The following is a 56643-nucleotide window of genomic DNA, read 5'->3' on the forward strand; positions in this document are numbered from 1 at the left end:
TATTGCACACGCTGGAACGGTCGATACTCTCCGAACCGACCTTCGATCCGACCGTGGATTCACGCGTGTTCACGCTCATGACAGGCGATTACGCCGAGGTCACGTTGCTCCGCATGCTCATGCGGCGGGGGCACCCGGCCAACGTGCGATTCGATCTGCGTCCCCTCACCAAGGCGTCCCTCGCAGCGTTCCACCGGCACGAAACCGACCTCGCGGTGCTGCCGGAACACCTTCTCGACGCACCCGAGTTCGAGCGGTGCCGGCGCACCGAGGTCCTGACCGACAGATACGTGGGCGCCGTCTGGTCCGGGCATCCGTACATCGGGACGGAACTGAATCGCGACGTGCTCTCCCACTATCCGTTCCTGTCGTATCTGCAGTACGACGACGACACGGCTCTGGCGCGAGCGTTGTTGCGCGCCGGGATCGTGACACGGACGGGGGCGTCCACGACGAGTATCGCGGTGCTCCCCTTCGCGCTCGAACACACCGTGTTCGTCACGCTCCTGCCCGAGAGAATGGCTGAACGAATCGCGGGAGTGGCGTCCCTGCGGATCCTCGAGCCCGCCTTCGAATTGCCTCCGCTCAGCGAATATGCAGTCTGGCACGAGGAATCCGAATCGGATCCCGCCCACGTGTGGCTCCGTGCCCAAATCGATGCGTCGCAGCGACTACGCGTTCCCGCCGGGCAACCGGCCTGACCGAGGCGCCTCGGCCACGAATTCTCTCCGCCGATCCGCGTTTGTCGGATCGTCCAAACGACCGGAGACCACGTCTCGGGAAGTTTGTAGCGCGTACGGCACCGCCGGCTCCCTTCATCCGCGATCGTGGTGACGAGAGAGAGGAGTGCCGTGCCGTACACCTGTGCCGACTTCGATGCGCTCTGTGCCCGTGACGCAGCCGCAGCCCTGTCCGAGTGCTGTTCCAGCAGGACGTGGACCGAGCGACTCGTGCAAGGCCGCCCCTACCTGAGTCGCGCCGCGCTGCTGCGCGCGTCCGATGCGGTGACAGCGGCGCTGACTCGGGACGATCTCGCCGAAGCGCTCGCGGGGCACCCACGGATCGGTGAACGGTCGGACCACGCATCGTCGAAGCGCGAGCAGGCATCGGTCGCGAGCGCGGACGCACATATCCGCGATGCACTGGTGGCAGGTAACCGCAAGTACGAGGAGCGTTTCGGGCACGTGTACCTCGTGCGTGCCGCAGGACGATCCGCGGACGAACTCCTGTCGATTCTGCAGCGGCGCCTCACTCACGATTCCGAGACCGAGTGGCGCGAGACGCGAGCGACGCTTGCCGAGATCAACCGATCGAGACTCGAGTTGCTCGTCACCGACGATTCCGTCGAATCAGGAAAGGAAGGTGTGAGGTGAGCACCGTCAGCACCCACGTTCTCGACGCCACCCGTGGAGCGCCGGCCTCCGGAGTCGAGGTCACGCTCTCGTCCGCCGGAGCGGAACTCGCGAGTGCTCGCACCGACGACGACGGGCGAATTTCCGAATTCCAGGTTCCCGCACTGGAACCCGGTACGTACACGCTGACCTTCGCCACCGGCGAGTACTTTGCGCGGCGGCACACCGAGACCTTCTACCCGGAGGTTACCGTCACCTTCCGGGTCGGCGGTGCCGGCAAAGTCCATGTGCCACTGCTGCTGTCGCCTTTTTCCTACTCCACCTATCGAGGGAGCTGACCCGTGAGTGAACTGACCGGAAAGATCGTGCTGGGCGCCAACCGCTACGGCAAGGCGGAGAACCGCGTGGTACGGATCTATCGGGACACTGCCCGCCACGAGATCCGCGACCTCAACGTGTCGACCTGCCTCCGCGGAGACTTCGACGCGGCACACCTCGAAGGCGACCAAGGTGCGGTGCTCCCGACCGACACACAGAAGCAGACGGTGTACGCGTACGCGAAGAGCAAGGGCGTCGAGTTCGTCGAAACCTACGCGCTCGAACTCGCGCGGCACTTCGTCGACGACGTCGAACCAGTCCGCGCCGCCCGCGTCGAGATCGACGACTACGCGTGGCAACGGGTGACGATCGACGGTGTCGAACACGATCACACGTGGACCCGCACCGGACCGGAGGTCCGCACGGTTTCGGTGACGGTCGAGGGAACCGGGCGGGAGCGACGGGAGTGGGTGATCGGCGGAGTCAAGGATCTCGTCGTACTCAAGTCGACCGGATCCGAATTCTCGGGTTTTCTCACCGACCCGTACACGGTCCTGGAACCGACTGCCGACCGTGTGATGGCAACCAGTCTGGTCGCACAGTGGCGATTCACGACCGACGACGTCGACTGGGATGTCACCTACGCAGGTATCAAGGCCACGATGCTCGAGCGTTTTGCGAACCTTCAATCGAAGGCACTGCAACAAACTCTCTTCGAGATGGGCCGGGCAGTGCTGGAGAAGTATCCGGTGATCGCGGAGATTCGCATGTCGGCGCCCAACAAGCATCATTTCGTCTACGACCTCGAAAGATTCGGAGTCACGAACTCGAACGAGGTATTCCACGCCGACGACCGGCCCTACGGCCTGATCCAGGCGACGGTTCAGCGGGAGGACGCACCCGAGGCCGGAAGCGCGTGGGAGCGGTTCGTCGACTGGATGTGACGACGTGAGGGCGTCACGGAGTGGCGGTGGGTGCCGGTAGTCGCGGCACGCACCGCCACTTTTCGTTGTCACCGGGTGGCCGGGAGACTTTTTCGGACGCGTACCCATCCGTTCGTACCCCGGCTCCGAATCGCTGCCAGACGGTACCGGACCGTCTCCGTTCCGAAACGCGTCGGCACGGTGGCAGCGAGACGAGGTGGCCCACATGCGCGCACTGGTAGAAGCCGGTTTTCCGGCAGTTCACCCCGCTGGTCGAGTTCGACACGTGGTCGCTCACCGTCGTGCCGGCGTGAGATGAGGCCTCTCATGTCCCCTTCTGCCTCCGGTTCCCCCCGGCATCACGGCCCGTACACCTCGGGTATCGGGTTTCTGCAAATGTTCATGGACGCCCAACGGGTGGATCCCGCCGTGTCGGCCGACTCCGTCGAGGACTCGGGTAAGGACACGAACGCCCCGGACGAGCGGCGGCAGCAATGAGTGTGGTCCCGCCGCATCGGCCCCGCGGTACGAGGATCGCCGTCGGGGTGAACCGCACGGACGTGCGTGAGGACGAGTCGACCGGCGTGCGTCGATGAACCGCGTCGTGTGGGGGATCGTCGCGGGCGCGCTGCTCGCCCAGATCGTCTATCCCCTCGTCTCCGGCACGTCGAGGGATGCCGTCACCGTGGCGGTGGTGCTCCTGCTCGCCGCCGCGTCGGTGGTGCATGCCGCCGTCACACGGGGTCCCGTGTGGGCCGTGGTGCTGGTCGCCTCGACCGCGGGACTCGGTCTCGTGTCCGAGATCGTCGGCACTGCGACCGGGTTCCCTTTCGGAAGCTACTTCTATGCGACCGGACGGCTCGGGCCCGAGATCGTGGGCGTTCCGGCGGTGGTCCCCTTGGCGTGGACCGCCGGCTTCTATCCGATCTGGTGTGCCGCGTCCTACGTCCTCCGGCATTCCCCGGTGCCGCCGGACAGGCGAGCGTTCGGGCGGGTCCTCATGGTTGCCGTGGGGATGGTGGGGTGGGATCTGTACCTCGACACCCAGATGGTGACCGACGGTCAGTGGACCTGGACCTCGGGCAACGCCGGGTTACCCGGCATTCCGTTCATCCCGTACACCAACTACCTCGGCTGGTTCGCTACCGCTCTGATCATGGCGATCGTCGTCGACAGGGTGGGAGGACGCGCCGAGTCGCCCAGGACGAGTGGCCGGCGAATCTCGGATGCGGCACCGCTGGTGCTGTTCCTCTGGACCTGGCTCGGATCGGCATTCGCGCACGCGTTCCTGCTCGAGGGCGACGAACTGCGCTATTCCGCGCTCTACGGGTTCTGTGTCATGGGGGTCGTGGGTGTCCCCGTGGTGGCCATGCGCATTCGACGAGCCGGAAAGGCCACGGTGAAGACATGATCGCAACGACTATGCCCGCTCCGGGAGAGAAGAGCCGAGGAATGACCAGCGCGATACCCAGCCGAGTCGATACCGTCGTGCCGACGGGTGGCCGATCATGAAGACGATCCCCGGGCCCGTCGATTCCGTGGTCGTGGTGGGGGCAGGACTCTCCGGTCTCGCTGCGGCGCTGTACCTTACGGGCGCGGGTAAACGCGTCACCGTGCTCGAGCGCGACGACACTGTGGGTGGCCGGGTCGGGACCTATCCGGTGTACGACGACTCCGGCAACCCCCTCTACACCATCGACAACGGCGCCAGCGTGCTCACGATGCCGGACCTGATCTCCGATGCGCTCGCCGCGGTCGGCGAGTCGTTCGATTCCACGACTCCCACAGTCGAACTGAGCGCACTGTCTCCCAGCTACCACGCTCGTTACGCCGACGGCAGTGCTCTCGACGTGTACGCCGATCCCACGGAGATGTCCGCCGAAGTCGAAAAAGTCTGCGGTCCAGGTGAAGTCGACGGGTATCGCCGATTGCGAGGCTGGCTCGCCAGCATCTTCGATACGGAGTTCGACCGGTACATCGCGTCGAACTTCGATTCGCCTCTCGACCTCGTCGGCTCGCGCGCAGCGCTGCGCGACACCGCCAGGCTGGCATTGATCGGCGGTTTCGGCCGCCTGGGCTCCCGGATCGCCTCGTTCGTCCGGGACGATCGGCTACGCCGGATCTTCACCTTCCAGTCGCTCTACGCCGGGGTCGCCCCGTCGAAAGCGCTCGGTGTGTACGGCGCTATCGCCCATATGGACACCTCGCTCGGGGTCTACTTCCCCGCGGGCGGAATGTCGGCTGTCGCAGAGTCCATGGCCGATGCGCTCACCCGTCACGGCGGAGCGCTCCACACCTCGGCCGAAGTGTCGGAACTGGAGATCCGCAACGATCGCGTGACGGCCGTCCTGACGTCCGACGGTCGCCGTGTCGAGTGCGACGCACTCGTCCTCACCCCGGACCTCCCGATCGTCGACCGCTTGCTCGATCGGGCCGGTGTGACGAGCAGCGGCAGGAAGCGGGGTTATTCCGTCGTGTCGCCGTCCGCAGTCGTCTTCCACGGCACCGTTCCCACCGAGGTCACGCAGTCGTGGCCGTCGAGCGCGCACCACACCATCGATTTCGGCGAGCAGTGGGCGGAGACCTTCGCACGTATCACCGCCGGTCCTGGCCGTGGACAGTTGATGGAGGACCCGTCGTTGCTGATCACCCGCCCGGCGGTCACCGACCCCGCCTTGCGGATGGTGCGTAACGGTGTCCTCAGCGAACCGGTGTCGATCTTGGCGCCGTGCCCGAACCTCGCGTCCGCGCCCATCGACTGGAACCGCCGCGCCGTGCCCTACCTGCGAGAGATCCAGATCGTCCTCGAGCAGCGGGGTTACTGCGGCCTGACCGCTGCGATGGTGGTCGACCACCTCGATACCCCGCAGACGTGGCGCGACAAAGGCATGCTCGAAGGCAGTCCGTTCTCCTCCGCCCATGTTTTCCGCCAGACCGGACCTTTCCGGCGCAAGAACATGGTCGGCGGCGTGGACAATGTGGTGCTGGCGGGCTCGGGTACCACCCCCGGCGTCGGAGTACCCACCGTGCTCGTGTCGGGGCGCCTTGCCGCCGAGCGGATCGTCGGATCGGCGACGAGCGAGCGGCCGCGTCGGACCGCCGTCACACAGTCGGTGCGCTCCGAGGAGGTAGTCGAGCATGGGTGAACTCGCCGGAATCGATCCCGGACTGCACGAGGCGTACCGGGTGTGCCGCGAACTGAACGAGCGCCACGGGAAGACCTATTTCCTTGCGACAAGGCTCCTTCCGGCATCCAAGCGTGCGGGCGTACATGCTCTCTACGGGTTTGCGCGGATGGTCGACGACGTCGTCGATGTCGAGGTCGACTCCGATCGGGCGGCCGCCGCGAAGGTCGATGCCTTCGAGGATCGGATCCGGGCCGCTTTCGGTGGCGCACCTCTGGGGCGGAGCCGGCCCGATCTCGTGCTCGGAGCGCTGGTGGATACCGCCGCGCGGTACGACATTCCGCACAGCTACTTCTATGCCTTCCTGCATTCGATGCGCATGGACATACCGGGGACCGTGATGTTCCGCCCGCGCTACCGCACGATGGACGAGTTGTCGGAATACATGTACGGATCCGCGGCCGTCATCGGTCTGCAGATGCTTCCGATCCTGGGTACGGAGACGGATCGGGACAAGGCTGCGCGGCCGGCCGCCGCACTCGGCGAAGCCTTCCAGCTCACGAACTTCATCCGGGATATGGGCGAAGACCTCGACCGCGACCGGATCTACCTGCCGACCGACGAGTTGAAGGCTTTCGGTGTCGACGAGGATCTTCTCCGATACTGCCGGACGACCGGCCGGAACGATGCCAGGCTCGAGCGGGCACTCGCGCACCTGATCGCGCACACCCGGTCGGTGTACCGCGAGGCAGACCCGGGGATCGACATGCTCGATCGATCGGTACGCCCGGGGATGCGCACAGCGTTCGTGCTGTACCGCGACATTCTCCGGGAGGTCGAGGACGGCGGATATCGTGTACTTCATCAGCGGGCACGCGTCTCCCGGCGGAGGCGCCTCGCCGTCGCCGCGCCACGATTGGCGGAGGCCGGATGGACCACCTTCCGTACGCGCGCGAAGACAGCGAAGAGCGTGGGTCAGCTGTCGAGCGGAGAGCGGACCCACTCACGACGAGGAACGGACAGAACAGGAACACCATGGAGCAAGTAGTGCTGCTCGACGAGGCGGGGCGCGCCGTCGGCACCGAACCGAAGGCAACCGTCCACACCGCGACGACGCCGTTGCATCTCGCTTTCTCCGCGTACGTCTTCGATGAGAACGGCCGTCTGCTCATCACCCGGCGCGCCCTGGAGAAGCGGACGTGGCCCGGGGTATGGACGAACAGTGGTTGCGGTCACCCGGCGCCGCAGGAGCCGCTCGAACTGGCCGTCCGCAGGCGGCTGGGCCAAGAACTCGGTATCGAACTCGACGACGTCGGCGTTGTGCTCCCGTCCTTCCGATACCGGGCGGTGATGGACAACGGGATCGTCGAGAACGAAATCTGCCCCGTCTACCGGGCCCTGTACCGGGGATCGCAGCCGGCTCCCGACCCGGCCGAGGTGTGCGGCGTCGACTGGGTGGAGTGGACCGCCTTCGCGGACGCGGTGGTGGACGGGACCCGCGACGTGTCGCCGTGGTGCTACGAGCAGGTGCAGCAACTCCTGCAGCTCGGCGCCGATCCCCTTCGGTGGCCGGTTGCGGACGCCGCAGATCTACCGCCCGCTGCCCCCGACCGCCTGAGCGGGGATCTGCCGCGCCTCGCCTAAGCCTCCTGCACCTGCAGCATCCGGAGCGCCAGGTAAACGTCGAGCCTGTCATCGATCTGGGACAGATCGCGCCCGGTGAGCTTCTCCACCTTGCCGATTCGGTACCGGACCGTGTTGAGGTGCACGTGGATTCGTTCTGCGGTGCGTCGCCACGAGCCACTGCACGCGAGGAACACCTCGAGGGTGGAGAGAAGCCCGCTATCGGTGGACAGGTCGTGATCGAGCACCGGCCCGAGGATCCGTTGAGCGAAATCGTGACGCAACCTGTCCGGTACCGCGGAGAACAACTCCGCCGCCGAGTCCATTGCTGCCGTGCGCACGGACACCGGTTCGCGAATGTCACCGTCGCCCGTGGCGAGCGCGGTGGCGGTGGCGACGGCACCCGCCAGCGACCCGAGCGTGCACGTGGCGCTCGTGCCCACCCGCAATCGCGTGCGCTCGAGCGCCGGGACGACTCGGGCGAGCCGCCGACGAAGCACTGCGTGAACCTCGTCGGCGTCGCCGGCGACGGTCAGGACGACCCGGTCCCCGTCCAGCGCGCTCACGCACCCCGGCAGTGCGTCGCAGAGCGTGTCGCGAAGCGCCCGTAGCCGTTCGGCGGTGGCCGCAGCGGCCCGGTCGTCGTGGGACACCCGGCGCGCGACCACCGCGACAAGTGGACGTCCCGAATCGAATGTTGCTGCCGCAGTGGACACCAGCCCGGAACTGTCTCCGGCGTCCCAGGCGGTGCGCCGGCGTTCGTCTCGGCGAACCCGGTCGAGTGCCGCCACCGTGGCGAGTTCCCGGAACGCCTCGAGGCAGTCCGCGCGCGCGTCGCCCGTGTGCCGTACCACCAGCAGCCAGCAGGATGTGCGGTCGCGAAGGCCACCGCCCACGGAGAGCACCGTGTAGTCGGCGGTCGCGTGGGGAAGCCGCTCGGCGGACAAGGCCGCCGCGACGAGCCGGTCCACGATGTCGTCGTCGAGGGGTGCCGCGCCGGCGAGAGGCACTCCGGTGGCGGTGAGCAGCCACGCCTGCGCCCCGAATTCCTGGGCGGTGCGGTCGAGCAGGTCGCCGATGCTGCGACCGTCGGCGACCGCTTCGAGCAACCGCCGCTGCCGCGCGAGTCCGTTCTGCAGACGGTCCATGCGCGCGCCGGACATGCGTGCGGTCATCCGCTCGATGATCCGGCTGAACGGCACGTCCGCGGGGACCGAGAGCAACGGCAGCCGATGCCGGGCGCACGCGGCGACCACGTCCTCGGGCACCTCACCGAGCAGGGCCTCCCCCGCGGCGAGCGCAGTCACGCCCACGCGCGCGAGGTGTTTGACGAACAGATCCGAGTCTTCGGCAGACGCCCGCCACACCAGCCCCGAGAACACCAGCGACCCCGCGCTGACGTACCGGGTGGGGTCGGGCATATCGGTGGTACAGGTTCGCAGTACCGGCCGTTCGAGCATCGCGGGGTCGCCGTGGAGAACCCGGATTCCGAGTTCGGCATCGTCGAGTACATCGTGAAGAAGCACTGCACCACCTCCGTGCGCGGGCCTTTGGACGATCGCACAATACGAAGCGGGCATTTCGTTGCGGTTTCGTACACGGTGCCCGGGGTGTTGCGTCTCGAGCAGGAGTTCACTGGTAGGTGCCCGCCGACGTGAGGAGCAACCGTGCACACTCGCCCTACCACCCGACCGATCGTGATCCGTGGTGCGCACGTGGTCACGATGGATGCCGGTCGCGCCGAATACCGCAGCGGTCACGTCGTGGTCGACGGAAACAGGATCGTCGCGGTCGGCGACGGCGAACCGCTCGGGTACGACGACGCGCAGATCGTGGACGGCGCCGGATGCATTCTGACTCCCGGGCTCGTCAATACCCACCACCACCTCTACCAGTGGATCACCCGCGGTCTGGCCGTCGATCACACGCTGTTCGAGTGGCTGACCACGCTGTATCCCATCTGGGGCGGCATCGACGCCGATATGGTGCATGTCGCGGCGAAGGGTGCCCTCGCGCACCTGCTGAAGACCGGATGCACCACCAGCACCGATCATCACTACGTCGTCCCCCGCGACGGGGGTGACGTCTTCGGGGCCGAGATCGCCGCGGCGGCAGAGGTCGGTATCCGGTTCCACCCCTGCCGCGGTTCGATGGACCTGGGCGCGAGCGCGGGGGGACTCCCGCCGGATCACATCGTCGAGGACCTCGACGCGATCCTCGCCGGCAGTCAGGACGCCGTCCAGCGGTGGCACGATCCGTCGTTCGATTCGATGCTCCGCGTCGCGCTGGCCCCGTGCTCCCCGTTCTCCGTGACCGGGGAACTGCTGAAACAGTCCGCGGTGCTCGCCCGCGATCTCGGCGTCCGCTTGCACACGCACCTTGCGGAAACCCTCGACGAGCAGGACTTCTGCCTCGAGAGGTTCGGGTGCAACCCCGTCGAGTACATGGAATCTCTCGGCTGGACTGGGCCGGATGTGTGGTACGCGCACGCAGTACATCTCGACGACCGCGACATCGGGGTGCTCGCGGCCTCGGGCACGGGTGCGGCGCACTGTCCGACATCCAACGCGCGTCTCGGTGCGGGTATCGCGCGCGCCGCCGACCTCTACGCGGCAGGAGTTCCGCTCGGACTCGGGGTCGACGGCGCGGCGAGCAACGAATCGTGCTGCATGCTCGAAGAGGCCCACCACGCCGCGCTGTTCGCACGCGCCCGGAGCGGACCGCGGGCAATGACCGTTCGGCAGAGTCTCGCGCTCGCGACCATCGGCGGTGCGCGCGTCCTGGGTCGTGAGAACGAGATCGGCTCTCTCGAGGTGGGCAAGCTCGCCGATCTCGCTCTGTGGCGGCTCGACACACTCGCTCATTCCGGGATCGCGGACCCGGTCGCGGCGCTCGTACTGGGGTCGCAGCCTCCCCTGGATCTGCTTCTCGTCAACGGACGCGAGGTGGTACGCAACGATCGGGTGCTCACCGTCGACACCGACGTCGTCGCTCGCGGCGTGGCGGACGCGCACACCCGCCTCGTCTCCAAAGCGGGGTAACGCCATGGATCTGCACACCGTGACGGACTACACCGTGGCGCGGACACGTGAGGATCTCACCTGGGGACCGGGCACGGCGTTCGTCGGAGGCGGCACCTGGCTGTTCTCGGAACCGCAACCACACGCGCGTCGCCTCGTCGACCTGTCGGGGCTGGGCTGGCCCGCGACGGTGATCGACGACGCCGGCCTCGAAGTGGCCGCGACCTGCACGGTCGAGGAACTCTCGAGACTCTCCGAGACCACGACGTGGCAAGCCGCACCATTGTTCGGGCAGTGCGCCGACGCCCTGCTCGCCTCGTGGAAGATCTGGAAGCGTGCCACCGTCGGCGGCAACATCTGCCTGTCGCTGCCCGCCGGTGCCATGATTTCCCTCGCGGTCGCGCTCGACGCCGACGCGGTGATCTGGTCCCGAGGGGGCGGTGAGCGACGACTGCCGGTGGCGGAGTTCGTCACCGGCGTCGGCGGCAACCTCCTGCACGACGGAGACATCCTGCGCAGTATCCGTATCGAGGCACCGAAGCTGTCCTCACGCACCGCATTCCGGAAGATCGCCTTGTCTCCGCTGGGCCGGTCCGGTGCCGTGGTCATCGGTCGGCGCGACGCCGACGGTGCGTTCGCCCTGTCGGTGACCGCTGCCACCACCCGTCCCCACGTGCTGAGGTTCCCCGATCTGCCCGCTGCGGCGGACCTCGAGGCAGCACTGACCTCTACCGTCGCCGCGGACGCCTACCACGCCGATGTCCACGGGACCCCCCAGTGGCGCAGGGCGGTCACAGCCGTTCTGGCACAGGAAGTCCGGGAGGAGTTGTCATGAGACTGACGGTCAACGGTGACGAGGTCGACGCCGCTCCCCGCCCCGGGCAGTGCCTGCGCACGATGCTGCGAGACCACGAACACTTCGAGGTCAAGAAGGGCTGCGACACGGGTGACTGTGGCGCGTGCTCGGTGCTCGTCGACGGTGAGGCGGTGCATTCGTGCGTCTATCCCGCCGTCCGGGCCGAGGGGCGCGCGGTCACCACGGTGACCGGTCTGGGCACGCCCGACGACATGCATCCCCTGCAACAGCGGTTCGTCGACGCCGCCGGGTTCCAATGCGGATTCTGCACCGCCGGCATGATCGTCACGGCCTCGACGTTCACCGAGTCCGACCTCGACGACCTTCCGCGCCGGCTCAAAGGAAACTTGTGCCGCTGCACCGGATATCGTTCCGTCGACGATGCGCTGCGCGGCGTCGGCAACGTCGGGAAGACATGCGGAAAAGCTTTCGGTGCATCCCATCCCGCACCTGCGGGCCCGCGGGTCGTCACCGGTACGGAGCCGTACACGTTCGACACCGTCGTCGACGGCGTGCTGCATATCGCGACCCTCGGCAGCCCGCACCCGCACGCCCGGATCGTGTCCATCGACACCGTCGCAGCGGAACAACTGCCGGGCGTGCACGCGGTCCTGTGCTGGCGCGACGCCCCCGAGTTCGCATATTCGACAGCGAGACACGAGAACCGGGAAGAAGATCCGGACGACACCTACCTCTTCGACCGGACGCTTCGATACGTCGGGCAACGGGTTGCGGCGGTCGTCGCCGAGACGGAAGCCCAAGCGCAGGAGGCCTGCCGGCTTCTCCGCGTGGAATACGAGGTCCTGCCCTTCGTGCTCGACCCGGACGAGGCCGCGGCACCCGGTGCCCCGCTGCTGCACGGTGACAAGGGGCCGGAAGCGCGGATCGCCGATGCCTCCCGCAACCTCATCGGAGAGGTGCACGGCGGGTGTGGTGACGTCGAAGCCGGCATCGCCGCGGCTGCGGCCGTGGTGCGCGGGCGCTGGCAGACGCAGCGCGTCCAGCACACCCATCTCGAAACACACGGCGCCGTCGGATGGCTCGACGACGACGGACGGCTGGTGATCCGCAGTTCCACCCAGGTTCCGTTCCTCGTCCGGGACGAACTGTGCCGGATCTTCGGGCTCGAGCGTCACCGCGTCCGGGTGTTCACCGCCCGCGTGGGTGGGGGATTCGGCGGAAAACAGGAAATGCTCGTCGAGGACGTCGTCGCGGCGGCCGTCCTGCGCACCGGACGCCCGGCGCGGTGGGAGTTCACCCGGGCGGACCAGTTGACGGTCGCGCCGTGTCGTCATCCCATGCGGGTCGACGTCACCGTGGCCGCGGACGCCGACGGGATCCTCACGGCCCTCGCCATCGACGTCCTCAACGACGGCGGCGCGTACGGCAACCATTCGGCGAGCGTGATGTTCCACGGGTGCGGCGAATCGGTCGAGGTGTACCGCTGCCCGAACAAGCGTGTCGACGGCCGGTCGGTGTACACGAACAACCGGCCGTCGGGCGCGTTCCGCGGATACGGTCTCGGACAGGTGGTGTTCGCGGTCGAGTCCGCAATGGACGAACTCGCCCTGGAACTGGACCTCGACCCGTACGAGTTGCGGCGCCGCAACGTGGTGGTTCCCGGCGACGAACTGGTCGCCGCCCATCCCGAGGGCGCCGACCTCGGGTTCGGAAGCTACGGCCTCGACCAGTGCCTCGACCTCGTGCGCAGTGCGATGTCGCGTGCGGACGGGCCACCCGCGCCGGAGGGTCCACGGTGGCGAGTCGGCGAGGGAATGGCGTTGGCGATGATCGCGTCGAACCCGCCAGGCGGGCACATCGCCGACACGTCGATCGAACTCCTGCCGGACGGTACGTTCGTCGCCCGGGTCGGTACCGCGGAATTCGGGAACGGTACGACGACCGTGCACACACAGATTGCCGCGTCGGTGCTCGGGACCGAGCCGGACCGGATCCGCGTCGAACAGTCGGATACCGACGTCACGACGCACGATACGGGCGCGTACGGATCGTCGGGAACGGTCGTCGCGGCGAAGGCCCTGCACGCCGCGGCCCACGCGCTGCGCGGCGATATGGCGAAATGGGCGGCGGAACTGACCGGCGAATCACCCGACGACGTGGAGTTCACGGCCGGCGGAGCCCAGGTGGGCGGCACAGAGGTGCCGTATGCGGACCTCCTGGAGGCGGCGGGCGGGACCCTGCGCGCCGAAGGCAGCCACGGCGGGCTCCCCCGCTCGTTGTCGTTCAACGTGCAGGGGTTTCGCGTCGCGGTCGACATCGGCACCGGTGAAGTGCGCATCCTGCAGTCCGTCCAGGCAGCCGACGCGGGTGTCGTCGTCAACCCCGAGCAGTGCCGGGGCCAGGTGGAAGGTGGTGTCGCCCAAGCCATCGGCGTCGCGATGTACGAAGAACTCGTCACCGATGCCAGCGGCACCGTCGTCACCGCGACGCTGCGGAACTACCACATTCCGCAGTACGCAGATGTGCCCCGCACCGAGGTGTACTTCGCGGACACCTACGACACCATGGGGCCGATGGGCGCCAAGTCCATGAGCGAGGCGCCGTTCAATCCCGTTGCCCCCGCGCTCGCCAACGCGGTCCGGCGCGCGATCGGAGTGCGGCCACACGAACTACCGCTGTCCCGGGACCGGATCTGGTCACTTCTTGCGGCACCCACTGCACGCTGAACGACTTCGGCGCCGACGGCGGGACGTCCGGTTCAGGACCACCCCGACCACGAGCGCCACGGCGGCCACCACCCCCACCGGCACGAGCCGCTGGATCACCGAGCCGCGCGCGAACTCCATGAGATCGAGAGCCTCGGCCTCGGGTTGCGGATCGGCGGTCGCGTGCGCCGCGCTCGAATTCGCCGTTCCGGTGGCGGCATCCGCGGGCGGCGCCGGAGCGACGGCACCGGGTGTGGCCGCGGGTGCCGGTGTGGCGGTCTGCGCGGCGTCACCCGCCACGGGTGCGACGAACCCCGCACCGGCCGGTGTCGTGTCGGGAGGTGTCGGAGCCACCGCCGGCGCGCTGGACGGTACCGATTCGTTGGGAGTCGATTCGCTCGGCGTCGAGTCCGCGGCCTCCGGTCCCAGTTTCTTCGACAGACAGGACGCGAACTGTTCGAGGATCTTCCCGCCGACATCGGAGATCATCCCCCGGCCGAACTGAGCAGGCTTGCCCGTGACCGTCATATCGGTGTGGACCGTGCCGTCCGTACGGTCACCGTCGCCGGTGAGAACGATCGTGATGGTCGCGCTGACCGTGCCGTTGCCGCGCGTGTCCTTCGCGTTCGCCTCGATGACCGCCTTGCGGGCCTGCTCGTCCTTTTCGACGTATCGTCCGGTGCCCTTGAAGGTGAGCGCCACCGGCCCGAGCTTGACCTTCACCGTTCCCGTGAACGTGTCCCCCTCGGTCCCGGTGAGCTTCGCCCCGGGCATGCACGGTGCGACCTTCTCGGGGTTCAGCAAGGCGGTCCACACCTCTTCGACGGGTGCTGGAACTGACAGGGTGTGATCGAGTTGCATTGCGTCCTCTCGGATAGTGAAGGTGTCGGAAACGTCAGATTCCCGTTGCTGTCGTCACCGCCCGGCGAGTGAGCACCTGCGCCAGATGGCTGCGGTACTCGGCGTCGGCGTTTCCGTCGGTCATGGGGTCGGTGCCGTCTGTCGCGCGCTCCGCAGCCGCCCTGATCGTGTCCGCCGTGGCGGGCTGCCCGACGAGCGATTCTTCGACACCACGCGCCCGGATCGGCACCGCCGCCATGTTGGTCAGAGCCACCTTGGCGCGTTCGATGGTGCCGCCCGCGACCGACACGGTCGCGGCGACGCCGACGATCGACCATTGTTGTGCTGCGCGATGGAACTTTTCGTACCGGGCGGCCCACTCGGTGTGGTTCGGAATGCGGATCTCCGCGAGGATTTCCCCGGCGTCCAGCGCAGTCGTGAAGTAGTCCTGGAAGAACTCTTCCGCCGTCAGGGTGCGAATGCCCGCGGGGCCGACCACCCGGAGCGTCGCGTCGAGAGCCACGGCCGGAGCGGCGAGGTCACCGGCGGGATCGGCGTGCGCCAACGACCCGCCGAGCGTTCCCCGATGCCGGATCTGGGGGTCCGCGACGGTGGCCGTGGCCTCCGCGAGCAATCGTGCGTGCCGCGCGACGAGCGGGTCGTGCAGAACTTCGTGGTGCGTGGTGGTCGCGCCGATCACGATCTCGTCGCCCTCCTCACGGATGCCGCGCAGTTCGGCGACGCGGCCGAGGTCGACGAGCGCCGACGGTGCCGCCAGACGCAACCGCAGGACCGGCATCAGGCTTTGGCCGCCTGCGATGATCTTCGAGTCCTCGCCTGCATCGCGCAGTGCCGTGACCGCCTCCTCGAGGCTGGTGGGCCGGAAATATTCGAACGCGGCCGGAATCATTGCGTGCCTCCCTGTGTACTCGTCCCGTCGCTGCGGGCAGAACGAATGGCATGCCACACCCGCATCGGAGTGCACGGCATCGTGATGTCGCGGACCCCGAACTGCCGTACGGCGTCGAGCACCGCGTTCACCACGGCCGGCGTCGACGCGATGGTGCCGGCCTCGCCGACTCCCTTGACGCCCAACGGGTTCCCCGGAGCCGGTGTGTCGGTGCGGTCGGTGGTGAACGACGGCAGATCCACGGCCGTGGGAAGCAGGTACTCGGCGAACGAGCCGCTGAGCAACGTGCCCGACTCGTCGTGCACCGCTTCCTCGTACAGTGCCTGGGCGATGCCCTGCGCCAGACCTCCGTGCACCTGGCCCTCCACGATGAGGGGATTGACGACGTGCCCGATGTCGTCGACGCAGACGTATTTCCGGATGCGGGCGTGACCCGTCTCGGTGTCGACCTCGATCGCGCACAGGTGGGTGCCGTGCGGGAACGAGAAGTTGTCGGGGTCGTAGGTCGCCTCCGAATCGAGGTTCGGTTCGATCCCGTCGGGCAGGTCGTGCGCGGCGAACACGGCGAGCGCAATGTCCGTGAGCCCCACCGACTTCTCGGTTCCCTTGACCCGGAACTGTCCGTCGGTGAAGTCGAGATCGTCCTCCGCGCACTCCATCAGGTGTGCGGCGATCGGCCGCGCCTTGGCCACCACCTTCTCGGCCGCCTTCACCACTGCGATTCCGCCGACGGCGAGGGACCGTGAACCGTAGGTGTCGAGACCCCGTGGGGACGTCTGGGTGTCGCCGTGCAGGACCTCGATGTCCTCGAACGGGATTCCGAGTCGATCGGCGACGATCTGGCTCCACGCCGTCTCGTGTCCCTGGCCGTGCGCGGACGCGCCGGTGACCACCTCGACCTTGCCGGTGGGCAGCATGCGGATCGCCGCGTGCTCCCATCCTCCGGCCCCGTACGACAGCGAACCGAGGACGCGCGACGGGGCGAGTCCGCACATCTCGGTGAACGTCGATACCCCGATGCCCAGTTGCACCGGGTCCTTGCGCTCCCGGCGCTCGGCCTGTTCGCGTCGCAGACCGTCGTAGTCCAGCAGTTCGAGCGCTTTCGCGGTGGCCGCCTCGTAGTTGCCGGAGTCGTAGGTCAGGCCCGCGACGGTGTCGAACGGGAACTCCTCGTGCGCGATCCAGTTCTTCTTCCGGAGTTCGATCGGGTCCATCGACAGTTCGACGGCGAGTTCGTCCATGATGCGTTCGATCGCGAAGGTGGCCTCGGGGCGGCCCGCACCGCGGTAGGCATCGGTGGGCACCTTGTTGGTGAACACGTTGGTGCAGGTGAATCGGTAGGCGTCGAACTTGTAGATGCCGTTGAACATGAACGCCCCGAGGATCGGGACGCCGGGCGTGACGAGTCGCAGGTACGCGCCCATGTCCGCCAGCAGGTCCACCTTCAGCCCCGTGACCGTGCCGTCGCGTCTCGCCGCGATGGTGAGTTTCTGGATCTGGTCGCGGCCGTGATGCCCGGCCATCATCGATTCGCTGCGCGTCTCGGTGTACTTGAGGGGCTTGCGCAACCGGCGCGCAATCAGCAGGGTGAGCACCTCTTCCGGTGTCACCTGGAGTTTGCCGCCGAATCCGCCACCCACGTCCGGGGCGATCACCCGCAGGGTGTGCTCGGGGATACCGAGTGTCATCGCGAGCATCAGTTTCAGGATGTGCGGGACCTGCGTGGACGACCACATCGTGGTCTGCGAGGCAGTGGGGTCGACGACCACCGAGCGCGGTTCCATGAACGCCGGGATGAGCCGCTGCTGGCGGAAGGTCCGCTCCACGACGACCTCCGCATCCCGGAGGGTGTCGTCGACGTTGCTCCCGCTCCCGGCTTCCGCAGAATCGAACACCCACGTCGCGCTGCGGTTGGTGCCGAGGTCGGGGTGGAGCACAACGGTGTCGTCGGCGGCGGCCGCGAGGTCGAGCACGACCGGCAGGTCGTCGTAATCCACATCGATCGCGTCGAGTGCGTCGTGCGCTTCGTAGTAGGTGCGGGCGACCACGACCGCCACGGCCTCCCCCGCGAACCTCACGGTGCCGACGGCGAGCGCGGGTGCGGGCGGCGTCAGCATGTCCTCGGTGATCTGCCAGGCACACGGCAGGCTGCCCTGTTCCTCCGCGAGATCCGCGCCGGTGTAGACGGCGACGACACCCGGTTGCTTCTTCGCTTCGTCCACATCGAGGTGGGTGATGCGTGCGTGTGCGAACGGGCTACGCAATATCGCCGCGTGCAGCATGCCGGGGAGCACGATGTTGTCGGTCCAATGGGTGCGGCCCGTGACGAGGTGCTCGTCTTCCTTGCGGCGGCGTGCCCTGCCGAGTTCGGATTCGGTACGTGGTTCGGCGGTGCTCGTCATCGTGTGCCTCCCTGCGTTGCCGCCGGTGCCTCGCGCAGGCGCTGCGCGGCGTCCTGTGCAGCGGCGACGATGTTCTGATATCCGGTGCAGCGGCAGAGGTTTCCCTCGAGGCTGTGCCGCACCTGTTCGTCGTCGGGATCGGGGTTGTCCGCGAGCAGGTCGATCGTCGCCATGATCATTCCCGGCGTGCAGAACCCGCATTGCAGAGCATGTTTCTCCCGGAATGCCTCCTGGACGGGATGCAGGGAACCGTCGACGGACAGTCCTTCGACGGTCGTGACCTCCTGCCCGTCCGCCTGTACCGCGAGCACCGAGCACGACTTGACGCTCTGCCCGTCGAGCAGGACGGTGCACGCGCCGCAGTTGCTCGTGTCGCAGCCGACCACCGTCCCGACTTTTCCCAGCCGGTCTCTGAGATAGTGCACGAGCAGAAGGCGGGGTTCCACGTCGTCGGTATAGGGCGTTCCGTCGACGGTGACAGTGATGCGCATCGAACCTCCAGTGCATGACGCGAGCGACTCCGGTGATACAGATCACTGCCACTTTGCGTCACCGGAGGGGCACGATGGCCCGAATCGACGAAATCGGTCGCCACGGTTCGGGTGGACCAGGAAGACGAGGAACTCGCAGATGGGAATCGCAGCGGTAATCGGCCCCGAACGGGCGCTGTCGGTGACCGAGGTCGACCACTCGCCCCTTGCGCCGGGCGAGGTCCGCATCGACGTGGCGTACTGCGGAGTGTGCGGGTCGGATCTGCATCTGTTCTTCGACCCACCGGACCCGCTCACCGGGCACGTGCTGGGGCACGAGTTCGCCGGGGTGGTGAGCGAAATCGCCGCCGACGTGCGCGGATGGGCGGTCGGTGACCGGGTGACGGTCCGGCCGATCGACGAGTGCGGCGACTGCACAGCGTGCCGGAGCGACGACGGGGTGTGTCTCACCGGCGTGGTTCGAGGGCCGGGCCTGGGCCGGCCGGGCGGCCTCGCCGAATCGGTCACGGTCCCGTCCCGAATGCTGCACCGGATCCCCGACACCGTGTCCTTGCGCGACGCGGCACTCACCGAGCCGCTTGCGGTGGCGGTCCGCGCGGTCGGGCGGGCCGAGGTCGCACCGGGCGACGGGGTCGTGGTGTTCGGCGCCGGTCCCATCGGCCTGCTCGCCGTCGAGGTTCTCCGTGCCAGGGGCATCACCGACGTGCTGGTGGTCGAGCCCCACGATGCGCGCCGTGCGCTCGCGGGCGGATCGGGCGTGCGGACGACGACGCCCGACCGGGTGCTCGAGGACTCCGCCGCGTTGTTCGCCGACGGCCCCCGAGCGGTACTGGAGTGCAGCGGAAATCCGAGTTGCGCACAGGATGCCGTCGACATCCTCGGATACCAGGGCCGTCTGGTGATCGTGGGGATTTCCGGGGCGCCGTCCGAACTCCTGCTGATGCGGGTGGCGATCTTCGAGACCGCGATCGTCGGTTCGACCGCGTACAGCGAGCGCGACTTCGGCGAGGCGCTGGCGCATCTTGCTGCCGGGCGCATCAGGGTCGACGCGCTCGTGACGTCCGTTGTCGGTCTCGACGGTGCCGATGCGAAGCTGCGCGAACTCTCCGGCGGCACCGGGGCGGATATCAAGGTGCTCGTGCAACCAACCGATCGTGGGTCACACGACCCGCGACATTCGACCTGAGGAGAACAGTCCGTGAGCCGATTCGACGGCAAGATCGCTTTCATCACCGGTGTGGCCCGAGGTCAAGGGCGGGCACATGCCGTCCGGCTTGCGCGTGAGGGCGCGCGAATCGTCGGCGTCGATATTGCGGGCCCGCTGCCCGGGGTGCCCTACGAGTCCGCAACGCTCGACGATCTCGACGAAACGCGCCGACTCGTCGAGGCCGAAGGCGGGAAGGCGCACTTGGTGCAGGGCGACACTCGTGATCTCGAGGTGCTGAAGGAGATCGCGCAGGAGGGCGTGGCACGATTCGGTGGCCTCGATGTCGTCGTCGCCAATGCCGGAATCTGCATCCCGGAGACGTGGGACGAGATCAGCCCCAACAGTTTCCGCGACACCCTCGACATCAACGTCACCGGTACGTGGAACACCGTCACGGCGACCGCACCTCACCTCATCGAGCGTGGCGGTGGCTCGATCATCCTCATCAGTTCACTGGCCGGTGTGAAGATGCAGCCGTTCATGGTGCATTACACGACCAGCAAGCACGCGGTGACCGGGATGGCCCGCGCCTTCGCAGCCGAGCTGGGCCGGCACAACATCCGTGTCAACAGTGTTCATCCGGGTGCGGTGAACACGCCGATGGGCTCCGGCAGCATGCGCGAACGGATCGCCGAAACCGCGGCGACCAACCCCAAGCTCGCGTCGATGACCACCCCGTTCCTCGAGAAATACATGGCCGAACCCGATGAGATCGCGGATATGGTGGCGTTCCTTGCCTCCGCCGAATCGACGTTCGTCACCGGACAGCGTCTCGGCGTGGACGGCGGTGCTCAGTACTTCTGACCGGCACCAGGCTCGAACATCACAAGTACTCGTGCGACCGGGTGAGGGGCCTCACGACGCCTCGCGCATCGTGAGCCCGCCCAGTTCGACCGTGTACGTCTGCGTCGCTTCGTCCCACCGCACGGCATAGCTGGTCGGGTAGAGGCCCGCGCGCTGGTACGCGGCGGGCAGAGGTAGTGGTTCCTCGATCGTGGGCCGGGACGCGAGCCACTCCCAGGTCATCATGGGTTCGATGAACGCCTGCTTGCCGTCCCACGACCCGTAGAGCACCGACTCGGTGAAGTGGTGCTCCGTCTCGGTGGTGTCCAGCCAGTGCAGTCCCATGCCGGGGACAGTCGCTGTCAGCGGATTCCCGTCCGGTGCGTACCCCTGGGGCAGATACCGGGGGTCCGGGAGACGGGGGGCGGCCTGGAAATAACCGGGGGCGAGCGGGTGGATCGACTCCACGGTGGCCCTGTCCAGCAGATAGAAATGCACGTCGAAATGCGGTACGTCGAAACCGTGTTCGGGGTTGTGGCCGCGAGAATTCCAGTCGACCGTGACATGGTCGAACGGCGTCGAGTTCGCCTCCGCGGGCAGGTCGAGCACGTACGCCTCGGTGACGGGCAGCACGCCATCGGGCAGGCCGTCGAGTGCGGCCGCGTCGAGTCGCACACCGACGGTGGCAGGGGTGCCCTCCGCGTCGAGGGTGATGTAGGTGCGGGCGGTGCCGGCCCCGACCGGGCGCGCCGGCCCTTCGGCCGCACCGGAGATGCCGTCGCCCACCGCGGGCGCGGGAGCGACGGCCAATCCGACGAATCCCACGGTGACGATCACGGCAAGATGGCGAACACGCGGCCGAATATTCATCCGGGGCCCTCGATTTCGGTCGTGGGGCGGCATCGTGTGGATCCTACCGAGGTGCCGATGACGACGAGACGAAGTAGACCGATTCGTGATGCGCGGGCACGGTGGGTTTTAGGCGCACATTATGCCGGTGGTGGTGATGCGCCACATGGCCGTGGGCGGAAACGCGGTGCGAAGTCTATGATCTGGCCGACAGCGCCGACGGCCGCGGTGGTTGGTTCCTCGTACCGAATACCTGAAGGGCGCAATGCAGTCCGATAACGAGACTCGACCCACCGCAGCCGAAGTCCCCCCACTCTCCGACGCCCGATTCCGCCGATTTGCGGCAGGAAACGTGATCAACAATGTCGGTGAGACCGCTTTCGTCGGAGTTGCTCCGCTCCTGCTGGTCCAGGTCTACGGCCCGGCCGCAGTTGCGCTCTCGGTGGTGGCAACCGCGGTGTCGGGTCTCCTGGCGCCCTTCGTCGGCGCGGCGATCGACATGCGCGGTTGGCGCATGTTCTTCTTTATCGGCCTGGCAGCCCAGTCCGCGTCGATTCTCGCTGTTGTCGCCTCGCTGGCCGTCGGCCGGCTTCCGCTCGCTCTGCTGGGAATCCTCCTGGTCGTGAACGCAACCGCGAGCATCAGCTATCTCTCGGCATGGAAAGTGGGCCTGAACGAACTCTTCCCGGACTTCCGCCGTCGTGCCCGAGGCACCCTGAACACGCTCTTCTACATGACGGGCGTGATCGGCCCTTTAGCGGCGTTCGGCATTATTTCGGTGAACGGTGTGACCCTGTTCCTCGTCTTCTACGCCGTCACGTCGGTTGCCCCTGTTGCGGCTCTCCTGTGGATCGACCGGGGACGGCCACGTATCGTGTCGCGCGCCGACGGGACCGCCATGGCGGCTCTGGCGGCGGGCGTGACGGCTATCCGAGGCTCGACGGTGCTGCGGCGGTTGCTGCTTCTCAGGTGCCTGGCTTCGGCGCTGCCCACGACGCTCATCGGCGCGATCATCGTGCTCCGGTTCGAGTCGTATGCTGCCGCACCCCTGCTGATCTTGGCTGTCTCCAACGTCACGGTCTATGTGGGAAATCAATACGTCAGCCGAATGGCGAACTTTCCGGAAGCCAGAATTGTGCTGGTGTACGGCACGCTGGGTCTTGCCGGAATAGCGATCCTGAACATCGACAACCTGTATGCATTCGTGATCGGGGTGGCGATTTTCGGAATCGCGACCGGAGTCGGACTCTCGCACTACGTCCTTGCCGTCGTCGTGTACTCGCCCACTCAGGTGTACGGATCGATAGGTGGCGTGTTCGGTCTTGCGTCGAGCGTTCTCGGTATCGCGGTGGGGCTTGTGCTGTCGATGGTGGACATGATCGGCCTCACGGCGTTCTATCTCATCCTGACGTTGCTGGCACTGGCCACTTTCGCAGCGGCAATCCGCTATATCCGTACCCCGGAAATATCTTCGACGGCTCTCGTGAGCGAACAATAGGACACGATTTCCGATCACTCCTCGCAGGCAGCGGCAAGTCCGCGGAGCATCCCTTGCCCGTGCACACCACCGGGGAAGTTCAGAGCCCCTGAGCGGCGCCGCCTACGGGTCGGGCCGGTTCCTCGTGGGTGTGGATCGGTCCGTCGGTCTCCCCGAGTCGCTGCCCGCCGCCACCCCACCGCAGTGCAATGATCTCGGCAGCGATCGACACCGCCGTTTCCTGCGGCGTCCGGGCACCGAGATCCAGCCCGATCGGTGAGGACAGGCGCGCGAGGTCGTCGTCCGTCATCCCCGCTTCACGCAACCGGGTCATCCGGTCGTCGTGCGTCCGGCGCGACCCCATCGCGCCGACGTACGCCACGTCGAGCCGGAGCGCGACCTCCAGGAGAGGCACATCGAACTTGGGGTCGTGGGTGAGAACTGTGATCACGGTGCGCTTGTCGATCCGCCCGGCGTCGGCCTCGGCGGCGAGATAACGGTGCGGCCAGTCCACGATCACTTCGTCCGCACCGGGGAAACGCGCTTCGGTTGCGAAGACGCCGCGCGCGTCGCACACCGTGACCCGGTACCCGAGGAAAGTTCCCAGATCTGCCATCGCTGCGGCGAAATCGATTGCGCCGAACACGATCAACCGGGGTGGCGGCTGGAAGACGTTGACGAACACCGACATTCCCTCGCCGCGACGCTCACCGTCGGTGCCGTAGTGCAGTGTCCCGGATCGTCCGACGTCGAGCAGGCCACGTGCGTCGTCGGTGACGGCATCGTGCATCCGGGAGGACGGCAGCGTCCCGGCGTCTCGGTCCGGCCACACCACCAGGCGTCGCCCGAGCACCGCCGGATCGGGATGTTCGGTGACCGTCGCGATCGCCACCGGTTCGCCGCTGCGTACCGACTCGACGACGTCGGCGAAGGAGGGAAATCCGGCGCTGTCGATCCGTTCGACGAAGACATCGATGATTCCACCGCACGTCAACCCCACGCTGAACGCGTCGTCGTCGGATACCCCGTACCGCTCGAGCACCGGCGTTCCGTCACCGATCACGTCCTGGGCCAGCTCGTATACCGCGCCCTCGACGCACCCGCCCGACACGCTGCCGGCCACCGTGCCGTCTCCTGCGACCAGCATCGACGCTCCCGGCGGGCGCGGCGCGGACCGGAACGTCGATACGACGGTGCCTACCGCGACGGTCTCGCCCGCCCGGTAGCGGCGGTCGAGTTCGTCGAGAACCTCACGCACGATGGACCTCCTCGAGCAATGTTTCCAATGTCGCGAGGCTGTGTCCCGCGAGCAGACGATCGATGTGTGGCAACGCCACCGAGATACCCGATTGGATCGGTTCGTACCCGGCGTGGCCGGCGTGCGGATTGACCCACAGGACCGCGTGCGCGAGCCTGCGCAGTTGTGCCAGCTGCTCTCCGAGCAGTACCGCGTCCCCGCGCTCCCAGCCGTCCGAGAAGATGACCACGACCGCGCCGCGGGCCAGCCCACGGCGTCCCCAGCGGTCGAGGAAGGCGCGCAGTGTGTCGCCGAGCCGAGTGCCTCCGGCCCAGTCGGGCACGGTGCGCGCGGCCGCGGCGAGGGCATGCTCGGGGTCGCGGGCGCGCAGCGCCCGGGACAACCGGGTCATGCGTGTGCCGAGCGAGAACACCTCGGTTCCGCCGGGGTGGTAACGGGTGACGACGTGCGCGAACCGCAGCAGCGCGTCGGCGTACGGAGCCATGGAGCCCGACACGTCGATCAGCAGCACCACCCGGCGCGGCCGCGTCGCCCTGCGGTGTCGCACGGGCCGTACCGCCTCGCCACCCGCGGCGAGCATGGCCCGCAGGGTGCGTCGCGCGTCCACCTGCCCGGCCCGCGAGGGTCGCCTCCGCGCGGCGGCCCGCACAGGAGGACGGGGCCGCAATCGTGTCAGCATCTCCGTCAGGTGAGCGCGTTCGGCGGGTGTGAGTTCCGCGATGTCGCGATGCCGCAGCATTTCGGTGTCGGTGGCCGCGACCTGCAACTGGGGAGCATCCTCGCCCGTGCCGTCCACTGGTCCCGGCGTCCGGGTCAGCGCGGCGATCCGCGCGGTGCGGGTGCGCTGCCCCCGGGTCCGCGACACGCTCGGCACGGCGCCTCCGAACCAGCTGCGGAAGGCCGCGTCGTAGCGGGGTAGATCGTCGGGGTCGCGGCACAACGTCGCCCGTCCCGCCCAGTAGACCTGCACCGGATCGCCGATGTCGAGTTCACCGAGCGCCCGGACATACGTGTCGGTGGCGTCCGGAGTCACGGGCATGCCGGATTCCGCGAGCGCGCGGGTGAACCCGGCGAAGCCCACCAGCGTGCCGTGCGCCGCGGTCGTCATCCGGCGAGAACCCGGTCGAGACCGGCCCGCGTGACGCGCTCGACGTCTTCCCGGTATTTCAGGACGGCGCCGAGCGTCGCTGCTGCCGTTGCGGCGTCGAGCACCTCACGGTCGAGTTCACGCAGCGCGCGGGCCCAGTCGAGGGATTCCGCCACCCCGGGCGGCTTGAGCAGGTCGTAGTCGCGCAGCGCGTGGACCGCGTGCGCGACCTGCGCGGCGAGGGAAGCGTCGATATCGGGCAGGCGGCGACGCAGGATGGCGATCTCGCGGTCGAGGCCAGGGTGTTCGACCCAGTGGTACAGGCACCGGCGTTTGAGTGCGTCGTGCACCTCGCGGGTGCGGTTGGAGGTGAGTACCGTCAGCGGCGGCACCGCCGCGCGAATCTCTCCGAGTTCGGGAATCGTCACGGCGTTCTCGTCGAGCACCTGTAGCAGCAGTGCCTCGAATTCGTCGTCTGCACGGTCGATTTCGTCGACGAGCAGCACACACGGTGCGCCGGTGAGGGCTGCCAGCAGTGGCCGCGTCAGCAGGTAACGCTCGGTGTAGAGGGACCGTTCGGCGATGTCGGCGTCCAGGGCACCCCCGCTCGCGGCCTCGAGAGTGCGCAGGTGCAGCAACTGCCGGGGAAAGTCCCAGTCGTAGAGCGCCTGCGACGCGTCGATGCCTTCGTGGCACTGCAACCGGACGAGGGGCAGGGCGAGCGCCTCGGCCAGCGCCGTCGCGAGGGAGGTCTTCCCGGTGCCGGGTTCGCCCTCGCAGAAGAGTGGCCGGCCCATCCGCATCGCCAGAAACGCCGTGGTCGCGAGGCCGTCGTCGGCGAGGTAACCGGTCGATTCGAGCGCCGTCACCAGGTCCTCGGGGGACCGTACCTCTGTCACCGCACCTGCCATGAGCTGAGCCTAGGACACCTCGGCGTGCCGCGACGGTGACTCGGAGTCACGGGGTGAGGCCCTGGTCCACGAGGCTCCCGTGCACGCGTAGCCGTGAGATCCCGCCGTCCGGATATACGTCCAAGCGTACGAACGACAGCGGCATGTTCGAATCCACGCGGAACCGGTGCCGGCAATCGGGGAGCAGCGCGGTCTTCGGGAGGAGTTCGACGAACGCCGATGCGTCGGCAGGGTCCGAGCCCTCCGGGAGGCCCGACAGTCGTGCCCACCCGGGCGCGTTGCCGACGTAGTACGACGTGTCGATCTCTACGTGGTCGACCAGTGCGGTGCCGGCCAGGCGTACCACGACGTAGTCGTTCCCGTCGTCGCGCCGTCGCGCGTTCTCCCAGCCACCGCCCATGTTCGCAGCCCTGCCGGGAGCGATGATGTTGCGCGGCGACGAGTAGAAACGGTTCGAGCAGTCCGCGATGTCGCCGCCGTTCTCGAGTGCCGCGAGATCGATCGTGCCGGTGAGGAACGTCGGGTCCGGGCGGACCTCCCCGTGGACGCGGAAGCGGGCGACGCCACCGTCGGGAAAGATGTTGAGACGCACGTGGGTCCAGCGTCGCTCGCTGTCCACGGCAAACGCGTTCGCGGTGTCACCGAGCAGGGCTACCTTGTCGACGACGGGTTCCCAGGGGGCGTCGAGGAGGTCGGCGACACCGGGATATCCCTCGAGGCGTACGGCGTCGACCGACGCGAACGGCGGGAAGTTGCCGGTGAACCACGCCGTGTCGATCACCACGCCTCGGATCACGCCAGGGACACCGAGTCGCACGATGGCGACATCGTGCCCGGGTTCGCGCCGCCTGCGGGTTTCCCAGCCGTCGTACACCTTTCCCTTGTGCCCGAAGGCGGACAGATCGTGCAGGGCCGGACCCGGCGCGATGAGATTCTCACGCTGGGCGAACAACTCGTCGTTGGCGTACATCACCGAGCCGGTCAGTTCGCGGGAGGCGAGGTCGGGAAGTTGCCGGAAATCGGGCGATGTCATCGAATGTCCTTCCGGGACAGCAGTCGAGCGCGAGGAGCAGGGTCGTGGCGGCGATCACCGGTGACCGTGAGGGGTTCGCCGGCCAGCCATGTCTGCCGCACGACACCCGCCAGCGCCATTTCGGCGTAGGGGGTGACGGCGTTGCGGTGGTGGAGTTTGTCGGGGAAGACCACGAACGCGTCGTCGGGGGCGAGGACGCACAGGTCGGCCGTGTTGCCGACGGCGATGTCGCCGCGGTCGGGTAGTCCGGCCAGGGCGGCGGTGTTGCGGGCCATCCACCGCGTCACGTCCACGAGGGAGTGTCCGCGCCGCCGTCCTTCCGACCACACGATCGGCAGTCCCAGTTGCAACGAGGAGATTCCGCCCCACGCTTCCCCGAAGTCGCCGATCCCCAGTTTCTTGAGTTCGGGGGTGCACGGCGAATGATCGGACACGACGCAGTCGATCGTGCCGTCCGCCAAGCCTCGCCACAGGCCTTCGCGGTTGGTGGCCTCCCGGATCGGCGGGCAGCATTTGAAATGTGTCGAGCCGTCGAGGATTTCCTCACTGAACAACGTCAGGTAGTGCGGGCACGTCTCCACGGTGATGCGAACTCCCGCGTCCTTCGCTGCGGCGACGAGCGGCAGGCTCCCGGCGTCCGAGAGGTGCAGAATGTGGACGCGACACCCTGTTTCGGCGGCACCGTCGATCACCTGCGCGATCGCCCGTGCCTCGGCGACGGGCGGGCGCGAGTGCAGGAAATCGGTGTAGCGGCGACCCGACGGGGCGGGCTGGGCGTCGAGTGTGGGGCCGTCCTCTGCGTGGACGATGAGGAGGCCGTCGAATCCGGCGATGACGCGCATCGCTGCGATCATCTGGTCCCGGTCCAGCGGGGGATATTCGTCGAGGCCGGAATACGCGAGGAAGCATTTGAAGCCGTATACGCCGGCGTCCCAGAGGGGTTCGAGATCCGCGAGATTGCCGGGGATCGCGCCACCCCAGAACCCGACATCCACGGTCACCTGGCCGGTGGCGACTTTCTGCTTGACGGCGAGCGCAGCCACGTCCACGGTCGACGGAATGGAATTGAGCGGCATGTCGATCAATGTGGTGACCCCACCGGCGGCGGCGGCCCGGGTTGCGCTCGCGAATCCTTCCCACTCGGTGCGGCCCGGGTCGTTGACGTGCACGTGGGTGTCGACGAGGCCGGGGAGCAGCGCTTCGTCGTCGGCGAGGATCACCTCGCGTGCCCCGGGCACGGGTGCCGCATAGTCCTCGACGGCGGCGATCCGCCCGTTCCGGATGACGACGGCGCACGCACGCTCACGATCGCCGACGACGGCGCGGCGGGCCCGGATGACGGTGGTCATTCGAATCGTCCTTCCTGCGGGGCGAAGCCTGCCAGTGCTCGTAGTCGCTCCGGCGTGATTCCGGCGTGCTCGTGCACTTCGGCGTCGGTGAGGGCGCCGCAGCCGAGGCCACGATGGAGGAACGACGCGAGTGCCCTGGCGGTGGCGGGTTCGTCGAGGAAGCCGCTGTCGGTGCGGGCCGAGTAGGCCGCGATCCGTTCCGCTGCGGACGGGAACGAGCGGCGGTAGAACGCGAAGGTCGCGGCATAGCGGGTGGGCAATTGTGCGGGATGGAGGTCCCAGCCCTGGTAGAAGCCTCGGCGCAGCGACCGATCGACGAGCCGGGCGTGCAGCGCCCACGCGGCGCGCACCTCGTCGGCGGTGCCGACGGGGAGCCGGTTGGTCGAGCCGTCCGACAGGTGCACGCCGGTGCCGGCCGCGGCGACCTGCATGGTCGCCTTGGCGTGGTCCGCGACCGGGTGATCCATCGCCTGGTATTCGGCGGCGATGCCGCAGGCCGCCGAATAGTCGTAGGTGCCGTAGTGCAGCCCGGAGCATCGCCCCTGTGCGGCGTGGATCATCGTTGCCACCTGCGCGGTGCCGTCGGGTCCGCAGACGGCCTGCGGCGTCTCGATCTGGATCTCGAAGCGCAGCGGCGAGGTGAGCCGGTGTGCGGTCTCGAGAAATTCACACACGGTGACCATCGCCGCGACCTGTTCCGGTGCCGTCACCTTCGGCAACGTGACGACGAATCCGTCAGGGAGACAACCGTCGTCGGCAAGCTCTCCGATGAACATGTCCAGGGTGCGTACCGCGCGTGCCCGGACGGCAGGTTCGAGACATTTCACGCGGATGCCGGAGAAGGGGGTCGGGTCCGTCGTGGTCCGCAGCGCTTCGGCGGCGCGCACGAGATGGGCGTCTTCGTCGGCGTCGCGTGCACCGGGTGCGATGCCGGATTGGGGGAAACCGTCCTCGAAGTCGATTCTCAGGTCTTCGATGGGTTCCGTGGCGAGTTTCGCTTCGACCAGGGGGAGGACGGCGCGGGCGAGAGCGGGTTCGACACCGATCAGTTCCGCGAGATCGTCTGCTCCGGAGATGTACCGGGAGAACATGTCCCGCGCCTGCGCGCCCCAGGAGCGCACCGTACCGGCGTCGTACCGATCGACGGGAACGTACACGGTGTGGACGGGTTGCCGAGCAGGTCCGAGTCCCGGGTACGCCGCCGCGTAGCGGGCATCGACGGCGCCCAGCGCAACATCGAGCGAGTCGAGCAACCGCTCGCGTCCGTCTGCCATCCGGTCTCCCCGTGTCTGCTCGGGTGTATCCACCCTTGTATACGTGCTCCGGGCGCAGACGGTAGTGCTCTCGGATCAACCGTTCGATTACCCCGGGTAACGACTGCGTTACGTGCCTTCCGGTGTGCCGGGGCGCACGGTGAGGATCTGCGACATCGTGCCGATCGGGCCGGACGTGTCGTGCAGCACGGTGCTCGTCAGGCCGATCCCGTCGGCTCCGAACGAGACCGAGGTGTCGAAACCGACCCACTCGCCGCGGGGTTCGGCGAACAGGTGGACGGTGAGGTCGAGGTTGGGGAACGCGACCTTCTGCGGATCCGCCCGCACCGCCATGCCGTTCGCGATGTCGAACAGTCCCGCGGCGGCGGCGAGGGTGCTCACCTTGTCGTCGTCGACGAGCGTGATCGGTGTGCGAACCCAGAAGGACGCTCGCCCGGGCCCGGTGCTCGTCCGGCGAACCTCGACCGACTCGATGAAACCGCCCGGCCACACGGTGGTGGGATCCCACGGTTCGGTGTCCTCGGGCGGTGCGATGCGCGACAGCGTCGAACCTGTGAGTTCGGCGGTGGGCCGCGGCTGCATGAGCCACGCGCGCGCCCGCACGACGGTGCGTCCTCCGTGGCTCAGTGCGGCCTCGACCAGTTCGATCGTGCGTCCCGGCCGCAGGACCTCTACGGCGGTCTCGACCGGGCCGACGGGCACGGTTCCCAGGATGTCGTACGACAGGCGGGCGATCACCAGTCCGTCGTCGCGGCGGGCGTCGCGGTCGGATTCGATGACGTGGGCGAGCAGGCCCAGTGCGGGGGCGATGTGCTGTTCGGCCTCGTTCCACGCGCCGCTCACATGGCGGGTCGCGCGAAAAGACGCGGGGCCGAGTCGTTCGAAATAACTCATGAGTCCTTCGTGGGTGTCGTCGGTCGGAGGAGTGGCGCGGCGTCGAGCGCCGAGAGGGCCATCAGGCGCAGGACGGCACGGGTGCCCTCGGGTGAGCGCGGGTCGGCGCTGTGCGGCGTGGAGTTGATCAGGCCGAAGGTCGCGTGAGCCATCGTGCGTGCATCCGATTCGGCCAGACCCGGTGTGATGCGGCAGAGAATCCCTACCCAGATTTCGACGTAGCGGCGCTGGGTGACGCGCACTTCGCGTCGCGCGTCGTCGGGAAGCGAATGCAGTTCACGGTCCTGGACGCGGATGAGGTCGGGGTCCCCGAGGGCGAAGTCGAGATGGAAGTCGACGAGCCTCTCGAGCGCGTCACGCGGGTCGGTGGTGTCGGCGACGACCGCGGTGCCGCCGGCGAGCAGCCGTCGGCTGATGTCGACGAGGAGTTCGACGAGCAGGGCGTCCTTGTTGGGGAAGTGCCGGTAGACGGCGGGGCCGCTGATGCCCACGGCCGCGCCGAGGTCCTCGAGCCGGACCCCGGCGAACCCACGCTCGGCGATCAGGCGCGCGGCGGCACGGAGCAGCTGCGCGCGGCGCTCGGCTTTGGCGAGGCTCCGCCGGGTCGGCGCGGGAGGCGCCGCTTCTTCGGCAGGCTCATGCATGGCGGCAAACTCCACTCGTCTGTGATCTGGACAACTCGGTTAATCATAACTAACCTAGATTTCAGTTAATGGCGATTAGTTCAATCAACCGAGGATGGTGTCCGTGACGACCGCTCAGGCGATCTCGACAACCAGCCGCGACCAGCACGAACAGCTGGTCGGAGAGCTCCGCGACAGGCTTGCCGCGGCAGCGCTCGGCGGCAACGAAAAATCCCGTGAGCGGCATGTCTCCCGCGGCAAACTGCTTCCCCGCGAACGCGTCGACGGTCTCCTCGACACCGGCAGCCCGTTCCTGGAACTCTCACCGCTCGCCGCCACCGGCATGTACGGCGACGAGTGCCCCGGCGCCGGCATCATCACCGGAATCGGCCGGGTGGCCGGTCGCGAATGCGTGATCGTCGCCAACGACGCGACCGTCAAGGGCGGCACGTACTACCCCGTCACGGTGAAGAAGCACCTGCGGGCGCAAGAGGTGGCGTTGCAGAACAACCTGCCCTGCCTCTACCTCGTCGACTCCGGCGGCGCGTTCCTTCCCCGGCAGGACGAGGTCTTCCCGGACCGCGAGCACTTCGGCCGCATCTTCTACAACCAGGCGACGATGAGCGCCAAGGGCATTCCGCAGATCGCCGCGGTGCTCGGGTCGTGCACCGCCGGCGGCGCCTACGTGCCCGCGATGAGCGACGAAGCCGTCATCGTCCGGAACCAGGGCACCATCTTCCTCGGCGGCCCCCCGCTCGTGAAGGCTGCGACAGGTGAGGTGGTCACCGCAGAGGAACTCGGTGGCGGCGACCTGCACTCGAAGGTCTCGGGTGTGACCGACCATCTCGCCGAGGACGACCGCGACGCACTCCGCATCGTGCGCGACATCGCCTCCACCTTCGGTCCCCGGGCGGAGCGGCCGTGGGACGTCGAGCCCACCGTCGAACCCGAGAAGTCCCCGGAGACGCTGTACGACGTGGTCCCCACCGACTCGCGGATCCCCTACGACGTGCACGAGGTCATCTCCCGCATCGTCGACGGCTCCGGCGGTGCCGGCGGTGCCGGCGGTGCCGGCCGGGGGTCCAGCAGCTTCCACGAGTTCAAGGCGGAGTACGGCAAGACGCTCGTGACCGGATTCGCGCGCATCCACGGGCACCCGGTGGGCATCGTCGCAAACAACGGCGTGCTCTTCGGCGAATCCGCCGTCAAGGGAGCGCATTTCATCGAACTGTGCGACAAGCGCTCGATCCCGCTGCTGTTCCTCCAGAACATTTCCGGCTTCATGGTCGGCCGCGACTACGAGGCCGGTGGCATCGCCAAGCACGGCGCCAAGATGGTCACCGCCGTCGCGTGCGCCCGGGTTCCGAAACTGACCGTCGTCATCGGCGGCTCGTACGGCGCCGGCAACTACTCGATGTGTGGCCGTGCGTACTCGCCGCGATTCCTGTGGATGTGGCCCAACGCGCGCATCTCCGTGATGGGCGGCGAGCAGGCCGCGTCGGTGCTCGCGACCGTACGGTCCGACCAGCTCGACGCCTCGGGCAACCCGTGGACCGCCGAGCAGGAAGAGGAATTCAAAGCGCCGATCCGCGCGCAGTACGAGGAGCAGGGCAACCCCTACTACTCGACGGCCCGACTCTGGGACGACGGCATCATCGACCCTGTCGATACCAGAAAAGTTCTCGGACTGGCACTTTCGGTGTGCGCCAACGCGCCCCTCGAGCCGGTCTCCTACGGCGTCTTCCGGATGTGAGCGACATGAGCGATACGAATCGGATCGATACGGTCCTGGTAGCCAACCGCGGTGAGATCGCCGTGCGCGTCATCCGGACCCTGAAGGATATGGGACTGCGCTCGGTCGCGGTCTTCAGCGAAGCCGACCGCGACGCGCGGCACGTGCGCGAGGCCGACACCGCCGTTCTGCTCGGTCCTGCGGCGGCACGCGAGAGCTACCTCGCGATCGACAAGGTCATCGACGCGGCCGTCGCGACGGGTGCGCAGGCGATCCATCCGGGATACGGGTTCCTCTCGGAGAACGCTGCATTCGCCGCCGCCTGCGCCACAGCGGGTATCGCATTCCTCGGCCCGTCGGCGCATGCCATCGAGACGATGGGCGACAAGATCACCGCGAAGAGCGCGGTCTCGGAATTCGGGGTTCCCGTCGTGCCCGGCATCTCGCGGCCGGGACTGACCGACGCCGACTTGATCGCCGGAGCCGACGAGGTCGGCTATCCGGTGCTGGTCAAGCCGTCCGCCGGTGGCGGCGGAAAGGGCATGCGTCTGGTCACCGATCCGGCGGACCTTCCCGCCGCGCTCGCGTCGGCCCGTCGTGAGGCCGCGTCGTCGTTCGGTGACGACACGCTGTTCCTGGAGCGGTTCGTCCAGCGCCCCCGCCACATCGAGGTGCAGATCCTCGCCGACACGCACGGCAACGTCGTCCACCTGGGCGAGCGCGAATGCAGTCTGCAGCGCCGCCACCAGAAGGTCGTCGAAGAGGCTCCGTCGCCGCTGCTCGACGCGGTCACACGCGCCCGCATCGGTGAAGCGGCCTGCAACACCGCCCGCAGTGTCGACTACACCGGTGCGGGCACCGTCGAGTTCATCGTGTCCGCAGACCGGCCCGACGAATTCTTCTTCATGGAGATGAACACCCGCCTGCAGGTCGAGCACCCCGTCACGGAAATGGTGACGGGTCTCGACCTCGTCGAATGGCAGGTCCGGATTGCCGCCGGTGAACCGCTGGGGTTCGGCCAGGAGGACATCACCCTCAACGGTCACGCCATCGAAGCGCGCATCTACGCAGAGGACCCGGCCCGCGGCTTCCTGCCCACCGGCGGCCATGTCGCCGACGTCGTCGAGCCTTCCGGACCGGGAGTGCGGGTCGATTCCGGCGTGCAGGCCGGCACGATCGTGGGCAGCGATTACGACCCGATGCTGGCCAAGGTCATCGCCCACGCCGCCGACCGCGCGGGCGCACTGCGCCGCCTCGACCGGGCACTCGCCGACACGGCCGTCCTGGGCGTGGTCACCAATGTCGACTTCGTGCGTTTCCTGCTCGCCGACGACGAAGTCGTCGCCGGTGCCCTCGACACCGGCCTGCTCGACCGGCGTCTCGAGGACTACGCCGCCCCGGGTACGTCGGACACCGCGTTCGTCGCGGCTGCCGCACACCTCTGGTTGCAGCACTGGTCGGCCGCGAACTCCGACCCGTGGTCGGTGCCGGACGGCTGGCGCGTCGGTACCCACCTGCCCGCGACCTTCCGTCTCACCTCGGGCGATCGCACCGTGCACGTGGGGTTCAGCGGAACGCCCACCGCCGGAGCTGCGAGTGTCGAAGACGGCGAACGTAGTTCGGTGTCCGTGACGCTCGACGGATCTGTGCTCGCCGTCGTGCTCGACGGACGCCGCCACGTCTTCCGCGTGGCCGAGTCCGACGGCGCGATCTGGCTCGCCGACGGCCACGGCAGTGTCTCGGTCCGTGAAGTCGCGGAGGCAGGGGTACGCGGGGACGACGCGCACGCCGGCAACGCCGACATCACCAGCCCGATGCCCGGCGCGGTCATCGCCGTCGCGGTGGAATCAGGCGCCGAAGTCGCTGCCGGAGAGACGATCGTGGTCGTCGAAGCCATGAAGATGGAGCATTCGCTCACCGCGCCGGTCGCCGGCACCGTAGAGCTCTTCGCCGCTGCGGGTGAGCAGGTCAAGGTCGATCAACTTCTCGCGCGGGTCACCCCGCACGCCGATACGAAAGAGGCAACGGAATGACGGAATATCTGGCAACCGGGCAGCTTCCCGACGAGTACGAGCAGCTGCGCAAGACGGTCGCCGACTTCGCGCGCACCGTCGTCGCGCCGGTCGCGGCCAAGCACGACGCCGAGCATTCGTTCCCCTACGAAGTGGTCGCGGGCATGGCGGACATGGGTCTGTTCGGTCTGCCTTTCCCCGAGGAGTACGGCGGAATGGGCGGGGACTACTTCGCTCTGTGCCTCGCGCTCGAGGAACTCGGCAAAGTCGACCAGTCGGTCGCGATCACGCTCGAGGCCGGCGTGTCGCTCGGCGCCATGCCGATCTACCGGTTCGGTACCGAGGCGCAGAAGCAGGAATGGCTTCCGCAGCTCGCGAGCGGCCGGAACCTCGCGGCCTTCGGCCTGACCGAGCCCGGCGCGGGTAGCGACGCGGGCGGGACGAAGACCACCGCGAAGCTCGACGGTGGCGAGTGGGTCATCAACGGCAACAAGCAGTTCATCACGAACTCCGGCACCGACATCACCTCGCTCGTCACCGTCACCGCGGTCACCGGCGTGCGGGACAACGGCAAGAAGGAGATCTCCACGATCCTCGTTCCGGCCTCCACTCCCGGATTCACCGCCGAACCCGCCTACAACAAGGTGGGATGGAACGCGTCCGACACCCATCCGCTGACGTTCAGCGATGTGCGGGTGCCCGAGGAAAACCTGCTGGGCGAACGCGGCCGCGGGTACGCCAACTTCCTGCGGATCCTCGACGAGGGCCGCATCGCGATCGCTGCACTGTCCACCGGTGCCGCGCAGGGCTGCGTCGACGAGTCGGTCAAGTACGCCAAGGAACGCGAGGCATTCGGCAGCCCGATCGGCAGCAACCAGGCAATCGCGTTCAAGATCGCCCGGATGGAGGCGCGTGCCCACACGGCGCGCACCGCGTACTACGACGCCGCCTCGGCGATGCTCGCGGGCCGTCCGTTCAAGAAGCAGGCCGCGATCGCGAAGCTCGTGGCGTCGGAGGCGGCGATGGACAACGCCCGCGACGCCACCCAGATCCACGGCGGCTACGGATTCATGAACGAATACGCCGTCGCGCGGCACTACCGCGACAGCAAGATCCTCGAGATCGGAGAGGGCACCACCGAGGTGCAGCTCATGCTCGTCGGACGGGAACTGGGACTGTGAGCGACACGGCGCCCGCGGAGAACGCGAAACGCATCACGCAGCGTGGACTGTGGTTCGAAGAATTCGAACTCGGCGCGGTCTACGAGCACCGGCCCGGCCGCACCATCACCGAAGCCGACAACGTTCTGTTCACCACGCAGACCATGAATACTCAAGCGCTGCATCTCGATGCCGCGTATGCGGCGGGCACCGCGTTCGGGGAGCGGCTGGTGAACTCGATGTTCACCCTGTCGACCATGATCGGTCTCTCCGTCGCGCAGCTGACGCAGGGAACGATCGTCGCGAACCTCGGTTTCTCCGAGGTCTCCTTCCCGAAGCCGTTGTTCCACGGCGACACGCTGTACGTGGAGACCAAGATCCTCGACAAGCGTGAATCCAAGAGCCGCCCGGGCGAAGGCATCGTCACCCTCGAGCACACCGGGCGCAACCAGCACGGTGACGTTGTCGGGATCGCGGTCCGCCAGACCCTCGTGCAGAAGAGGCCCACGACATGACATGGACACTTCCCGGCCCGGCGTGGCTGTTCTGCCCGGCCGACCGACCCGACCGCTACGCCAAGGCTGCCGCCCGTGCCGACGTGGTCATCATCGACCTCGAGGATGCCGTGGCGCCGGCCGACAAGCAGGCCGCGCGCGACGCACTCGTCGCCACACCGCTCGATCCCGAGCGCACCGTGGTGCGGATCAACCCGGTCGGCACCGAAGACCACGGACCCGACCTCGAGGCACTGAGCCGCACGCCGTACACGCGGGTGATGCTGCCGAAGTGTGAGAGCGGCGAACAGGTGCGATCCCTCGCGCCGCTCGAGGTGGTCGCGCTCGTGGAGTCTCCGCTCGGCGTGCTCGCGGTCGAGAGCATCGCGCAGGCCGACAACACCATCGGAATGATGTGGGGCGCCGAGGATCTCGTGGCGGGACTGGGTGGCAACTCCAGCCGCGCGCCGGACGGGCTCTACCGCGGGGTCGCCCAGCACGCCCGTGCGGTCACGTTGCTCGCGGCGAAGGGCTACGCGCGCTGGGCACTCGATTCGGTGTACCTGAACATCAAGGACACCGACGGTCTGCACGACGAGGCACTCGACGCCGTAGCGGTCGGATTCGACATCAAGGTTGCGATCCACCCGGGCCAGATCGACGTGATCCGCCGCGCCTACGCACCCACGCCGGACGAAGAGGCCTGGGCGAGACGGGTACTCGACGCGGCCGGATCGGAGCGCGGGGTGTTCGACTTCGAGGGCAAGATGGTCGACGCTCCGGTATTGCGCCACGCCGAACGGCTGCTTCAGCGTGCCGCCGCGAGCACGCCGTCGTGATCCGGAGGCGTCAGCGCGTGCGGTGACGTAACAGCTGGGTGAGGCGGTGTGCCCCACCGAGCAACAGAGCCCCGACGTCGGGTGTGCGATCGGCACGGAAGCGACTTTCCACGCCGGTCAGGCTCAGCGCCCACGTCGGGGCTCCTCTGTGGTCGAAGACGGCCGCGCCCATTCCCCAGCTGCCCTCGACGATCAGTGCGGGATTGACGGAGTAGCCGGCCAGGCGTGTCGCGGCGATCCGCTCTTCGACGGCGTCGCGCGAGTGCTGTGCCCCCCACGTGGCCGTGAGGTCGACGCGGGAGAGGTAATCGTCGATGTCCTGGTCGGACATGTGGGACAGGATCGCGAGCCCGGCGGACGCGACCCCGAGCGGAAACCGGATCCCGATGTGCAGCACGTGCGAACGCAACGGAAAGCTGCCTTCTTCACTTGCCACACACACCGTTTCGTCTCCGCGACGGGCGGACAGGAACGCGCTTTCCCCGGATTCGCGGGCGAGGTCGCGAAGCACGTCTCCGGCCAGGTCGGTGATGTCGTATCGGGTGGCTGCCACCGAACCCAGCAGGTACAGCTCGGGCCCGAGCGACCATCGGCCCGACTTCGGGTCCCGGTCGACCAGACCTTCGTCGGCGAGCGAGCTGAGGAGCCGGTGGACGGTCGGCCGGGCAAGCTCGGTCGCCCGGGCCAGGTCCGATGTCGAGGCCCCGTCCGGTTCGTACGACGACACGGCCCGCAGCAGCGCGCTCACTCTGCCGATCAGCTGTCCTTGGGCGGTCACGGGCTTATCCTACGTCCACTGAATGAACGAATTCTGTCCGCGTGTCCGGATAGCGAGCAATTTTCGTATTCTCGGCGTGCTCACTTGTGAATCTCACCTGCAGCAACTTTATTGATGGGACGAGAAGGACGACGTTCATTCAATGGACGTCGGCGGCCCGACGAGGTCGCGGAATCCCTGACCCGAGAGGTGTGCGTTGGCAACGAAAGTGTTCCGGTCCGCGGTGGAGGCCGTCGCGGACGTGACAGACGGTTCGTCCCTTGCGGTGGGCGGGTTCGGCCTGTGCGGCATCCCCGACATTCTGATCCAGGCGCTCGCCGAGGCGGGCGTGACCGACCTCGAAGTGTTCTCCAACAACTGTGGGGTCGACGGCCACGGACTGGGAATACTTCTCGGCGACAAGAGAATCCGCCGGGTGACCGCGTCGTACGTGGGCGAGAACAAGGAGTTCGCCCGTCAGTACCTTTCCGGGGAACTCGAGGTGGAATTGACGCCACAGGGCACGCTCGCGGAGAAGTTGCGTGCCGGTGGCGCGGGCATTCCCGCGTTCTTCACCCCGGCCGGCGTCGGAACCCCGATCGCGCTCGGCGGGCTGCCGTGGCGGTACGACGCCGAAGGAGGCGTCGCGGTGGCGTCACCGGCGAAAGAGGTCCGTGAGTTCCGGGGCAAGAAGTACGTGCTCGAGGAGTCGATCACCGCGGACTTCGCCCTGGTGCACGCCCTCAAGGGGGACACCGAAGGGAACCTGGTGTTCAACAAGGCGGCGATGAACTTCAACCCGTTGGCCGCCATGGCCGGGCGGGTGTGCATCGCGCAGGTCGAGGAACTTGTCGAGCCGGGCGAGATCGATCCCGGCGAGGTGCACCTGCCGGGGATCTTCGTCGACCGGATCGTGCACACCGGGGCGCAGGACAAGCAGATCGAGAAGCGGACCGTCAAGGCAGGAGCGGCATCATGAGCGTCGAGGTCGAACGGGCAGTGGGCTGGACGCGCACGCAGATGGCGGCCCGTGCCGCGCAGGAGCTGGAACCCGGCGAGTACGTGAACCTGGGGATCGGGCTGCCCACGCTGATTCCGAACTACCTGCCCGACGGGGTGCAGGTCACCCTGCACAGCGAGAACGGCATCCTCGGTACCGGCCCGTATCCCGAGGAAGAGGCGATCGACGCGGATCTGATCAATGCCGGCAAGGAGACCGTCACGGTCAACGCGGGCGCGGCGTTCTTCGACTCTGCGCTGAGCTTCGGGATGATTCGCGGCGGGCACATCGACACCGCGGTACTCGGCGGCATGGAGGTCTCGGCCACGGGCGATCTGGCGAACTGGATGGTGCCGGGCAAGATGGTCAAGGGCATGGGTGGCGCGATGGATCTCGTGCACGGTGCCCGCAAGGTCATCGTGCTCATGGAGCACACCGACAAGACGGGCAAGCCGAAGATCGTCGAGCGGTGCTCGTTGCCGCTGACCGGCGAGGGCGTGGTCCAGCGGATCATCACCGACCTCGCGGTCATCGACGTGACGGACGCCGGGTTGGTCCTGCGCGAATGCGCACCGGGTGTGACGGAAGAACAGGTGGCCGCCGCGACCGGCGCGCCGCTCACCGTCGACCTCGCATGACATCGCCGGTGGTTCCGGTGCCGGTCATCCGGCGCGGAACCACCGGAAGAGCGACCGCCTCCGTGCCGGTCGTGTGCCGCTGGACGGGGGATCCGAACGGCCTTCCTGGGCAGCGAGGAGGGCGCGCCGGGCTTCTTCCCGGCGTGCCTGCCTCCCGGCCCGCCAGGTTTCGACCACTGCGTCGACGTCCACCTTGTGGACCGGGATCGGTAGCTGACCAGGCTGGAGCATGTATTCCACCACCCGCCGGTTGAGCCCCGCGACGATCTCCCGGACCGACTGCTCGGACGGCACGTTCGCCACGGTCTCGGGTAGCCGCTCGATTTCCCGGCGCAATTGGAGGGGCAGCGGCAGCAACGCCTCCGTCGCGAGTCCCTGCCGGGCGAGGTAGGCCTTGACCCACCACAATTCGTCGTCGCCGTGATCGGGGATGGGTTTTCCCGCACCCGGGAGGTCGTCGAAGTCGCCGCGCTCCTGCGCGGCGCGGATCTGCCGTTCGATCCACGTCTCGAAGGAGATGTCCGGTCGTTTCCGCTCGGTCACCGGTCCAGGATGCCACCGCGACCCGGCACCGCGCGGACGATGCGTTGCGGTTCGGTCTCGGCGGTGGCATACCCTGTGGCACATGGAAGGACAGCGGCCGACGCGCCGGGCGGCCGACCCGCCCGTGGACACTTCGACCGTGCTCGGCAAGGTCGTCACCGTCCTGCACGCCTTCACCGCCGACGACCACGGAGTGACCCTCGCCGAACTCGGCCGTCGCACGGGTTTGGCCAAGGGCACTCTCCACCGCGTGGTCAACGATCTGATCGACGTCCGATTGCTCGACAAGGATGCGTCCGGGTATCGGCTCGGCGGCCGGATGTTCGAACTCGGCATGCGCGCGTCGGTGGAACGACGACTGCTCGAGGTCGCCATTCCGTTCATGGAAGACCTGTACGAGCGGACCCATGAAACCGTGCACCTCGGAGTGCCCGAAGGCACCGAAGTCGTCTACGTCTCGAAGATCGGTGGCCATCGCCCGGCCCCGGCGCCGTCGCGAGTCGGTGGACGAATGCCCATGTACTGCACTGCCATCGGCAAGGCGCTGCTCGCGTTCTCGTCGCCGGCGCTGTTCGTGGACGTCGTGGATGCCGGGCTCGCCCGCAAGACACCGCGCACGATCACCGCGCCGGGCCGGTTCCGCGACCACATCGATCGCATCGCGAGCACGGGCGTCGCGTTCGAGCACGAGGAATCGGCGGTCGGGCTGGTGTGTGTCGCCGCACCCGTGCTTCTGGGAGACGAGGATCCGGTCGCCGCGATCAGCGTCACCGGGCCCGCCACGCGGTTCCGGCCCGAGAAACACGCGGCGGCGGTGAAGGCGGCGGCGGCGGGCGTCGCATCGACCCTGGCCCGTCGTGCGGCCCTGCGGACTCTGTGAGCGGCTCCCGGATGATCCGGCGCCACGCGTTCCACTGAGCGGAACCTACGGCTAGGTAAGCGGTACTCGTACCCCCACGATGGAGTTACCCATCGATCGACGAGGACCTGATGACCACTACTCCCCATTCCGCGGGCGATGCCGCATCTCTCGACACCGTCAGCGCAGCGGCCGGCCGGCTCATCGATGCCGCTCGCACCGCCGTGCCGTGTGCGCCGGTGCGGGATCTGCTCGGTGAAACCGACATCGACCTGGCCTACGCGGTGCAGCAGCACCTGACCGAGCACAAACTAGCCTCCGGCGCCCGCATTGTGGGGCGCAAGATCGGCCTCACCTCCCCGGCAGTCCAGCAGCAACTCGGCGTGAACCGCCCTGATTTCGGGGTGCTGTTCGACGATATGGATGTCACCGATCTCGACGAGGTCCCCAGCGACCGGCTGCTCCAGCCGAAGGCCGAGGCGGAGATCGCGTTCGTGCTCTCCGCAGACCTCGATGACGACGATCTCGACCTCGACAAGGTGCGGGGCGCCGTGGACTATGCGGTCGCGGCGCTGGAAATCGTCGACAGCAGGGTCGCCGGATGGGACATCAAGATCACCGATACGGTCGCGGACAATGCGTCGAGCGGTCTCTACGTGCTCGGCTCCCACCGCGTGTCCCTCGCCGATTTCGAGCCGATCGATACGACCATGCGGATGTACATCGACGACGAACTCGTCTCGGAGGGCACCGGAGCGGCCTGCCTCGGCGATCCGTTGAACGCCTTGCTGTGGCTCGCCCGCACTGCACGCGAATTCGGGCAGCCGCTGACCGCCGGCCAGGTGGTGCTGTCCGGTGCGCTCGGACCGATGGTGTCCGCCCCTCCCGGGGTCACGGTGCGCGCCGAGATCTCCACTCTCGGCTCCGTCACCGCCCCCTTCTCGACCTCACCGTCTTCGGCACAGGAGAACTGACATGACCACGACCAAGGTCGCCATCATCGGGCCGGGCAACATCGGCACCGACCTGCTCATCAAGATCAAGAGGCTCGCGGACAGCGAACTCGAGACGATCGCCCTGGTGGGCATCGACCCCGAGTCCGACGGCCTGGCGCGCGCGAAGCGGCTGGGCATCGACGCCATCGCCACCGGCGTCGAAGGCCTCATCGAGCATCCCCGGTTCGGCGAGATCGAGATCGTGTTCGACGCGACCTCGGCGAAGGCGCACGAATACAACGAGAAGATGCTGCGCCCGCACGGCAAGATCCTGATCGACCTCACGCCCGCCGCGATCGGCCCCTACGTGGTCCCGCCGGTGAACCTCGACGAGCACCTCGACGCTCCCAACGTCAACATGGTCACCTGCGGTGGCCAGGCGACCATCCCGATCGTCGCTGCCATCTCGCAGGTGACGCCGGTGTACTGGGCCGAGATCGTCGCATCGATCTCCTCCAAGTCGGCCGGCCCCGGCACGCGCGCCAACATCGACGAATTCACCGAGACCACGTCGCAAGCGATCGAGAAGATCGGCGGCGCCGCCCGCGGCAAGGCGATCATCATCCTGAACCCGGCCGAACCCCCGATGATCATGCGCGACACCGTTCTTGCGCTGGTCGGTGAAGACCGCAAGGACGAGATCGTCGCGTCGGTCGAGGCGATGGTCGCGAAGGTGTCCACCTACGTGCCCGGATACAAGCTCAAGCAGGAAATCCAGTTCACCCCGATGACCGAGACCGTCGGAACGCTGACCGACCACACCGGACCGATGTGGAAGGTCGCGGTATTCCTCGAGGTCAAGGGCGCAGCGCACTACCTGCCCGAGTACGCGGGCAATCTCGACATCATGACGTCCGCGGCCCTGCAGGTCGGCCGGGCAGTCGCGGCACGCAAGAAGGAGCAGGTTTCGGCATGAGCGAGACAACCATCAACGACGCCGGGCAGCGCGAGTACGCGAGTCACGGTACGGCCCTGTACATCCAGGACGTCACGCTGCGCGACGGCATGCACGCCATCCGTCACCGCATCACCCCCGACGACGTCGCAGCGATCGCGGGCGCACTGGACCGTGCCGGCGTGGACGCGATCGAGGTCTCCCACGGCGACGGGCTCACCGGCCATTCGCTGACCTACGGCCCGGGTAGCAACACCGACTGGGAATGGCTCGAAGCCGCAGCGGGAGCGATCAATTCGGCCATCCTCACCACGTTGCTGCTGCCGGGTATCGGCACCGTGCACGAGCTGAAGCGTGCCTACGAACTCGGTGTGCGATCGGTGCGTGTGGCCACCCACTGCACCGAGGCCGACGTGTCGGCGCAGCACATCGCCGCCGCCAAGGAACTGGGCATGGACGTGTCCGGCTTCCTGATGATGTCGCACATGGCTCCCGCGGAAGAACTCGCTCGCCAGGCCAAGCTCATGGAGTCCTACGGCGCCGACTGCGTCTACGTCACCGACTCCGGTGGACGGCTGACGATGGACGGCGTCCGCGAGCGGGTCCGCGCCTACCGTGACGTTCTCGAGGAGGGCACACAGATCGGTATCCACGCCCACCAGAACCTGTCGCTGTCGGTCGCCAACTCGGTCGTCGCCGTCGAGGAAGGCGTCATCCGCGTCGATGCGTCGCTGGCCGGGCAGGGCGCGGGCGCGGGCAACTGCCCGATCGAACCCTTCGTCGCGGTCGCCGATCTGCACGGATGGAAGCACTCGTGCGATCTGTTCGGCCTGCAGGACGCTGCCGACGATCTCGTCCGTCCGTTGCAGGACCGGCCGGTCCAGGTGGACCGCGAGACCCTCACCCTCGGCTACGCCGGTGTGTACTCGAGCTTCCTGCGTCACGCCGAGACCGCTGCGGACATCTACGGCCTCGACACCCGCGACATCCTCGTCGAGATCGGGCGCCGCGGGCTGGTCGGCGGCCAGGAGGACATGATCACCGACGTCGCACTCGACCTGCGTAACCGCGCGGGGCACTGACCGTCGCGTGTGAGGCGGGTCGTGGCAGGACCTCTCAGGCGACGAGGTCCTGGTACTCGGGATGCTTGTCGATGAAGCTGTCGACGAACGGGCATACCGGCACGACCCGCTTTCCACGGTCGCGCACGTCGTCCAGCGCGAACCGAACGAGTTTGCCGGCGAGGCCCTGACCGGAATAGGCGTCGTCGACCACGGTGTGGTCGAACACGAGTTGAGTGTCGTCGGCGGGGTGATAGTCGGCGTAACCGATGACGGAACCGTTGTCGTCCAGTTCGTATCGCTGCCGGTCGGGGTTGTGAACCACTTTCACGGACGAATCACTCACGGTGTTTCCTCACTCTCGACAGCAGATGACAGAGCACGTCGAAGATACCTGCACGTGAAGACGGGCCGCGACATCTGTCGCGGCCCGTCTTCACGGCGAGGGCGCTGCACGCCCCAGCCGGTTACTCCGGAGGCGAGATGTGCTGAGCGATGTAGAGCGGTTCGCCCAGCTGCTCGAGCAGGTCGAGCTGGGTTTCGAGGTAGTCGATATGTTCTTCCTCGTCGGCGAGGATCGCCTCGAAGATGTTCGCGGACGTGATGTCACTGACCGACCGCATGTACTCCGATCCCTTGCGGAGCCGGTCGCGAGCCTCGATCTCGACCTGGAGATCCGCCTGGAGCATTTCTTTCACGGTCTGTCCCAGACGTAGCGAACCGAGCCGCTGGTAGTTGGGCAGTCCGTCGAGGTAGAGAATGCGATCGGTGAGAGTCTCGGCGTGGCGCATTTCGTCGAACGACTCCGCGCGGGTGTGCGCCGCGAGCTTCGACCAACCGCGGTCTTCCTGCATCTTGGAATGCAGAAAGTACTGATTGATGGCGGTGAGCTCCGCCGTCAACTGCTCGTTCAGGTATTCGATGACCTTCTTGTCGCCCTTCATGGCACCTCCCGGGGTGAACCATCAGGTTTACCGCCGGGCAGGGGCTGGCTACACGGCGGTCTCGAGCTCGATCGTCTCATTTCGGACCCGCGCCCGCCGGATGATCGCCGAGATGTTGCGTACGCAGTTGCCGCAGTCGGTTCCTGCGCGGCACGCGGCGCTCACTTCGCGGGTGCATCGTGCGCCCGCTGCCACCTCTGCTTCGATGTGGTGGTGCGTGAGGGCGTGGCAACTACAGACGATCATGGGAGCCACCATCCTGAGGTTGTTAGGTTGTCCAAACCTTACCTCTGGTTAGGCGTGCCTATCCTGTGAGCGTAGTCACAATTCGATCTACTTTGATCCGGCTAGTGCCCGGTCTCGGGTCAGCGCCCGGTACCGGTGTTAGTTCTGTTGCATCTGTTGCGCAACGACGTGGTTGATGCGGTGCAGCCCGCCTTGTGAGAGGCCCGGAATTTGATGTTCGAGGGTGCGGACCAGCGATGAGTCATCGATCACCTTCTCGCTCGACTGGATGAGCACCGTCCCGGCGCCGGTGAAGTCGAACTGGCGTTCCTCCCCCGACTGGACCCCGAACCGGCGGGCGCCGGCGGAGACGAATCCCGTGATCCACGATTCGTCGTAGTGGTGGCTCGGGGACGGACAGTCGGCCCAGCCGACCAGTGCCTCGGGATCGACGCGCAGCGGCGGTTCGGCGAACATCACCGGTCCGTTCGACGACGCGAGAAACCGTCCCGTCCCGATCAGCGTGAGGAATCCCGGCACGATCGACTGATTCAGCGACAGGCCCGGCTCGAAGGCCAGCAGGTTCGACTGCCGGATCGTGAGGTTGCCGTCGTCGAGATCGTAGGAGTTGATGTCGTAACCGCGGTCACCGAGGATCAGCTTCCCGAAGCCGTCCGCCACCACGTAGTCGCCGAGATACATCGGTGCCGAGAACCGGCGGGCCACCATGTCGAGCAGGCCGCCCTGCAGTCCGTGGGTGAGAGCGGAGAACCGCACCTGCCCGTAGTACGCGATCATCGCGCCCTTCGACAGGAACCACGGCGTCTGCAGGTCGATGCAGTAGGCGTAGCTGTTTCCGGGAACGTTGTCGCTCTCGGTGAAGCTCGAGGGATTGAGGACGACGCTCACAGTTTCTCCTCCGATGCCTGCACGTAGACGATGCCTTGACCGGTGCACTCGAGTTGCATGGCCTCTCCGCCGCTGCGGCCGACATTGCGCCAGCTCATCGACGATTTCAGTTCGGTACGGACCGCACCGCTCGCCGCGACGAAGGCCTGGGGATCGACGATCACGGGCGCAGGTCCACCCACACGAAGTTCGAAGACGCCGCCGTGCGCGAGCAGCACCGCGGCGCCGTAGCCGGACAGTTGCGTCGTGAACATTCCTGTGCCGGTCACCGCGCCCGTCGCGGCGCCCCGGAGTGCGCCCAGCAGGCCCCCGCCTCCCCCGCCCGCCTGCGCGGCGCCCGACGACACCACCGCGCTCTGCAGCCCCGCCGTGTGTGCAAGCAACCGCGACGCATCCACGCGAAGCTCCCCCCCGGCGGACATGTCCACCACGTGGGTCTCCAGTCCGCGGAATCCGTAGTGCACGGTGCCGTTGCCCTGAGCGAGCATGGTCGACTCGTGCTCGCCCTGCATCATCCGCCCGGCCATGCCGGCGAGCCCGCCGAGACCGGGAGCACTTCCTGCCCCGCCGGGCACACCGTGGGGAGCGAAGCGGACGTCACCGGTGTAGAAGAGCATCGCGCCGCGACGAGCGACGACGGGTCCCGACCGGTTCAGGTCCACGCTGACGACCTTGCTGTTGACCTTGGTGAAAGTCACTCTCGCCCCTACCGTTCCGCCGGCTGGATGGACACCACGCCCGCACCGTCCCATTTGAGGGAGAAGGCTTCGCCACTGCCCTGTCCGACCACCGATCGCCACGACACGTCGGTGACGAAAGACTGCGTCAGTTGTCCCTTGGCGCAGACGAATGCGTCGGGATCGACGACGAGGGGGTACTGCGGCGACACCTCGAGATGGATCAGCGGACCGCCCGCGGACAGCAACGCGACCTGACCCGTGCCCGACACCGTCGTGGTGAACAGGCCCTGCCCGCTCATGCCGCCTCGTAATCCTGCGAACGTCACGTTGGTGTTCAGGTTGCCGTTCAGCGCAAGCAGTTGCTCGGACTCGACCTGCAGGGTCTCGTTGTTCAGTTCGAGAATCGTGACGTCCTGCCCCTGATGTGCGAGGTAGACGACGCCCGTCCCGGTGCATTCCATCAGCGACAGGCCCTCGCCTGTGGCGCGCTGGCGCAGACCCGCGAGGACGCCTTCACCGCCTCCGAAGCCAGCCGATTTGAACGCGACCTGTCCCTCGTAGGCCACCATCGAGCCCGACAGGGCCCGGATCCCGGAGTTGCTCAACTGGGCCTCGATGACCCGTTTCGATTTCACGAGCAGTCGCATGTCGCGAACGATATCGGGTGGGTGATCACACTGCGCAGCCGCATTCGCGAACAACGGAGCCGCCCACTCCTGGAGCGGGCGGCGCCGTCGCGGCAGTCGTCCTACAACCCGAGATCCTTCGCGATGATCGTCTTCATGACTTCGCTGGTACCGCCGAAGATCCGGGTTACGCGCGTGTCCGCGTACAGACGCGCGATCGGGTATTCGGTGATGTAGCCGTAGCCACCGTGCAACTGCAGGCACTTGTCGATGATGCGACCGGCCGCTTCGGTGGAGAAGAGCTTCGCCCGCGCTGCGTCGGCCACCGACAGTTCGCCGCGGTCGTTGAGTTCGATCGCGTTGTCGACCATGATCTGCATCGCCTGCAACTCCGTCGAGCATTCGGCGAGCACGAACTTCGAGTTCTGGAACGAGGCCACCGGCTTGCCGAACACCGTGCGTTCCTTGGTGTATGCAATCGCATGATCGATCGCCGCGGCTGCCGTCGCGGCCGCGCCGAAGGCGATGGTCAGCCGTTCCTGCGCGAGATTCTGGGTGAGGTACGAGAACGCTTCGCCTTCGTTGCCGAGCAGGTCGGTCGCGGGGACCTTCACGTCGTCGAACGACAACTCGGCTGTGTCGGACGTCTTCAGCCCGATCTTGTCGAGTTTGCGTCCGACTGCGAACCCTTCGCTCGTGGTGTCGACGACGAGCATCGACAGGCCACCGCGGCGGTTCTCCGGGTCGAACGGCGAGGTCCGGCACACGAGGAGGATCCGATCGGCGAGTGCGCCGCCGGTGATGAACGTCTTGGAGCCGTTGACGACGTAGTGGCTGCCGTCGTCCGAAAGCTTCGCCGTGGTCGAGATGTTCGCGAGGTCGGATCCGGTGCCGGGCTCGGTCATCGCGATCGCGAACATCAGTTCACCCGAGGCGAATCCGGGTAGCCAGCGCTGTTTCTGCTCTTCCGTGGCGTGCTGCATGATGTACGGCAGGATCAGGTTCGAATGCACCGAGTACGAGCCGAACGTCACGCCCGCAGCGGCGGTCTCCTCCGTCACCACGACGTTGAACTTCAGCGACGACTCGCCGCCGCCGCCGTACTCTTCGGGTGCCTGGATCCCGAGAATTCCGAGGTCACCGAGGCGGTTGTAGAACTTGCGGGGAGGATGCCCCTCGGTCTCCCACTCGTGGTAGACGGGCGTGACCTCTTTGGCGATGAAATCGCGGACCGTCTGACGGAACGCTTCGTGGTCTTCATTGAACACCGTACGCTGCACGCGGATTCCTTCCGGAGTTGAAGTGGGGCAGACGGTTACAGGGCGTAGTCGCGGAGGACACCTTTGCTGATGATCGTCTTCTGGATTTCGCTGGTGCCTTCCCCGATGAGCAGGAAGGGTGCCTCGCGCATGAGGCGTTCGATTTCGTATTCCTTGGAGTAGCCGTACCCGCCGTGGATGCGGAAGCTGGCCTGGGTGACTTCCGAGCAGTACTCGCTCGCGAGATATTTCGCCATCCCTGCCGCGACATCGTTGCGCTCGCCCGAATCCTTGAGGCGCGCCGCGTTGACCATCATCAGGTGCGCTGCTTCGACCTTGGTGGCCATCTCGGCGAGCGAGAACGAGATCGCCTGGTGTTGTGCGATGGGCTTGCCGAAGGTGCTGCGCTGCTGCGCGTACCGGGCGGCGAGTTCGAAGGCGCGGATCGCCACACCGCAGGCCCGGGCGGACACGTTGACCCGACCGACTTCCACTCCGTCCATCATGTGGGAGAACCCGCGACCCGGGATGCCGCCGAGGATCGACTCGGCCGGGGCCTCGTAGTTGTCGAAGAAGAGTTCGGTGGTGTCGATGCCCTTGTACCCCATTTTGTCGATCTTGCCGGGGATGGTGAGACCGGGAGCGACTTCGCCGAATCCCGCCGGCTTCTCGACGAGGAAGGTCGTGAGGTTCTTGTGGGGTTTGTCGGCGCCTTCCTCTGTCTTCACGAGCGCTGCGACGAGTGTCGAACTGCCACCGTTGGTCAGCCACATCTTCTGGCCGTTGATGATGTAGTTGCCACCGGCGTCGCGCTTGGCTTTGGTGCGGATCGCCGCGACATCCGAACCGAGTTCGGGTTCGGACATCGAGAACGCACCCCGGACTTCGCCGGTGGCCATGCGCGGCAGGAAGTGTTCCTTCTGGGCGTCGGTTCCGTGCTGACGGATCATGTACGCCACGATGAAATGTGTGTTGATGACCCCGGAGACACTCATCCATCCCCGAGCGAGTTCCTCGACGCACAAGGCGTAAGTCAGCAGCGACTCGCCGAGTCCGCCGTACTCTTCGGGAATCATCAGACCGAACAGGCCCATCTCGCGCATCCGGTCGACGATCGCCTGCGGATAGGTGTCCGAATGCTCGAGTTCCTGTGCATTCGGGATGATCTCGCGCTCGACGAACGTGCGGACGGTGTCGAGTATCTCGGACTGGAATTCCGTGAGTCCGAGGGTCTGGGCGAGGCGGGTCATGCGTGGTCCTTCTGCTGGGTGCGGACGGCGCCGGCGGCGGCGAGCGCATCGATCTCGTCGTCGGTCAAACCGAGATGCTCGGACAGGACGGCGGCAGTGTCGTCACCGTTGGCGGGTGCGGGCCGGACTGTCGGGTGAACTCCGTCGAACGACATCGGTGTGCTCGGTGCGAGGTGTTCGCCGATGCGGGGCTGGTCGAGTTTCTGGAACATCGGGTTGTCGGTCACGCGCGGGTCGCGCGCCAGTTCGGCGAAGGTGCGGTACCGCTCGTGCAGAATCGACGTGGCGCCGAGAGCCGCCTCGACCTCGGCGGCGGTCCGCTTGCCGAACCACGCGCCGAACAGGCTGTCGAGCACGTGGCGATGTTCGAAGCGGGCGCCTTCGTCGCGGAAGTCGACGTCGAGCGCGGCTTCGAGTGCGGTGACGGCGGCGGCGGTCCCGGTGAGTTCGGTGAGGTCGCGGAAATGCCGGGGCGTCAGGGCGACGATCATGAAACGGGCACCGTCGGCGGTGGCGAAGTCGCACCCGTAGGTGCCGTAGACGGCATTCCCGATTCGGGTGCGACCGGAACCTCCGAGCTGGGCTTCGGCGAGGTAGCCCAGGTTCCCTACGGTTGCGAATGCGACGTCCTCCAGTGGAAGGACGATCTTCGTTCCGGCGCCGGTGATTTCGCGTCGGTACACAGCGGACGCGATCGACAGCGCGGCATAGAGACCGCATGCGACGTCCCACGCCGGCAGGACGTGGTTGACCGGATCGGAGAGGTTCTCGGGACCGGTGACCCGAGGGAATCCCGCCGCGGCGTTCACGGTGTAATCGACGGCGCCGGTGCCGTCGGCGCGTCCGAGGACCTGGACATGGATGAGATCGGGCCGGATCGCGGCGAGTTCGTCGTAGTCGAGCCACTGCCGCCCCGCGGCGTTGGTGACGAGGATCCCGGCATCGATCACGAGATCGCGGATCAGTTGCTGAGCATCGGGGTTGCGGAAGTCTGCGGCGAACGAGCGCTTGCCTTTGTTGAGACCCGCCCAGTAGATGGACTCGTTGTCCTCGGTGAGGGGCCAGCGCTTGTAGTCGGCAGCGCCACCGATCGGGTCGACGCGGATCACGTCGGCCCCGAGATGCGCGAGCGTCATGCCGCACAGAGGCGCGGCTACGAAGCTCGATACTTCGACCACGCGCACGCCCGCGAGGGGTGCGGTGGACGAGGGCAGCCCGTCGGTGGAAGCGGTGGAGTTCATGCCTGCTCGCCTGTCCTGGTCGCGGTCGTTCGGGTCGTGCTGCCCGAACCTGATGTCCAGTCAGCATGCAACAGGGATTCACCGGGGACCAGAGCCGGCTATCGATCGGTTAGCGCAGACCAATACCGTTCGAGCGCCGTTCGGTGGCGGCTGCTGTTCCGTCATTCCGGCCGGCATAGCTTCCACCTAACGGAAGCTTCCGCCGAAAGCCTTTCCTTCACCGTCGTGCGCGTGGTCCCCTCGACGGTGAGAACAACGCACCCGTCTGCACCAGAGAAGGACATCTCATGCGTGATGCCGTGATCGTCGACGCCGTCCGTACACCCATAGGCCGTCGCGGGGGTGCGCTGTCCGAGATTCACCCCGCCGATCTGTCGGCCCACGTGCTCACCGCCCTGGCCGACCGCACCGGCCTCGACCCTGCGACCGTCGACGACGTGGTGTGGGGCTGCGTGAGCCAGGTCGGTGAACAGGCCGGGATCGTCGCCCGTACCGCGGTCTTTGCGGCGGGCTGGCCCGTGTCCGTTCCCGCGACCACCGTCAACCGTGCGTGTGGGTCGAGCCAGCAGGCGGTCGCATTCGCCGCGGCAACCGTGATCTCGGGCCAGAACGACGTGGTGATCGCCGGTGGGGTCGAGACCATGAGCCGCGTCCCCATGGGTAGCGCCGCCAAGAACGGTGAGCATTTCCCGCCGAACGTGCTCGAGCGGTTCGGAGTCGAGGGCTTCAGCCAGGGAATCGGCGCCGAGATGGTCGCCGAGAAATGGGGACTCTCCCGCACCCGGCTCGACGAGTACTCGCTGCGCTCGCACGAACTGTCCGCAGCTGCCACCGACTCGGGGGCCTTCGAAAAGCAGCTCGCACCCGTCGCGGGCCTGACCTCGGACGAAGGTATCCGGCGCGGCGGCACCGTCGAATCGCTGGCGAAGCTGAAGACAGTGTTCAAGGAGAACGGCGTGATCCACGCCGGAAACTCCTCGCAGATCTCCGACGGTGCAGGCGCACTGCTGGTCACCACCAGCGAGTACGCCGCGGCACACGGCTGGACACCGATCGCGCGGATCCACACCACCGTCGTCGCTGCCGACGACCCGGTCGTCATGCTCACCGGCCCCATCCCCGCCACGGCGAAAGTGCTGAAACGTTCCGGCCTGTCGATCGACGAGATCGGTGCATTCGAGATCAACGAGGCGTTCGCCCCCGTACCCCTCGCATGGCTCGCCGAGACCGGCGCGGACAGCACCCGCGTCAATGCGCTCGGCGGTGCGATCGGTGTCGGCCACCCGCTGGGCGGGTCCGGTGCGATTCTCATGACCCGCCTCGTGCACCACATGCGCGACAACAACATCCGCTACGGTCTGCAGTCGATGTGCGAGGCCGGCGGAATGGCGAACGCGACCGTCCTCGAACTGCTCTGATCACGCGCTCGCACTCCACGACAGGAAACGAACGAATATGGAACTGAAGGGTCTTTCCGTCGCCGTCACCGGCGGGGCATCCGGTCTCGGTCTTGCCACCGCCCGTCGTGTGCTCGCGGCCGGCGGTACCGTCACCCTCATCGACCTGCCGTCGTCGAACGGCGCGGACATCGCCACCGAACTCGGTGACGGCGCGATCTTCGCGCCCGCCGACATCACCGACGAGGAGCAGTTCGCAGCCGCACTGGACGTCGCACACGAACGCGGTGGCCTCCGGGGCCTCGTGCACTGCGCCGGTGCCGGTCGCAAGATGCGCATCCTCGACAAGAACGGCAAGGCCGGGTCGCTCGAGGATTTCGAGTTCGTGATCCGGCTCAACCTGACCGGTTCCTTCAACGCACTGCGACTCGGCGCCGAGCGCATGGCCGAACTCGAACCGATCGACGGAGAGCGTGGCGCGATCGTGATGACGGCGTCGGCTGCCGCGTTCGAAGGACAGATCGGGCAGATCAACTACTCCGCGTCCAAAGCCGGCATCGTCGGAATGACGATCGTCGCGGCCCGCGACCTCGCGAGCAAGGGTATCCGCGTCAACACCATCGCACCCGGCATCATGGATACCCCGTTGCTGGCGCGACTGCGCGAGGACGTGCGCAAGTCGCTGGAAGCGACCGTGCCGAATCCCTCGCGGCTGGGCGACCCCGACGAATTCGGCCGTCTCGCAGTCAATATCCTCGAGAACGGTTACCTCAACGGCGAGACGATCCGTCTCGACGGAGCCATCCGCATGGCACCGCGCTGATCGGGGCGCGGCAATGAATCCCAGCAGTTCGACTTGGACGTCGACGAGCCTGTCGTATCCGCAGACGTCGATGGCGGTGTGGGCGTCGAGCATGGCGGCCGCGTACGGCGACCGGCCCGCGATCGTCGACGGTGAGCGCGTGTACAGCTACCGCGAACTCGACGAGCAGTCGGCGCAATTCGCTCGTGCGCTTGGCTCCACGGGTGTGGAACCTGGTGACGTCGTGCTCCTCCACCTCGGGAACTGCGCTGAATTCCACGTCGCGTACTACGGGGCGCTCCGTGTGGGTGCGGCTGTGGCGCCGGTGAATCCGTTGCTGCCCGAGCCTGAATTGCGCCGACGGATCGAGGAGACCGGTGCTGTCGCGGCCGTCACCGGGCAACAACAATTCGACACGCTCCTGCGCGCTCAGGCCGATACGACGGTCGGTCTGATCGCGGTCGTCTCGGACGAGGCGGTGCGCGGCGGCAACCCCGCGACGATGCGCTTCAGCGATGTGATCGCCGGGCAGCGCACGTCGTTCATCCCCGCGACCGTATCCCCCGACGACGTTGCACACATCGCGTATACCGGTGGCACAACGGGCATTTCGAAAGGCGTGCGCGTTCTACATCGCAACGTCCTGGCCAACGTCACGCAGATGTGCGGGTGGTGTGCCGGCACTCAGCTGGTAGCCGGGCCGGACGGTCTCGTGACCCTCGAGCCCATCGAAGGCCTCGATATCGCGGGTGTGGTCCCGGGCACCGGATCCACAATTGTGGTGTCACCGCTGTTCCACGCGCACGCACTGATCAACACGTCGTTCCTGCTCATGTGCGGTGTGACCCAGGTGTTGTCGGGCAGGTTCGACCCTGCCCGCGTGCTGAAGGAGATCGAGCAGCACCGCGTCTCGTCCATCACCGGTACGCCGGCGATGTGGCACGCGCTGGCGATCCACCCGGACGTGGCGTCGCGAGACCTCTCGTCGGTACGTGCGGTGTCGTGCGGAGCTGCCCCGGTCGACCCCGGGACGCTCGATAATCTCCGGCGCGCATTCCCCGGCGCCCGTGTGGCCGAGGAATACGGGCTCACCGAAGCCACCTGCGTCGTCACGGCAGTGCCGCTCGTCGCCGATGTCGAGTACCGGCTCGGTAGTGTCGGCCTCCCTGTGTTCGACACCGAGATCGAGATCCGCGCGCAGGGCGATCCGTCGCTCGTTCTCGGAGACGGCGAGCACGGCGAACTGTGGGTGCGCGGCCCCCAGGTCACCGACGGCTACCTGGGGCATCCTGAGATCACCGCACAGCAGTACGTCGACGGGTGGCTCGCCACCGGCGACATCGCTCACCGGGATGCCGACGGGTTCGTCTATATCGCCGATCGTGGGCGGGCAAGATCCTGAAGACGGATCTACGCGAGCGGGTCCGGAAGCGCACGATCAACCGCGCTGCGCCGCCTTCACCAGCCCGCCACCGATGATCAGACGCTGAATCTCGCTGGTGCCCTCGTACAGTCGCAGCAGACGCACGTCGCGGTAGATCCGCTCGACCGGCACCTCCCGCATGTAGCCGGTGCCCCCGTGGATCTGGACAGCCAGATCCGCAACCTTGCCCACCATCTCGGTGCAGAACAGCTTGGCCACCGACGGTGCGATGCGCCGGTCGGTCTCTTCGACCCATGCTCGTGCCGCATCGCGCACCAGTGCGCGACCGGCCATTACGCCCGTCTGCTGGTCGGCGATCATCGCCTGCACGAGCTGGAAGTTCCCGATGGGCGCACCGCCCTGGGTGGCGGTCGCCGCGTAGGCCACCGACTCGTCGAGTGCCCGCTGCGCCTGCCCGACCGACAGGGCGGCGATATGCACGCGGCCCCGGGCGAGCGACACCATCGCCGCCTTGTATCCCACGTCCTCGCTGCCCCCGACCAGCGCGGAGGCGGGAACCCGCACGGCGTCGAAGTGCACGTCGGCAGTCCAGGCGCCCTCCTGGCCCATCTTCGAGTCCTTGCCCGCCACCTGCACACCGTCGGTGCCGGACGGGACGAGGAACACCGCGATGCCGGGGCCGTTGTCGTCGGCGGGCCGGGTACGGGCGAAGACGACGAACAGGTCTGCCAGCGGCGCGTTGGTGATGAACCGTTTCTCGCCGGTGATCACCCAGTCGTCCCCGTCGCGCACGGCCTGGGTGCGCAGTCCGGACGGATTCGATCCGGCGCCGGGTTCGGTGAGAGCGAAGGACGCGACGACCTCCCCTGAGGCGATGCCTTCGAGCCACTGCCGCTTCTGCTCGTCGGTGCCGAAGTTGACCAGCACCTGACCGGCGATTCCGTTGTTGGTGCCGAACATCGAGCGCAACGCCAGGGTGGTGTACCCGAACTCCATCGCCAGTTCGACGTCCTGCATCAAATTCAGGCCGAGCCCGCCCCACTGCTGGGGAATGGCGTACCCGAACAGACCCATCTCCTCGGCGGCCCGGCGGATGTCGTCGGGGATTGCGTCGGTCTCGGCGATCTCCTGTTCTCGCGGCACGACCACGGTGCGCACGAACGCCCGGGTCTGGGCGAGGATCTCGCGGAAGTCGTCGTCGTCGACCTCGGCGGCCGGTGTCGAGAGTGTCATGTCCTCAACTCTCCGCGTCGGCCGCACAGGTTGTCCAATACGAATAGCGCCCTTCCCGTATAGGCAGTGTCGATGGATGAGTAGGGGTGTGACCCCATATCCCGCCGTTATATTCGACGCATCCACACGTCTGCGGGCACTTCTCGACCCGCCGAAAGGAAACCTGATGTCTTTGCTGGAGAACCGCACTGCTGTCGTTACCGGCGGTGCCCAGGGAATCGGTTTTGCCATCGCGCGCGAATTCGTCGACGCGGGTGCTCGCGTGGTGATCGGTGACCTGGACCTCGATGCTGCCACCGCGGCGGCCGAGAAACTCGGCGGACGCGAGGTCGCCCGCGCGGTGCGCAGCAACGTCGTCGAAGCAGATGACTGGGACACACTGCTGGCAGAGGCTGTCGACGGATTCGGCTCGCTCGACGTGGTGGTCAACAATGCCG

General features: G+C 67.3%; 55 protein-coding genes and 1 pseudogene (2 of these 56 running past the window's edge). 30 read left to right on the forward strand and 26 right to left on the reverse strand.

The features are described 5' to 3' along the window. The 9 genes from ACLQ3J_RS12280 to idi all read left to right on the forward strand — a co-directional run. On the forward strand, positions 1-701 hold the 3' portion of the coding sequence (locus tag ACLQ3J_RS12280) for a LysR family transcriptional regulator (protein ID WP_169621001.1). Its footprint begins 226 nt before the window's first position; 701 of the gene's 927 nt are visible here — the last part of the coding sequence; its start codon lies beyond the left edge, outside the window; its stop codon occupies positions 699-701. Between the two features lie 150 nt (positions 702-851). Next, positions 852-1373 carry a 2-oxo-4-hydroxy-4-carboxy-5-ureidoimidazoline decarboxylase gene (gene uraD / locus ACLQ3J_RS12285; protein WP_169621002.1) on the forward strand — a complete coding sequence of 174 codons (522 nt, stop codon included), beginning with the start codon at positions 852-854 and terminating at the stop codon, positions 1371-1373. Then, the gene (uraH, locus tag ACLQ3J_RS12290) at positions 1370-1690 is read left to right on the forward strand and encodes a hydroxyisourate hydrolase (protein ID WP_169621003.1); all 321 of its coding nucleotides are present in this window, start codon (positions 1370-1372) and stop codon (positions 1688-1690) included. The genes uraD and uraH overlap by 4 nt, the downstream gene beginning before the upstream one ends. A gap of 3 nt (positions 1691-1693) precedes the next feature. Then, the gene (gene pucL, locus ACLQ3J_RS12295) at positions 1694-2614 is read left to right on the forward strand and encodes a factor-independent urate hydroxylase (RefSeq protein WP_169621004.1); all 921 of its coding nucleotides are present in this window, start codon (positions 1694-1696) and stop codon (positions 2612-2614) included. A gap of 306 nt (positions 2615-2920) precedes the next feature. Further along, the gene (locus ACLQ3J_RS12300; RefSeq protein ID WP_169621005.1) at positions 2921-3091 is read left to right on the forward strand and encodes a hypothetical protein; all 171 of its coding nucleotides are present in this window, start codon (positions 2921-2923) and stop codon (positions 3089-3091) included. Positions 3092-3185: 94 nt separating this feature from the next. Continuing rightward, on the forward strand, positions 3186-4004 hold the full coding sequence (locus tag ACLQ3J_RS12305) for a carotenoid biosynthesis protein (protein ID WP_296550338.1): 819 nt from the start codon (positions 3186-3188) through the stop codon (positions 4002-4004). Between the two features lie 97 nt (positions 4005-4101). After that, positions 4102-5739 (forward strand): phytoene desaturase family protein, encoded by a 1638-nt coding sequence (gene crtI / locus ACLQ3J_RS12310; RefSeq protein WP_296550339.1) that lies wholly within the window; start codon positions 4102-4104, stop codon positions 5737-5739. Then, positions 5732-6766 (forward strand): phytoene/squalene synthase family protein, encoded by a 1035-nt coding sequence (locus ACLQ3J_RS12315; protein WP_378527132.1) that lies wholly within the window; start codon positions 5732-5734, stop codon positions 6764-6766. The genes crtI and ACLQ3J_RS12315 overlap by 8 nt, the downstream gene beginning before the upstream one ends. After that, on the forward strand, positions 6754-7362 hold the full coding sequence (gene idi / locus ACLQ3J_RS12320) for an isopentenyl-diphosphate Delta-isomerase (protein ID WP_425903382.1): 609 nt from the start codon (positions 6754-6756) through the stop codon (positions 7360-7362). Before ACLQ3J_RS12315 ends, idi begins: the two co-directional genes overlap by 13 nt. On the opposite strand, the gene ACLQ3J_RS12325 is transcribed toward idi, so the two are convergent. Then, positions 7359-8867 (reverse strand): PucR family transcriptional regulator, encoded by a 1509-nt coding sequence (locus ACLQ3J_RS12325; RefSeq protein WP_425903384.1) that lies wholly within the window; start codon positions 8865-8867, stop codon positions 7359-7361. The two genes, idi and ACLQ3J_RS12325, sit on opposite strands and share 4 nt — an antisense overlap. Before the next feature lie 198 nt (positions 8868-9065). On the opposite strand from ACLQ3J_RS12325, the gene ACLQ3J_RS12330 reads away from it, so the two are divergent. From ACLQ3J_RS12330 to ACLQ3J_RS12340, 3 genes are read left to right on the forward strand one after another with little or no spacing between them, the layout of a single operon-like run. Next, positions 9066-10382: an 8-oxoguanine deaminase gene (locus ACLQ3J_RS12330; protein ID WP_206036952.1), complete on the forward strand. Its 1317-nt coding sequence runs from the start codon at positions 9066-9068 to the stop codon at positions 10380-10382. A 4-nt stretch (positions 10383-10386) separates the two neighbouring features. Continuing rightward, positions 10387-11196: an FAD binding domain-containing protein gene (locus ACLQ3J_RS12335; protein ID WP_296550342.1), complete on the forward strand. Its 810-nt coding sequence runs from the start codon at positions 10387-10389 to the stop codon at positions 11194-11196. Continuing rightward, the gene (locus tag ACLQ3J_RS12340; protein ID WP_425903385.1) at positions 11193-13904 is read left to right on the forward strand and encodes a molybdopterin-dependent oxidoreductase; all 2712 of its coding nucleotides are present in this window, start codon (positions 11193-11195) and stop codon (positions 13902-13904) included. The genes ACLQ3J_RS12335 and ACLQ3J_RS12340 overlap by 4 nt, the downstream gene beginning before the upstream one ends. Here the strand turns inward: ACLQ3J_RS12340 and ACLQ3J_RS12345 are convergent. The 4 genes from ACLQ3J_RS12345 to ACLQ3J_RS12360 are packed head-to-tail and all read right to left on the reverse strand — an operon-like array spanning position 13875 to position 18526. After that, on the reverse strand, positions 13875-14744 hold the full coding sequence (locus ACLQ3J_RS12345) for an SRPBCC family protein (RefSeq protein WP_425903386.1): 870 nt from the start codon (positions 14742-14744) through the stop codon (positions 13875-13877). The two genes, ACLQ3J_RS12340 and ACLQ3J_RS12345, sit on opposite strands and share 30 nt — an antisense overlap. A gap of 34 nt (positions 14745-14778) precedes the next feature. Next, positions 14779-15633, reverse strand: coding sequence for an FAD binding domain-containing protein (locus tag ACLQ3J_RS12350; protein ID WP_378527127.1), 855 nt, complete (start codon positions 15631-15633; stop codon positions 14779-14781). Then, a complete protein-coding gene (locus ACLQ3J_RS12355; protein ID WP_422425340.1) occupies positions 15630-18035 on the reverse strand; it encodes a xanthine dehydrogenase family protein molybdopterin-binding subunit in 2406 nt (801 codons plus the stop codon). The genes ACLQ3J_RS12350 and ACLQ3J_RS12355 overlap by 4 nt, the downstream gene beginning before the upstream one ends. After that, positions 18032-18526 carry a (2Fe-2S)-binding protein gene (locus tag ACLQ3J_RS12360; RefSeq protein ID WP_169621017.1) on the reverse strand — a complete coding sequence of 165 codons (495 nt, stop codon included), beginning with the start codon at positions 18524-18526 and terminating at the stop codon, positions 18032-18034. The genes ACLQ3J_RS12355 and ACLQ3J_RS12360 overlap by 4 nt, the downstream gene beginning before the upstream one ends. 139 nt (positions 18527-18665) lie before the next feature. On the opposite strand from ACLQ3J_RS12360, the gene ACLQ3J_RS12365 reads away from it, so the two are divergent. Further along, positions 18666-19712: an alcohol dehydrogenase catalytic domain-containing protein gene (locus ACLQ3J_RS12365; protein WP_425903388.1), complete on the forward strand. Its 1047-nt coding sequence runs from the start codon at positions 18666-18668 to the stop codon at positions 19710-19712. 12 nt (positions 19713-19724) lie between these two features. Beyond that, entirely contained in the window at positions 19725-20537 is an 813-nt protein-coding gene (locus ACLQ3J_RS12370) for a mycofactocin-coupled SDR family oxidoreductase (protein ID WP_425903390.1), read from the forward strand. Positions 20538-20588: 51 nt separating this feature from the next. On the opposite strand, the gene ACLQ3J_RS12375 is transcribed toward ACLQ3J_RS12370, so the two are convergent. Continuing rightward, positions 20589-21386 carry a DUF5602 domain-containing protein gene (locus tag ACLQ3J_RS12375; RefSeq protein ID WP_425903392.1) on the reverse strand — a complete coding sequence of 266 codons (798 nt, stop codon included), beginning with the start codon at positions 21384-21386 and terminating at the stop codon, positions 20589-20591. Between the two features lie 331 nt (positions 21387-21717). On the opposite strand from ACLQ3J_RS12375, the gene ACLQ3J_RS12380 reads away from it, so the two are divergent. Then, on the forward strand, positions 21718-22863 hold the full coding sequence (locus ACLQ3J_RS12380) for an MFS transporter (protein WP_425903394.1): 1146 nt from the start codon (positions 21718-21720) through the stop codon (positions 22861-22863). 79 nt (positions 22864-22942) lie between these two features. Here ACLQ3J_RS12380 and ACLQ3J_RS12385 read toward each other — a convergent pair whose 3' ends face one another. From ACLQ3J_RS12385 to ACLQ3J_RS12420, 8 genes are all read right to left on the reverse strand, one after another. After that, a complete protein-coding gene (locus ACLQ3J_RS12385; RefSeq protein ID WP_425903395.1) occupies positions 22943-24100 on the reverse strand; it encodes an XdhC family protein in 1158 nt (385 codons plus the stop codon). Continuing rightward, the gene (locus ACLQ3J_RS12390; RefSeq protein WP_425903397.1) at positions 24093-25208 is read right to left on the reverse strand and encodes a vWA domain-containing protein; all 1116 of its coding nucleotides are present in this window, start codon (positions 25206-25208) and stop codon (positions 24093-24095) included. The genes ACLQ3J_RS12385 and ACLQ3J_RS12390 overlap by 8 nt, the downstream gene beginning before the upstream one ends. Then, entirely contained in the window at positions 25205-26098 is an 894-nt protein-coding gene (locus tag ACLQ3J_RS12395; RefSeq protein ID WP_425903398.1) for an AAA family ATPase, read from the reverse strand. Before ACLQ3J_RS12395 ends, ACLQ3J_RS12390 begins: the two co-directional genes overlap by 4 nt. Positions 26099-26144: 46 nt before the next feature. Further along, positions 26145-27131 (reverse strand): allantoicase, encoded by a 987-nt coding sequence (gene alc, locus ACLQ3J_RS12400; protein ID WP_425903399.1) that lies wholly within the window; start codon positions 27129-27131, stop codon positions 26145-26147. Beyond that, a complete protein-coding gene (allB, locus tag ACLQ3J_RS12405; RefSeq protein ID WP_425903401.1) occupies positions 27128-28480 on the reverse strand; it encodes an allantoinase AllB in 1353 nt (450 codons plus the stop codon). The genes alc and allB overlap by 4 nt, the downstream gene beginning before the upstream one ends. Continuing rightward, positions 28477-29754, reverse strand: a complete 1278-nt coding sequence (locus tag ACLQ3J_RS12410; RefSeq protein WP_425903402.1) for a DUF6986 family protein — start codon at positions 29752-29754, stop codon at positions 28477-28479. Before ACLQ3J_RS12410 ends, allB begins: the two co-directional genes overlap by 4 nt. A gap of 108 nt (positions 29755-29862) precedes the next feature. Next, on the reverse strand, positions 29863-30648 hold the full coding sequence (locus ACLQ3J_RS12415) for a thioesterase family protein (protein ID WP_425903404.1): 786 nt from the start codon (positions 30646-30648) through the stop codon (positions 29863-29865). Beyond that, the gene (locus ACLQ3J_RS12420) at positions 30645-31292 is read right to left on the reverse strand and encodes a TetR/AcrR family transcriptional regulator (RefSeq protein WP_425903406.1); all 648 of its coding nucleotides are present in this window, start codon (positions 31290-31292) and stop codon (positions 30645-30647) included. The genes ACLQ3J_RS12415 and ACLQ3J_RS12420 overlap by 4 nt, the downstream gene beginning before the upstream one ends. Before the next feature lie 94 nt (positions 31293-31386). Between ACLQ3J_RS12420 and ACLQ3J_RS12425 the strand changes: the two genes are divergently transcribed. Genes ACLQ3J_RS12425 through ACLQ3J_RS12445 form a run of 5 tightly spaced genes read left to right on the forward strand, consistent with a single transcriptional unit; the run spans position 31387 to position 37508 of the window. Beyond that, positions 31387-33024 carry a carboxyl transferase domain-containing protein gene (locus ACLQ3J_RS12425; RefSeq protein ID WP_422424466.1) on the forward strand — a complete coding sequence of 546 codons (1638 nt, stop codon included), beginning with the start codon at positions 31387-31389 and terminating at the stop codon, positions 33022-33024. Positions 33025-33029: 5 nt separating this feature from the next. After that, positions 33030-35036: an acetyl-CoA carboxylase biotin carboxylase subunit gene (locus ACLQ3J_RS12430; protein ID WP_425903408.1), complete on the forward strand. Its 2007-nt coding sequence runs from the start codon at positions 33030-33032 to the stop codon at positions 35034-35036. After that, positions 35033-36196, forward strand: coding sequence for an acyl-CoA dehydrogenase family protein (locus ACLQ3J_RS12435; protein WP_169621032.1), 1164 nt, complete (start codon positions 35033-35035; stop codon positions 36194-36196). The genes ACLQ3J_RS12430 and ACLQ3J_RS12435 overlap by 4 nt, the downstream gene beginning before the upstream one ends. Continuing rightward, on the forward strand, positions 36193-36690 hold the full coding sequence (locus ACLQ3J_RS12440; RefSeq protein ID WP_169621033.1) for a MaoC family dehydratase: 498 nt from the start codon (positions 36193-36195) through the stop codon (positions 36688-36690). Before ACLQ3J_RS12435 ends, ACLQ3J_RS12440 begins: the two co-directional genes overlap by 4 nt. Then, the gene (locus ACLQ3J_RS12445; RefSeq protein WP_425903409.1) at positions 36687-37508 is read left to right on the forward strand and encodes an HpcH/HpaI aldolase/citrate lyase family protein; all 822 of its coding nucleotides are present in this window, start codon (positions 36687-36689) and stop codon (positions 37506-37508) included. The genes ACLQ3J_RS12440 and ACLQ3J_RS12445 overlap by 4 nt, the downstream gene beginning before the upstream one ends. Positions 37509-37518: 10 nt before the next feature. Here ACLQ3J_RS12445 and ACLQ3J_RS12450 read toward each other — a convergent pair whose 3' ends face one another. After that, positions 37519-38268: an IclR family transcriptional regulator gene (locus ACLQ3J_RS12450; protein WP_425903538.1), complete on the reverse strand. Its 750-nt coding sequence runs from the start codon at positions 38266-38268 to the stop codon at positions 37519-37521. Positions 38269-38482: 214 nt separating this feature from the next. Between ACLQ3J_RS12450 and ACLQ3J_RS12455 the strand changes: the two genes are divergently transcribed. Further along, positions 38483-39244, forward strand: coding sequence for a CoA transferase subunit A (locus ACLQ3J_RS12455; protein WP_422424470.1), 762 nt, complete (start codon positions 38483-38485; stop codon positions 39242-39244). After that, entirely contained in the window at positions 39241-39903 is a 663-nt protein-coding gene (locus ACLQ3J_RS12460) for a CoA transferase subunit B (protein WP_425903410.1), read from the forward strand. Before ACLQ3J_RS12455 ends, ACLQ3J_RS12460 begins: the two co-directional genes overlap by 4 nt. Before the next feature lie 24 nt (positions 39904-39927). On the opposite strand, the gene ACLQ3J_RS12465 is transcribed toward ACLQ3J_RS12460, so the two are convergent. Further along, positions 39928-40446, reverse strand: coding sequence for a DUF1992 domain-containing protein (locus ACLQ3J_RS12465; RefSeq protein ID WP_425903411.1), 519 nt, complete (start codon positions 40444-40446; stop codon positions 39928-39930). 82 nt (positions 40447-40528) lie between these two features. On the opposite strand from ACLQ3J_RS12465, the gene ACLQ3J_RS12470 reads away from it, so the two are divergent. The 4 genes from ACLQ3J_RS12470 to dmpG all read left to right on the forward strand — a co-directional run bounded on the left by ACLQ3J_RS12470 (position 40529) and on the right by dmpG (position 44277). Then, entirely contained in the window at positions 40529-41326 is a 798-nt protein-coding gene (locus ACLQ3J_RS12470; protein WP_206036885.1) for an IclR family transcriptional regulator, read from the forward strand. A 110-nt stretch (positions 41327-41436) separates the two neighbouring features. Beyond that, positions 41437-42279, forward strand: coding sequence for a 2-keto-4-pentenoate hydratase (locus tag ACLQ3J_RS12475; protein ID WP_169621038.1), 843 nt, complete (start codon positions 41437-41439; stop codon positions 42277-42279). 1 nt (position 42280) lies between these two features. Next, entirely contained in the window at positions 42281-43216 is a 936-nt protein-coding gene (locus ACLQ3J_RS12480) for an acetaldehyde dehydrogenase (acetylating) (protein ID WP_378599425.1), read from the forward strand. Then, on the forward strand, positions 43213-44277 hold the full coding sequence (dmpG, locus tag ACLQ3J_RS12485) for a 4-hydroxy-2-oxovalerate aldolase (protein WP_425903413.1): 1065 nt from the start codon (positions 43213-43215) through the stop codon (positions 44275-44277). The genes ACLQ3J_RS12480 and dmpG overlap by 4 nt, the downstream gene beginning before the upstream one ends. A gap of 34 nt (positions 44278-44311) precedes the next feature. On the opposite strand, the gene ACLQ3J_RS12490 is transcribed toward dmpG, so the two are convergent. The 9 genes from ACLQ3J_RS12490 to ACLQ3J_RS12530 all read right to left on the reverse strand — a co-directional run bounded on the left by ACLQ3J_RS12490 (position 44312) and on the right by ACLQ3J_RS12530 (position 51390). After that, on the reverse strand, positions 44312-44602 hold the full coding sequence (locus ACLQ3J_RS12490) for a GNAT family N-acetyltransferase (protein ID WP_425903415.1): 291 nt from the start codon (positions 44600-44602) through the stop codon (positions 44312-44314). 121 nt (positions 44603-44723) lie between these two features. Continuing rightward, positions 44724-45200: a bacterioferritin gene (gene bfr, locus ACLQ3J_RS12495; RefSeq protein ID WP_169621042.1), complete on the reverse strand. Its 477-nt coding sequence runs from the start codon at positions 45198-45200 to the stop codon at positions 44724-44726. 48 nt (positions 45201-45248) lie between these two features. Continuing rightward, positions 45249-45446, reverse strand: coding sequence for a (2Fe-2S)-binding protein (locus tag ACLQ3J_RS12500; protein WP_425903417.1), 198 nt, complete (start codon positions 45444-45446; stop codon positions 45249-45251). A 138-nt stretch (positions 45447-45584) separates the two neighbouring features. Then, positions 45585-46334, reverse strand: a complete 750-nt coding sequence (locus ACLQ3J_RS12505) for an AIM24 family protein (RefSeq protein WP_425903419.1) — start codon at positions 46332-46334, stop codon at positions 45585-45587. Continuing rightward, positions 46331-47032 carry an AIM24 family protein gene (locus ACLQ3J_RS12510; RefSeq protein ID WP_425903421.1) on the reverse strand — a complete coding sequence of 234 codons (702 nt, stop codon included), beginning with the start codon at positions 47030-47032 and terminating at the stop codon, positions 46331-46333. Before ACLQ3J_RS12510 ends, ACLQ3J_RS12505 begins: the two co-directional genes overlap by 4 nt. A gap of 8 nt (positions 47033-47040) precedes the next feature. Beyond that, positions 47041-47661, reverse strand: a complete 621-nt coding sequence (locus ACLQ3J_RS12515; protein ID WP_425903423.1) for an AIM24 family protein — start codon at positions 47659-47661, stop codon at positions 47041-47043. A 101-nt stretch (positions 47662-47762) separates the two neighbouring features. Continuing rightward, a complete protein-coding gene (locus ACLQ3J_RS12520) occupies positions 47763-48920 on the reverse strand; it encodes an acyl-CoA dehydrogenase family protein (RefSeq protein WP_425903424.1) in 1158 nt (385 codons plus the stop codon). A gap of 35 nt (positions 48921-48955) precedes the next feature. Continuing rightward, complete coding sequence (locus tag ACLQ3J_RS12525; protein ID WP_425903425.1) at positions 48956-50149, reverse strand: acyl-CoA dehydrogenase family protein; 1194 nt, start codon at positions 50147-50149, stop codon at positions 48956-48958. After that, positions 50146-51390, reverse strand: coding sequence for a CoA transferase (locus tag ACLQ3J_RS12530; protein ID WP_425903426.1), 1245 nt, complete (start codon positions 51388-51390; stop codon positions 50146-50148). The genes ACLQ3J_RS12525 and ACLQ3J_RS12530 overlap by 4 nt, the downstream gene beginning before the upstream one ends. 287 nt (positions 51391-51677) lie before the next feature. On the opposite strand from ACLQ3J_RS12530, the gene ACLQ3J_RS12535 reads away from it, so the two are divergent. The 3 genes and pseudogenes from ACLQ3J_RS12535 to ACLQ3J_RS12545 form a co-directional block, all read left to right on the forward strand. After that, positions 51678-52808 (forward strand): thiolase family protein, encoded by a 1131-nt coding sequence (locus tag ACLQ3J_RS12535; RefSeq protein ID WP_422424800.1) that lies wholly within the window; start codon positions 51678-51680, stop codon positions 52806-52808. Positions 52809-52845: 37 nt separating this feature from the next. After that, positions 52846-53610, forward strand: a complete 765-nt coding sequence (locus ACLQ3J_RS12540) for an SDR family NAD(P)-dependent oxidoreductase (protein WP_296550362.1) — start codon at positions 52846-52848, stop codon at positions 53608-53610. 13 nt (positions 53611-53623) lie between these two features. Then, positions 53624-54979, forward strand: a pseudogene (locus ACLQ3J_RS12545) (AMP-binding protein); the annotation flags it as partial. 48 nt (positions 54980-55027) lie between these two features. Here the strand turns inward: ACLQ3J_RS12545 and ACLQ3J_RS12550 are convergent. After that, complete coding sequence (locus ACLQ3J_RS12550) at positions 55028-56206, reverse strand: acyl-CoA dehydrogenase family protein (RefSeq protein WP_169623027.1); 1179 nt, start codon at positions 56204-56206, stop codon at positions 55028-55030. 166 nt (positions 56207-56372) lie between these two features. On the opposite strand from ACLQ3J_RS12550, the gene fabG reads away from it, so the two are divergent. Then, positions 56373-56643 carry the beginning of a 3-oxoacyl-ACP reductase FabG gene (fabG, locus tag ACLQ3J_RS12555; protein ID WP_169623026.1) on the forward strand. It continues 470 nt past the right edge of the window, so the window shows 271 of its 741 coding nt (coding positions 1-271); it begins with the start codon at positions 56373-56375; its stop codon lies off the right edge, out of view.

The organism is Rhodococcus sp. DT1 (assembly GCF_049844875.1).
Lineage (GTDB): Bacteria > Actinomycetota > Actinomycetes > Mycobacteriales > Mycobacteriaceae > Rhodococcus.

Bases quoted from the DNA above. Each gene is read 5' to 3' on its own strand.
- ACLQ3J_RS12300 (WP_169621005.1), top strand. From the start codon at position 2,921: ATGTCCCCTTCTGCCTCCGGTTCCCCCCGGCATCACGGCCCGTACACC.
- ACLQ3J_RS12305 (WP_296550338.1), top strand. From the start codon at position 3,186: ATGAACCGCGTCGTGTGGGGGATCGTCGCGGGCGCGCTGCTCGCCCAG.
- crtI (WP_296550339.1), top strand. From the start codon at position 4,102: ATGAAGACGATCCCCGGGCCCGTCGATTCCGTGGTCGTGGTGGGGGCA.
- ACLQ3J_RS12315 (WP_378527132.1), top strand. From the start codon at position 5,732: ATGGGTGAACTCGCCGGAATCGATCCCGGACTGCACGAGGCGTACCGG.
- idi (WP_425903382.1), top strand. From the start codon at position 6,754: ATGGAGCAAGTAGTGCTGCTCGACGAGGCGGGGCGCGCCGTCGGCACC.
- ACLQ3J_RS12330 (WP_206036952.1), top strand. From the start codon at position 9,066: ATGGATGCCGGTCGCGCCGAATACCGCAGCGGTCACGTCGTGGTCGAC.
- ACLQ3J_RS12335 (WP_296550342.1), top strand. From the start codon at position 10,387: ATGGATCTGCACACCGTGACGGACTACACCGTGGCGCGGACACGTGAG.
- ACLQ3J_RS12340 (WP_425903385.1), top strand. From the start codon at position 11,193: ATGAGACTGACGGTCAACGGTGACGAGGTCGACGCCGCTCCCCGCCCC.
- ACLQ3J_RS12345 (WP_425903386.1), bottom strand. From the start codon at position 14,744: ATGCAACTCGATCACACCCTGTCAGTTCCAGCACCCGTCGAAGAGGTG.
- ACLQ3J_RS12350 (WP_378527127.1), bottom strand. From the start codon at position 15,633: ATGATTCCGGCCGCGTTCGAATATTTCCGGCCCACCAGCCTCGAGGAG.
- ACLQ3J_RS12355 (WP_422425340.1), bottom strand. From the start codon at position 18,035: ATGACGAGCACCGCCGAACCACGTACCGAATCCGAACTCGGCAGGGCA.
- ACLQ3J_RS12360 (WP_169621017.1), bottom strand. From the start codon at position 18,526: ATGCGCATCACTGTCACCGTCGACGGAACGCCCTATACCGACGACGTG.
- ACLQ3J_RS12365 (WP_425903388.1), top strand. From the start codon at position 18,666: ATGGGAATCGCAGCGGTAATCGGCCCCGAACGGGCGCTGTCGGTGACC.
- ACLQ3J_RS12375 (WP_425903392.1), bottom strand. From the start codon at position 21,386: ATGAATATTCGGCCGCGTGTTCGCCATCTTGCCGTGATCGTCACCGTG.
- ACLQ3J_RS12390 (WP_425903397.1), bottom strand. From the start codon at position 25,208: ATGACGACCGCGGCGCACGGCACGCTGGTGGGCTTCGCCGGGTTCACC.
- ACLQ3J_RS12395 (WP_425903398.1), bottom strand. From the start codon at position 26,098: ATGGCAGGTGCGGTGACAGAGGTACGGTCCCCCGAGGACCTGGTGACG.
- alc (WP_425903399.1), bottom strand. From the start codon at position 27,131: ATGACATCGCCCGATTTCCGGCAACTTCCCGACCTCGCCTCCCGCGAA.
- allB (WP_425903401.1), bottom strand. From the start codon at position 28,480: ATGACCACCGTCATCCGGGCCCGCCGCGCCGTCGTCGGCGATCGTGAG.
- ACLQ3J_RS12410 (WP_425903402.1), bottom strand. From the start codon at position 29,754: ATGGCAGACGGACGCGAGCGGTTGCTCGACTCGCTCGATGTTGCGCTG.
- ACLQ3J_RS12415 (WP_425903404.1), bottom strand. From the start codon at position 30,648: ATGAGTTATTTCGAACGACTCGGCCCCGCGTCTTTTCGCGCGACCCGC.
- ACLQ3J_RS12420 (WP_425903406.1), bottom strand. From the start codon at position 31,292: ATGCATGAGCCTGCCGAAGAAGCGGCGCCTCCCGCGCCGACCCGGCGG.
- ACLQ3J_RS12425 (WP_422424466.1), top strand. From the start codon at position 31,387: ATGGTGTCCGTGACGACCGCTCAGGCGATCTCGACAACCAGCCGCGAC.
- ACLQ3J_RS12430 (WP_425903408.1), top strand. From the start codon at position 33,030: ATGAGCGATACGAATCGGATCGATACGGTCCTGGTAGCCAACCGCGGT.
- ACLQ3J_RS12435 (WP_169621032.1), top strand. From the start codon at position 35,033: ATGACGGAATATCTGGCAACCGGGCAGCTTCCCGACGAGTACGAGCAG.
- ACLQ3J_RS12445 (WP_425903409.1), top strand. From the start codon at position 36,687: ATGACATGGACACTTCCCGGCCCGGCGTGGCTGTTCTGCCCGGCCGAC.
- ACLQ3J_RS12460 (WP_425903410.1), top strand. From the start codon at position 39,241: ATGAGCGTCGAGGTCGAACGGGCAGTGGGCTGGACGCGCACGCAGATG.
- ACLQ3J_RS12470 (WP_206036885.1), top strand. From the start codon at position 40,529: ATGGAAGGACAGCGGCCGACGCGCCGGGCGGCCGACCCGCCCGTGGAC.
- ACLQ3J_RS12475 (WP_169621038.1), top strand. From the start codon at position 41,437: ATGACCACTACTCCCCATTCCGCGGGCGATGCCGCATCTCTCGACACC.
- ACLQ3J_RS12480 (WP_378599425.1), top strand. From the start codon at position 42,281: ATGACCACGACCAAGGTCGCCATCATCGGGCCGGGCAACATCGGCACC.
- dmpG (WP_425903413.1), top strand. From the start codon at position 43,213: ATGAGCGAGACAACCATCAACGACGCCGGGCAGCGCGAGTACGCGAGT.
- bfr (WP_169621042.1), bottom strand. From the start codon at position 45,200: ATGAAGGGCGACAAGAAGGTCATCGAATACCTGAACGAGCAGTTGACG.
- ACLQ3J_RS12500 (WP_425903417.1), bottom strand. From the start codon at position 45,446: ATGATCGTCTGTAGTTGCCACGCCCTCACGCACCACCACATCGAAGCA.
- ACLQ3J_RS12515 (WP_425903423.1), bottom strand. From the start codon at position 47,661: ATGCGACTGCTCGTGAAATCGAAACGGGTCATCGAGGCCCAGTTGAGC.
- ACLQ3J_RS12525 (WP_425903425.1), bottom strand. From the start codon at position 50,149: ATGACCCGCCTCGCCCAGACCCTCGGACTCACGGAATTCCAGTCCGAG.
- ACLQ3J_RS12530 (WP_425903426.1), bottom strand. From the start codon at position 51,390: ATGAACTCCACCGCTTCCACCGACGGGCTGCCCTCGTCCACCGCACCC.
- ACLQ3J_RS12535 (WP_422424800.1), top strand. From the start codon at position 51,678: ATGCGTGATGCCGTGATCGTCGACGCCGTCCGTACACCCATAGGCCGT.
- ACLQ3J_RS12540 (WP_296550362.1), top strand. From the start codon at position 52,846: ATGGAACTGAAGGGTCTTTCCGTCGCCGTCACCGGCGGGGCATCCGGT.
- ACLQ3J_RS12550 (WP_169623027.1), bottom strand. From the start codon at position 56,206: ATGACACTCTCGACACCGGCCGCCGAGGTCGACGACGACGACTTCCGC.